This is a genomic window from Streptomyces sp. NPDC057617, assembly GCF_042800555.1.
Classification (GTDB): domain Bacteria; phylum Actinomycetota; class Actinomycetes; order Streptomycetales; family Streptomycetaceae; genus Streptomyces.
On record NZ_JBHVGV010000004.1, the window covers coordinates 1 to 55,672 of the forward strand.

The following is a 55,672-nucleotide window of genomic DNA, read 5'->3' on the forward strand; positions in this document are numbered from 1 at the left end:
CGTCGTCGCCTTGGTAGGCCATCACCCCACCAACAAGCTGATAGGCCGCGGGCTCATCCTTCACCGCCGGAGCTTTCAACCCTCCCCCATGCAGGAGAAAGTGTTATCCGGTATTAGACCCCGTTTCCAGGGCTTGTCCCAGAGTGAAGGGCAGATTGCCCACGTGTTACTCACCCGTTCGCCACTAATCCACCCCGAAAGGCTTCATCGTTCGACTTGCATGTGTTAAGCACGCCGCCAGCGTTCGTCCTGAGCCAGGATCAAACTCTCCGTGAATGTGCACCGGTAATCCGGTATCACACACGAGAGCGGAACAGTACGGGAGGAATAATCCCGACTGTTCACAGCGTCCTCGCTGTGTTTTCTTCAAAGGAACCTCAACCTGCCGGAACAGTGTCCGACCGGTCGGGGTATCAACATATCTGGCGTTGACTTTTGGCACGCTGTTGAGTTCTCAAGGAACGGACGCTTCCTTTGTACTCACCCTCTCGGGCTTTCCTCCGGGCTTTTCCCTCCGGTCTTGCGTTCCTGACTCTATCAGATCCTTTCGGGCCTGATTCCCGGTCAGCGGGGCTTGTCTTCCCGGCCCTTCGGCCGTTCCGACGTTTCAAACTCTAGCGGTATCCAGGGCCTCGGCACCAATCGGGGCCGCGTTCCTTCGAACACCGGATTCCACATTCCGCGAGAACGCACGCAAAACAATGCGACCGGTCGCCGCACGTTTGTAGTGAATCCTGCGAAATACCGTCCGGGGACCGACTTGCGCCGGTACTCACGTCGGACAGCCCGGAGAACATTACGGATCCATGTTTGGCATGTCAACTTCGTGCGTCGAGCCGCTAGTCTGGAGGCATGACAGCGCATGCACACGTCCTTCAGTGGTGGCCCGCCTGACGGCGGCCGCCCGACATGTATGCGCTCAACGGCCGCCGCTCCGGCGGCCGTTTGTGTTTCTCCCCCTCCGGGAGTCCGGCCGCTGGGCGCGGTGGCTCCGATTCAGGAGGGTGAAGAGAGATGACGCGGGTCTTCAGCGGGATCAAGCCGACCGGGCATCTGACGCTGGGCAACTACCTCGGGGCCGTACGGCGGTGGGCCGAGGTGGAGCAGTACGAGACCGAGGCGCTGTTCTGTGTGGTGGATCTGCATGCGCTGACCGTCGAACACGATCCGGCCCGGGTACGCAGACTCAGTCGTCAGGCCGCCAGTCTGCTGCTGGCGGCCGGGCTCGATCCGGCGCTGTGCACCGTATTCGTACAGAGCCATGTGGATGAGCACACGCGGCTCTCGTATCTGCTGGAGTGCACGGCCACCGACGGGGAGCTGCGGCGCATGATCCAGTACAAGGAGAAGAGCGCGCGGGCGCGGGTGTCGGGGGACGGGGTGCGGTTCTCGCTGCTGTCGTATCCGGTGCTGATGGCCGCGGACATCCTCGCGTACCGGGCCGACGAGGTGCCGGTCGGTGACGATCAGACCCAGCATGTGGAGCTGACCCGCGATCTCGCGGTGCGGTTCAACCAGCGGTACGGGCACACCTTCACCGTGCCGAAGGCGACCCGGCCGCCGGTGGCCGCGCGGGTGATGGACCTTCAGGACCCGCTGTCGAAGATGGGGAAGTCCCATGAGGCCGGCGCCGGGATCGTCTATCTGCTGGACGACGCCGATGTGGTGCGGAAGAAGATCATGCGGGCCGTCACGGACAGCGGGCGGGAGGTCGCGTACGACCGGGAGGACCGGCCGGGGGTGGCGAATCTGCTGGAGATTCTGGCGGCCTGCGAGAACGGGGACCCGGGCGAGCTGGCCGGTGCGTACGAGTCGTACGGCGCGCTCAAGAAGGACACCGCGGAGGCGGTGGTCGAGTTGCTGCGGCCGTTGCGGAAGCGGCACGCGGCGCTGGCGGCGGATCCCGGTTATGTGGACGGCGTGCTGAGGGAGGGGGCTGAGCGGGCCAGGGGGATGGCGCGGCCGGTGGTCGACTCGGCGTATCGCGCGATGGGGCTGCTCCCGGTCGGCTGAACCGTAACCGTATGGGCGCCGCCGGGCCCGCGTACCCCGGCGCCCGCGTGACGCCGCCGGTCAGTCGGCCCGCGGCGGCTCAGCCGGTGCCGGACGTCTGCCGACTCAGCCGGTGCCGGTGGCCAGGGCTCGGCTGCGGTCGCGGGCCGCTTCGATGGCGGCGATGAGGGCTGCTCGTACCCCGTGGTTCTCCAGCTCCCGGATGGCGTTGATGGTGGTGCCCGCCGGGGAGGTGACGGCCTCGCGGAGCTTGACCGGGTGCTCACCGCTGTCGCGCAGCATGATGGCGGCGCCCAGGGCGGACTGGACGATCAGCTCATGGGCCTGGGCGCGGGGCAGGCCGAGGAGGATGCCGGCGTCGGTCATGGCCTCGACGAGGAAGTAGAAGTACGCCGGGCCCGAGCCGGAGAGGGCGGTGGCGGCGTCCTGCTGGGACTCGGGGACGCGGAGGGTCTTGCCGACGCCGCCGAAGATCTCCTCGGCGTGGGCGAGATGGGTGGCGAGGGCATGGCTGCCGGCGGAGATGACGGACATGCCCTCGTCGACCAGGACGGGGGTGTTGGGCATGACCCGTACGACCGGGGTGCCGTTGGCCAGCCGCTCTTCGATGAACGACGTGGGGATGCCGGCGGCGGCGCTGATGATCAGGCGGTCGGCGGTGACATGGGGGGCCAGCTCGTCGAGGAGCCTGCCCATGTCCTGGGGCTTGACGGCGAGGATGAGGATGTCGGCGCGCTTGGCGGCGTCGGCGTTGGTGACGATCTCCACGCCGTACCGGCTGCGGATCTCCTCCGCGCGCTCGGTGCGGCGGGTGGTGGCCAGCAGGTCGGCGGGGCGCCATCCGGCCCTGATCATGCCGCTGAGCAGGGCCTCGCCGATCTTTCCGGTGCCGAGGACTGCGACTGTCTGGGGCATTGCGGGGTCACCTCGCCGGTGGGAATGAGTACATCTGTCGTTCGCGTCCCATCCTCGCACCGGGGTCGGACAGCGGGGGTGCGGTGTCCGAGGGGCGGTACGGCGTGGCGGTGCGCGGCCCGCGCCGGGCGCGCTCTATGCCGTACGGCGACGGAGGGTCGCCGCGCCCAGGGCCAGGACGAGTACGGCGCAGCCCGCGACGATCAGGGTGTCGCGCACGAAGTCGCCGGTGATGTCGGGGTGGCGCAGGACCTCGTTCATGCCGTCGACGGCGTACGACATGGGCAGGACGTCCGAGATCGCCTCAAGGACGGGCTGCATGGCCGGGCGCGGGGTGAACAGGCCGCAGAGGAGAAGCTGCGGAAAGATCACCGCGGGCATGAACTGGACCGCCTGGAACTCGGAGGCGGCGAAGGCGGAGACGAAGAGGCCGAGAGCCGTGCCGAGCAGGGCGTCGAGCAGCGCGACGAGCAGCAGGAGCCAGGCCGATCCGACGACCTCCAGACCGAGGGCCCAGACGGCGAGGCCGGTGGCGAGGGCGGACTGGACGATGGCGAGGAGGCCGAAGGCCAGGGCGTATCCGGCGATCAGGTCGACCTTGCCGAGGGGCATGGCGAGCAGACGTTCGAGCGTGCCGGAGGTGCGTTCGCGCAGGGTGGCGATCGAGGTGACCAGGAACATCGTGATCAGCGGGAAGATGCCGAGGAGCGAGGCACCGATGGCGTCGAAGGTGCGTGGGCTGCCGTCGAAGACGTACCGGAGCAGGAAGAGCATCACGCACGGGACGAGGATCATCAGGGCGATCGAGCGCGGGTCGTGGCGGAGCTGGCGGAGTACGCGGGCGGCGGTGGCGAGAGTGCGGGCCGCGGAGACGGGAGCGGGCGCGGGCGCGGCGGTGGCCGTGGCCGACGGCGCGGCCGGGGTCCTGGTGTTCATCGGGCGCTCTCCTGGAGTGCGTTGGCCTGGTCGACGAGGTGGAGGAAGGCCGCTTCGACGGTCTCGGAGCCGGTACGGGCGCGCAGGGCGTCCGGGGTGTCGTCGGCGAGGATCCCGCCGTCGCGCATGAGCAGGAGCCGGTGGCAGCGTTCGGCCTCGTCCATGACATGGGAGGAGACGAGGATCGTGGCGGCGCGCTCGGCGGCGATGCGGTGGAAGAGGTCCCACAGGTCGCGGCGGAGTACGGGGTCGAGGCCGACGGTCGGTTCGTCGAGGACGAGGAGTTCGGGGGTGCCGAGGAGGGCGACGGCGAGGGAAACCCGGCTGCGCTGACCGCCGGAGAGCCGGCCGGCGAGCGCGTCGGCGTGGGAGGCGAGGTCGACGTCGGTGATGGCGCGGGTGACGGTTTCGGCGCGGGCGTCGCGGCGGGCGCGGCCGGGGTCGAGTACGGCGGCGAAGTAGTCGAGGTTCTGACGGACCGTCAAGTCGTCGTAGACGGAGGGCGCCTGGGTGACATAGCCGATCCGGGCGCGGAGCGCGGCGTCGCCGGCGGGCCGGCCGAGGACATCGAGGGTGCCGGTGACCTTGGCCTGGGTGCCGACGACGGCGCGCATCAGGGTGGACTTGCCGCAGCCGGAGGGGCCGAGCAGGCCGGTGATCTGGCCGGGCGGTACGGAGAAGTCGAGGCCGCGGAGGACGGTGCGGTCGCCTCGTAGGACGGTGAGGCCGTGCGCACGGATGGCGGCGGCCCCGATGGAATTCATCATGTGATGAATAATCGGGGTCGCTGGGCGGCGACGTCAAGCGGCGGGGACGGGCTGCTGTCTGTCGGCTGGGGCTTTGGGCTGGGGCTTTGGGTTCGGGCTTTGGGCTCGGGCTTTGGGCTCGGGCTTTGGGCCGCGGACGTCCGCTGCGAACGTCCGCTGGGGACGTCCTAGAAGCGGCGAGCGACGATCAGTTCCACGGCGTATGCCTCCTCGACGAGGCCGTCGGGGAAGACCCTGAGCAGTTCGGCGCGCTCGTCGGCGAGGAAGCGGGCCGTACGGTCCTCGCCGAGCATCCGGAAGACCGAGTGGGTGGCGAGGTTGTCTAGGTGCGTGTCGAGGGTGACCCGCCGGGTCCAGGGCAGCCGGCGCTCCGCGAAGCGCAGCCCGTCCGGCAGATGGCGGTCGGGGCGGGCGGTGCCGTGGGCACCATGGGCGCCGTCGTGGGCGTGGCGGCGGATACGTTCGTCCTGGGCGGCGATCCAGGGCACTTCGGCGTCCGAGATGTTCCACCAGAGGGCGAGCGCGCCGCCCGGCGCGAGGACGCGCAGGGCCTCGGGGAGGGAGCGGTCCCGGTCGGTCCAGTGCCAGGACTGGGCGTACGTGATGAGGTCGGCGGAGCCGTCGGCGAGGGGCAGGGCGTCGCCGGAGCCCCGGACGAGCGGGACGTCGGGGAGGGCGCGGTGGAGCCGGGCAGCCATGCCGGGGCCGGGCTCCACGGCGACGACCCTGGCGCCGCGTTCGCGCAGGAGACGGGTGGCGATCCCCGTACCGGCGCCCACGTCGACGACGCGGGAGCCGTGGAGGGGGCGGGCGGTGAGGGCTTCGACGGCGTCGAAGAGGGCGGGCGGGTAGCTGGGGCGGGAGTTGTCGTACTGGTCGGCGACGGCGTCGAAGGAGAGGGCGCGATTGGTCATGCGTCCATCCTGACGACGCGGGGCGTCGGGGCGGGGGCGTGGTGGTTCGCCGGGGCCGGCCGGCTGCCGGTTTGTCCTCAATCGCCGGACGGGCTTGATTTGTCCGGGCGAACGGGCTTGGCGCAGTTGCCGGACGGGCTTGGCTCAGCCGCCGGACCGGCTTGGATCAATCGTTGGACGGGCTTGGCTTGGGCGCGCGGGACTTTTCGTACTCTCGGCGGCGTAGTGACTCGCCCGGGGCCTCCTTCAGGGAGCGGAGGAAGTAGGCCGTCAGGGAGCCGATGAAGCCGATCGTCATCGCGCCGCGCAGGGATTCGTCGCGGTCGGGGTCGGACGGGCGGCGGAGGTAGCCGTCCCAGGTGCGGCGGAAGGCGATCGCGCCGCACACTCCGAACATCACCACGACCAGCCAGCGCAAAAAGCCGCCCACCTTCGCGGACTCCAGTCCCTCGTACGCGAAGCGGAGGACGAGGCAGGCGGCGACGGTGGCGGCGAGCGAGCCGAAGGAGACCGCTATACGCCGTGCCGGGTAACCGCGGTCGTGGGCGAGCCAGCTCGTACCGAAGAAACGGATCGCCTCGGGCTCGGGGCCACCGCGGCCACGGCCGCCGTCATCGGCGTCCACGGCCGCGACGGCCCCGGCGTGTCCCTGCTGCTCGCGCGGTTCTCGCTGTGCGCGCTGTTCGTACTGCTTGTGCTGCTCGCGCTGTTCGGAGTGATCGCTCACGGGCCGATTATCCCCGTGCTATTCCCGTGCGCGATTCACCCCGGCGTGAGCATCGGTAACGGAAGGGGCATCAGGTGCAGCGGACGGTGATATAGCCGTCGCTGCCCGTGTGCACATAAGCGTCCGACACATACTGGCCGTTGGCGATGTTGTCCCAGATGTTGGTGGTGCCGTAAGGACCGGTTACCCATTCCCCCGGCTTCTGGCAGTTGATCGGGACGCTCGCGCCATAGGCGAGCACCCTCACGAGCTGGTAGTTCGTACCCGGGCCGCTGCGCACATTCACCCGATAGCCCGGCGCGATCGGATAGCGTGTGGCACCGGTCGACTGCACCGCCGCCTGCGCTTCCACCTCCGCGACATTCTCCGCCGCGTTCTCAACCTCTTCGACTGCCATTCGGTCCTCCCCCATTGAAGGTGCACAATCTGCTCGGCAGGCTAGCAACCGATGGCTGGATCGCACGCATCATCGACTAGGCTCCGTGCGTCGCGCTCGCGCACGAATACACGGGGGTGGGCGATGCCACCACTGCGCCATACCGGGTCGGCCCCGGAAGCGGAACGTCCGGAATACGCCGGTCACTACCTGCTCGAAGCTGCCCTGGGATCGGGCGGCATGGGGGTGGTCCATCTCGCCACCTCCGCTTCCGGGTTGCGGCTCGCCGTCAAGGTCATCCACACCAACCACGCTTCGGATCCGGAGTTCAGAGCCCGGTTCCGCCAGGAGGTCGCCGCCGCGCGCAGAGTGAGCGGGGCGTTCACCGCGCCCGTCGTGGACGCGGATCCGGAGGCGGAACGGCCCTGGATGGCAACGCTGTTCATCGACGGGCCGACGCTTTCCGAGCGGGTGAAGCGGAACGGGCCGATGAACGCCACGGAATTGTTCCGGCTCGGCGCCGGACTCGCCGAAGGTCTGCGGGACATCCACCGGGCCGGAGTGGTGCACCGCGATCTCAAACCGAGCAATGTCCTATTGGCGCCGGACGGCCCCAAGGTCATCGACTTCGGTATCTCGCGCCCTACGGACAGTGATCTGCGGACGGAGACGGGCAAGCTGATCGGCACTCCGCCGTTCATGGCGCCCGAGCAGTTCCAGCGGCCGCGTGAAGTCGGGCCCGCCGCCGATGTGTTCGCGATGGGCGCGGTGCTCGTTCACGCGGCGACCGGGCGCGGGCCCTTCGACTCGGACAGCCCGTACATCGTGGCGTATCAAGTCGTCCACAACGAGCCGGACTTGGCGGGGGTTCCGGCGAGCCTGCTGCCCCTGGTCAGCCGGTGTCTGGCGAAGGATCCGGCGGAACGGCCCACGCCGGACGAACTGATGTCCGCGCTGCGGGCGCCGGCGCACGACACCGGGGAGATACGGGGCGTACGGCCGCTCGTACCGGCGCCGCGGCGAGGGCCCGGGCCGGCCGGCGGCGAGGATCCGGACTCCACGCACCACTCCGGGCCGGACGCCGTCGGGGGTGACGAGTCCGGGTCTCTTACGACGCGGCTCAGGGCGGGACGGACCGCGACGGCCGACGCGGCCTCGGCCGCGTCGGCGACCCCAGCCGACAAGGACGCTTCGGACACTCCGGCTGCGCCGGGTGCCCCGGAGCGCTCCGCCGACCCGATCCCCAACCGTCGCTTCCCGCACGCCCGTTGGCTCGCGGCCGGGGTGGCGGTGGTGGCACTGGTCGTGGCCGGTTTCATCGGGGTACAGGGCGCGGGCGACGACACCGCGCCCTCGGCACCGCGCACGGACCGGGTCGACGAGGCGTCCCGCCCCTGGACCGCCCTGCTGGGCACCGGCAAGGGCGCGAACCGTATGCCCGTCTGCTCCGCCGGGGGCGCCGCTGTCTACTGCACGGCCCCCGGCCTCAAGGCCGCCCGGCTCGGCGCCACGGACGGCAGAATCGATTGGTCGGTGAAGGACGGCCGCGCCACGACCGACGCCGACGCGGGCGCGGCTCCCGTCCTCTCCGGCGGTCTGCTGCATGTCATCACACCCGGCGGCGGCCGACTGGAGGCGCTGGACCCGGACTCGGGTGACAGGCGCTGGGACGTCGACGTCTCCTCGTACGCCACGGTCCGGCACACCGCCGACGCCGTGCTGCTCGTCTCGTACGACGGGCTGGTACGGGCGCTGGACAGCTCGACCGGCGCCGAGCGCTGGGAGGCGCGGCGCGGCGGGACCGGTTCGGTGTGGACGGCGGGGAGCGGCGCCGAGGGCCCGCTGTTCGCCGTGACGCCGTCGCCGGACGGGACGGCCACCGAGGTGAGTGCCGTCGATCCGGCGGACGGGGCGCCGCTGTGGGAGGAGCGGCTGCCCGGGACGCTGACCCCGGCGGGCGCCTCGGACGACGCGCTGTTCCTGCTCTCCAGCGGCACCAATGACATGACGAACGCGGTCGTACGGCTCGATGCCTCGGACCGTGCGGTACGGCGTGTCCCGCTGCCCTCGCCGGTCGACCAGGCCCAGGCGACCGTGGCCGGTGACATGGTCTATGTGGTCGGCTACACGGGTTCGCTGGTCGCGGTCGACATGAGTGCCGACGGGAGTACCGACGGCAGTGCCGACGGGGCCGCCCCTGGCCAGCGGTGGCGGCTGGAGACCTCGGTCACCCGGGCGTCGCGCCCCACGGCCGCCGGGAAGTGGCTCTTCATCAGCGCGGGCGACGGGCGGCTGCTCGCCGTGGACTCCGGGAGCGGCGTGCTGGTGGGACAGACCAAGCCGCGGATGGGCGAGGGGCGCGACACGCTGTCGGGGGCGCTGCCGACGCCGGTGACCGTGGCGGGCAAGGTCCTCGCGAGCGCGCCGGACGGATCGGTCTTCGCGGTCGACAGCCGGGACCCCGCGCGCTGGTGACGCTTCGTACTTCCGGGTGGAAGCCGTGCGCCCCGGGTCCCTGAGCGGGATCCGGGGCGCGCGATCGTTTCCGTACGGTCGTTTCGTATGACGATGTGCGATACGTACGAGAGCCTGAGAGCCGTACTCAGCCCAGCCGGGTCACGTCCCGCACCGCGCCCTTGTCCGCGCTCGTCGCCATCGCCGCGTACGCGCGCAGCGCCACCGAGACCTTGCGGTTGCGGGCGGCCGGTGCGTACACCCCGTTCAGCGCCTCGCGACGGGCCGTCAACTCGTCCTCGGGGACGAGGAGTTCGATCGTACGGTCCGGGATGTCGATCCGGATCCGGTCGCCGTCGTGGACCAGCGCGATCGTGCCGCCCGACGCCGCCTCGGGCGAGGCATGGCCGATCGAGAGGCCCGACGTACCGCCCGAGAAGCGGCCGTCGGTGACCAGCGCGCAGGACTTTCCGAGGCCACGGCCCTTCAGATACGAGGTCGGGTAGAGCATTTCCTGCATACCGGGGCCACCGCGCGGACCTTCATACCGGATGACGATCACATCGCCCTCGGTGATCTCCTTGCGCAGGATCTTCTCCACGGCGTCCTCCTGCGATTCGCAGACGACGGCCGGGCCCTCGAAGGTCCAGATCGACTCGTCGACGCCCGCCGTCTTCACGACACAGCCGTCGACGGCGAGATTGCCCTTGAGGACCGCCAGTCCGCCGTCCTTGGAGTAGGCGTGGGCGACATCGCGGATGCAGCCGTTCGCGGCGTCCGTGTCGAGCGTGTCCCAGCGCTCGGACTGCGAGAAGGCCTCGGCGGAGCGGACACAGCCGGGGGCCGCGTGCCACAGCTCGACGGCCTCGTCGGAGGGGGTGCCGCCGCGCACGTCCCAGGTGTCGAGCCAGTCCTTGATGCCCGTCGAGTGGACGGTGTGCACGTCCTCGTTGAGCAGCCCGCCGCGGTACAGCTCGCCGAGGATGGCGGGGATGCCGCCCGCCCGGTGGACGTCCTCCATGTAGTACGTGCCGCCGGGGGCGACGTTCGGCGCGACCTTGGCCAGGCAGGGGACGCGGCGCGAGACGGCGTCGATGTCGGCGAGACCGTACTCCAGCTCGGCCTCCTGGGCGGCGGCGAGCAGATGGAGGATGGTGTTGGTCGAGCCGCCCATGGCGATGTCGAGCGCCATGGCGTTGTCGAAGGCCGCGCGCGTGGCGATGCTGCGCGGCAGGACGGAATCGTCGTCCTGCTCGTAGTACCGCTTGGTGATCTCGACGACCGTACGGCCCGCGTTCTCGTACAGCGCCTTGCGGGCGGTGTGCGTGGCGAGCACCGAGCCGTTGCCGGGCAGCGAGAGGCCGATGGCCTCGGTCAGGCAGTTCATCGAGTTGGCGGTGAACATGCCGGAACAGGAGCCGCAGGTCGGGCAGGCGTTCTCCTCGATACGGAGGATGTCCTCGTCCGAGACGCTCTCGTTGACGGCGTCGGAGATCGCGTTGATCAGGTCGAGCTTGCGGACCGTACCGTCCACGAGGGTGGCCTGGCCGGCCTCCATGGGGCCGCCGGAGACGAAGACCGTGGGGATGTTGAGGCGCATCGCGGCCATCAGCATGCCGGGGGTGATCTTGTCGCAGTTGGAGATGCAGATCAGCGCGTCCGCGCAGTGCGCCTCGACCATGTACTCGACGGAGTCGGCGATCAGATCGCGGGACGGCAGGGAGTAGAGCATCCCGCCGTGGCCCATCGCGATGCCGTCGTCGACGGCGATGGTGTTGAACTCGCGCGGCACGGCGCCGGCGGCCTTGATCGCCTCGGAGACGATCCGGCCGACCGGGGCGAGGTGGGTGTGGCCGGGCACGAACTCGGTGAAGGAGTTGGCCACCGCGACGATCGGCTTGCCGATGTCCGCGCTCGCTACGCCCGACGCCCGCATCAGGGCGCGGGCGCCCGCCATATTGCGGCCGTGGGTGACAGTGCGGGACCTCAGCTCGGGCATCGTCGCTCGCTCCTTCAGCGGATCCTTCGGCGGATATGGCTGTGTCAGAGCCTACGCCCAGGCTCCAAGATCTGGACGCGTCGTCCGGTATACGGACCTCGGGTATGGCCGTTTCGGTATGGCCGTTTCGGTGTGGCCACCGTTGTGGCCGCCAAGGCTGCTCAGGCCCCTCAGGCCTCGGTCAAGTACCGCTGGAGCGTGGGCGCCACCATCGCGACGATCGCCTCGCTGTCCGCCGAGGCCAGCGGCTCCGCCTTGATCACATACCGGAGGAACGCGATGCCGATCATGTGCGAGGCGGCCAGTTCGGCGCGGAAGGTCGGATCCGGTACGTCCAGCTCCTCCGCGATCCGCTCCAGCACCCGGCGCAGCACGAACGTACGCAGCACCTTCGCCGCCGTCTCGTTCGTCAGCGCGGAACGGATGATCGCGAGCAGCGGGGCCCGGGTCACGGGGTTCTCCCAGACGCCGATGAAGTAGCGGGCGAGCCGCTCCCCGATGCCCTCCGGACCGCCCGCCAGCATGGTGGGCACCACCAGGGCCGGTTCGAAGGAGACCTCGACGGCCGCCTCGAAGACATCGTCCTTCGTACCGAAGTAGTGGTGGACGAGCGCGGGGTCGACGGCCGCGGCCTTGGCGATGCCGCGGATCGAGGTCTTGTCGTACCCGCGTGCGGCGAACTCCGCACGGGCCGCTTCAAGGATCTTCTGCCGGGCGCTGGGGCCGGTGTCGGAGTCCTTGCGGGCGGGGCGGCCGCGGCGGCGCGGTGCCGTACCGGTCATGAAGTGGTACCGATCGTGGTCGTGGGGGTGAGACGGGCGGTGGTACGGGGGTCGGTACGGGTCATGAGGGGCGCGCTCCGGAGGCGCCGGGCGTACGGGACTCACGCGCCGCGGACGCGCCTCCTGAAGCGGGCGCGCCTCCGGAAGCGGACGCGCCTCCGGAGGCAGACACACTCCCCGAGGCAGACGCTCCACCGGAGGCAGAAGCACCGCTGGAGGCGGACGCTCCGCCCGAGGCCGCCGGTGCTTTCGCGTCGAGCGGGGCCGACGTCCCGGACCGCGCGAGGTGCAGCCGTGTGAAGGCCAGCGCCTCCGCCAGGTCCGCCTCGCGCTCCGCCGCGGACATCGCCCGGCGGGTATTGACCTCGATCACCACATGGCCGCCGTACGCGTTGGCCGCCAGCCGTTCCAGCAGTTCGGCGCACGGCTGCGTGCCCCGGCCCGGTACGAGGTGCTCGTCCTTCGCCGAACCCTTGCCGTCCGCGAGATGCACATGCCCAAGCCGGTCGCCCATCCGGTCGATCATGGCCATGGCGTCGGTGCGGGCGGTCGCGGTGTGCGAGAGGTCGACCGTGAAGTGGCGGTAGTCGTCCTTGGTGACGTCCCAGTCGGGCGCGTACGCGAGCATCTCGCGGTCCCGGTACCGCCACGGGTACATGTTCTCGACGGCGAACCGTACGTCCGTCTCCCCCGCCATCCGCCAGATGCCGGTGACGAAGTCCCGTACGTACTGCCGCTGCCAGCGGAAGGGCGGATGGACCACCACCGCCGAGGCACCGAGCCGCTCGGCCGCCGACCGCGCCCGCTGGAGCTTCACCCACGGGTCGGTCGACCAGACCCGCTGGGTGATCAGCAGACAGGGCGCGTGGATGGCGAGAACCGGCACCTGGTGATAGTCGGACAGGCGGCGGAGCGCCTCGATGTCCTGGCTGACCGGATCGGTCCAGACCATGATCTCGACACCGTCGTACCCCAGGCGCGCGGCGATCTCGAAGGCGGTCGCCGTGGACTCCGGATAGACCGAGGCCGTCGACAGGGCGACCTTCGTTTCCGGGACCCGCGCCACTGGTTCTGCCACGGAGACAGCGTAAGGGCACCTTCTGGTCCGCCGTGAGCCGATCGGGCCCGCATGCAGGTCGTCGGGGGTCCCGGGGCCTCGTGACAGAGCCTGCCTCCAGGTCGTCGTCGGGACAGCCTGCTTCCAGGCCGTCGCTTCCAGGCCGTCGGCGGGACAGCCTGCCTTACGTCTCGTCCTGCCTTTACGTCATCGTCGGGAGCTGGTCGAGTCTGCGCAGGATGATGCCCTCGCGCAGCGCCCACGGGCAGATCTCCACGACCTCGATCCCGAACAGGTCCATCGCGCCCTCCGCCACCAGCGCCCCCGCCACGAGCTGGGGCGACCTGTCCTCGGACACACCGGGCAGCCCGGCGCGCTGGGCCGCGGTCATCGCGGCCAGCTTGGGGACCCACTCCTCCAGTGACGTACGGCTCAGCTCGCGCTGTACGTACAGGCCGTCGGCCGAACGTGCCGCCCCGGCGAGGCGCGCGAGCTGCCGGAAGGTCTTGGACGTCGCCACCACATGGTCGGGTGCGCCGAACCGGGCGAATTCGCCGACCGTACGGGCGATCTGGGCGCGTACATGGCGGCGCAGGGCCTTCACATCGACCGGGTCGGGCGGATCGCCGGGCAGCCAGGCGCCGGTCAGCCGGCCGGCGCCGAGGGGCAGGGACACCGCGGCGTCCGGCTCCTCGTCGATGCCGTACGCGATCTCCAGGGAGCCGCCGCCGATGTCCAGGACCAGCAGTTTTCCGGCGGACCAGCCGAACCAGCGGCGGGCGGCGAGAAAGGTGAGACGGGCCTCCTCCTCGCCGGTGAGCACCTCCAGGTCCACACCGGTCTCGCTCTTGACACGCCCGAGGACCTGATCGGCGTTGGTGGCCTCCCGTACGGCTGAGGTCGCGAAGGGCAGGACGTCCTCGCAGCCCTTGTCCTCGGCGGCCTGGAGCGCGTCGGCGATCGTCGCGACGAGCCGGTCGACGCCCTCGGGGCCGATGGCGCCGTCCGCGTCGAGCAGTTCGGCGAGCCGCAGCGCGGCCTTGTGCGAGTGCGCGGGCAGCGGGCGGGCGCCGCGGTGGGCGTCCACCGCCAGGAGATGAACGGTGTTCGAACCGACATCGAGGACTCCGAGTCTCATGAACCGAACGCTACTGCGACCGCGCGCATACGCTGGACCTGTGCCAAAGACGAAAAAGGCGAAGCCGGGCAAAGCCAAGCGCCCGAACCCACATGTTCCGGTGTCCCCCTCCGGGCACGGCCCGGACTCCGACGAGAAGGGTCTGGACTTCGCCCGTGCCTGGGTCGAATTCCCCGATCCCGCCGACGAGGACCAGGTCTTCCGCTGTGATCTGACCTGGCTCACCTCGCGGTGGGCGTGCATCTTCGGCAGCGGCTGCCAGGGCATCCAGGCGGGCCGCGCCGACGACGGCTGCTGCACGCTGGGCGCGCACTTCTCCGACGAGGACGACGAGAAGCGGGTCGCCGGGCATGTGGCGCGCCTCACCCCGGAGCTGTGGCAGTTCCACGGCGAGGGGACGACGGGCGGCGGCTGGACGCAGACCGACGAGGACGGTGAGCGCCAGACGCGGCGCTGGAAGGGCTCCTGCATCTTCCAGAACCGCCCCGGTTTCGCGGGCGGGGCCGGCTGTTCGCTGCACATCCTGGCGCTGCGCGAGGGGCGTGAGCCGCTGGAGACGAAGCCGGACGTGTGCTGGCAGTTGCCGGTGCGGCGGACGTACGACTGGATCGAGCGGCCCGACGACACGCGGGTGCTGCGGGTGTCGATCGGTGAGTACGACCGGCGTGGCTGGGGTCCCGGCGGCCACGATCTGCACTGGTGGTGCACGTCGGCGACCTCGGCGCACGGGGCGGGCGATCCGGTGTTCCGGACGTACCGGCCGGAGCTGACGGAGCTGATGGGCAAGGCGGCGTACGACGAGCTGGTGGAGCTGTGCGAGCGGCGCATGGCGAGCGAACTCCCGCTGGTGGCACCGCATCCGGCGGATCCGGCGGACGCGCCGCGGGCGTAGGTACGGCTCCGGGTCCGGGTCCGGGCCTGGTCCTGGGCCTGGGCGGTTTTCAGGCGGGGGTGCCCGGTGACGGGTCCGCCGCGCTCGGTGCGGGAGATCCCGGGGCGCCCGGGTCGGAGGGGCCCGGGTCCTGCGGTGTGGGGTCGCCGGGGGCCGTCGGTGTCGGGTCTCCCGGGATGGGGCCGGGGTGCGTGGGACCCGTGGTCGGATCTTTTGTGGGGTCCTGAGTCGGGTTCCCGGTCGGGTTGCCGTCCGGGTCCGTGGGGCGCGGCCGGGACGGTCCGCCGGGAGTGGGGCGGCCCGGGTGGTGGCCGGGGCCGGGCGGGCGGTCCGTGGACGGCGGCCTGGAGCCGTGACCGTAGATCTTCACCACCGAGCCCGCCGGGCGCAGCGCGATCCCCGCGCTCCAGGGCCCCGGCGGTTCGCGCCGGCGGTCCACGGACACCCGGATCGTGTACGACTCGCCGGGGGCGAGCGTGCCGTGGTGGCGGCTCAGCCTGAGCCAGGGCTCGGTGGCGCGCGCGGACCAGGCGACCGGGGCGCCGCCGGACGCCCTGAGCGTGATCAGTGTCGTACGGCCGTCCGGTCTCGCCTCAACGGTGATACGGCCGGAAACGGGCTGCCACAGGCTCGCCGAGGCCACCGTCGTACCGTCGCCGACGACCTCGACGACGAGGGAGTCCGGGGTGTCGCCGGGGTCGGCGGCGCCTCCGGTGTGCGGGTGGCTCCTGTCGTGCCCGTACGCCCGCCGCTCCGGCTCCTCGGCGCCGATGGCGGGGTCTGCGGGGTCGGCGGTGGGCGCACTCCGGTACGCGGTCCCGAGCGCGAGCAGGGGCGCGGCGACGACGGTGGCGACGACGGTGCTGGTCACCGCCCGTGCCCGCAGCCGCTCCCGGCGCGCCGCCTGCTCCTTGGGATCCAGCGGAAACCCGTCCCGCCCGAACCGCGGCCCCACCCCCCGGCCCCTGGGGGCGCGGGCGGCGGCGATGTACGCGGCGGTCCTGGGCGCCTCGACGAGGGGCAGCGGCCCCGGGGAGACGGCCAGGGCGGAGGAGGCGGCAGCGCCGGAAGGAATCGTTTCGCCAGGTGAGACGGGCGAGGAGGGTGGGTCGGCGGGGGCGGAGGCGCAGGGTGAGCCGAGGGCGTCGGGCGGGTGGGGCGCACCAGGGCCGGCCGCACCGACTGCGTCCGGCGCGCCCAGTGCCGCCGGCTGGGTGTGTGAGCCCGGCCACGGGCCCGCCGCTTCCGCGCGTTCGGCTGCTCGGCGGCAGCGGGGGCAGTCGTCCACATGGCGGACCAGTTCGCGGCGGAGCGCGGCGGACAGGCGTACCTCGCTGTCGCCGGTGAGACGGGCGACCGACGGGCAGTCGCCGGTGGCGACCACGGCCAGTGCCGCGCGGGTGCGTTCCACCTCGCAGGCGGCGGAGGAGAGGAGTTCGCGGGCGGCCGTCGGTCGCATGGACAGGACGGCGGCGACCTCGCGCGCGCCGAGCCGGTGCCGTACCGCCAGTTCCAGGACCTCGCGCTGCTCCGGGCTCGTACCGGCAGCCTCGGGCCAGGCCAGCAGGGCGAGGTCACGCCGGCGGCGTGCGGCGGTCTCGGGCGCGACTTCGGCCGCCGGAGCGGGCGCCGGCGCGCGCTGACCCGAATGCGCCCCCGGGCGCTCGCGGCGCCGTTCCGCCAGCATCCGCAGACACGCCCAGCGGGCCAGCGCGTACAGCCACACCTTGCGCTCCCCCGCCTCCGAGGGGCACCGGCCGTGCTGCCGCTCGGAGACCGACAGGACCGCGCCGAGGGCCTCGGTCGCCGCGTCGTGGTCGCAGAGCACGGAGAGGCAGTACGTGAACAGGCCGTCCAGATGGGGTTCGTACCGCTCGTACCGCGCGGAAGGGCGCCGCGCCGTCGAACGGACCGCTCGACGGGGCGCGCGATGTGCGCCGGTGGTGTGCGAGAAGGATTCGGAGCTACTGCTCATCACCCGGCGACGGTAGACAGCGCGGCCCGCGCCCTTCACACCCCTTGAGCACATTTAATCCATTCGGGTGAACGTATCGCTCATAAGGAGACACAAATCGCACACATCCGCGGCGGCCGGGCGTGACCGGCGCCGACGGCGCAAGCGGCGACGGCGGCTCTGTCGGTGGGGACCTATACGGTGACGCCATGGCTGCCCGTACGAAAACCGCCAAGGACAGGCCGTCCTACCGCTGTACCGAATGCGGCTGGACGACCGCCAAATGGCTCGGCCGCTGCCCCGAGTGCCAGGCCTGGGGCACGGTCGAGGAGTACGGCGCGCCCGCGGTACGGACCACCTCGGCCGGCCGCGTCTCCACCGCCGCGCTCCCGATCGGCGAGGTGGACGTCCGTACGGCCACCGCGCGCTCCACCGGGGTGGCCGAGCTGGACCGGGTGCTCGGCGGCGGGCTGGTCCCCGGCGCCGTCGTGCTGCTCGCGGGCGAACCGGGTGTGGGCAAGTCCACGCTGCTGCTCGATGTCGCGGCGAAGGCGGCCAGTGAGGATCACCGCACGCTCTATGTGACGGGCGAGGAGTCGGCGAGCCAGGTACGGCTGCGCGCGGACCGGATCAAGGCCATCCACGACCATCTCTATCTCGCCGCCGAGACCGATCTCTCCGCGGTCCTCGGCCATCTCGACGCGGTCAAGCCCTCGCTGCTCGTACTGGACTCCGTGCAGACCGTGGCGTCGCCCGAGATCGACGGAGCGCCGGGCGGAATGGCCCAGGTCAGAGAGGTCGCGGGCGCGCTCATCCGGGCCTCCAAGGAGCGCGGTATGGCCACCCTGCTGGTGGGCCATGTCACCAAGGACGGCGCGATCGCGGGCCCGAGGCTGCTCGAACACCTTGTGGATGTGGTGCTGTCGTTCGAGGGCGACCGGCACGCCCGGCTGCGGCTGGTCCGGGGAGTCAAGAACCGCTACGGGGCCACCGACGAGGTCGGCTGTTTCGAGCTGCACGACGAGGGGATCACCGGCCTCACCGATCCGTCGGGCCTGTTCCTCACCCGGCGCGACGAACCCGTGCCGGGCACCTGCCTCACCGTCACCCTCGAAGGCCGCCGTCCGCTCGTCGCCGAGGTGCAGGCGCTGACCGTCGACTCGCAGATCCCCTCGCCCCGGCGCACCACCTCGGGCCTGGAGACCTCACGGGTCTCGATGATGCTCGCCGTACTGGAGCAGCGCGGCCGGATCAGCGCGCTCGGCAAGCGGGACATCTACAGCGCGACGGTCGGCGGGGTGAAGCTCTCCGAGCCCGCCGCCGATCTCGCGATCGCCCTCGCGCTGGCCTCCGCCGCCAGCGACACCCCGCTGCCGAAGAACCTGGTCGCGATCGGTGAAGTGGGTCTCGCGGGCGAGGTGAGACGGGTCACGGGCGTGCAGCGCCGGCTCGCGGAGGCGCACCGGCTCGGCTTCACCCAGGCCCTCGTTCCGACCGATCCGGGAAAGGTCCCCGCCGGTATGAAGGTCATAGAAGTCGCCGACATGGGCGATGCCCTCAGAGTGCTGCCGCGCCGGGGTCGTGCGGACGCCCCACGGGAGGACAACGCTCGCCGGTAGACTTTGCCCTGGTCTCGCCCATCCGTACGAGCCGGAGGAGTGCAGTGGCAGCCAACGACCGGGCATCAGCACCCGGAAAGTCCGGCGCGGGCTCCGGCAACGAAGCGCTGATGCGCGCCTCCTTGAGCGCGGTCGCGCCGGGTACGGCCCTGCGCGACGGGCTGGAGCGGATCCTGCGCGGAAACACCGGCGGTCTGATCGTCCTGGGCATGGACAAGACCGTCGAATCGATGTGTACGGGCGGGTTCGTGCTGGACGTGGAGTTCACCGCGACCCGGCTGCGCGAGCTGTGCAAGCTCGACGGCGCGCTCATCCTGGACAAGGACATCACCAAGATCCTGCGGGCCGGTGTCCAGTTGGTCCCCGAGTCCTCCATCCCCACCGAGGAGACCGGCACCCGCCACCGCACCGCGGACCGCGTGTCCAAGCAGTGCGGCTTCCCGGTCGTCTCCGTGTCCCAGTCGATGCGGCTGATCGCGCTGTACGTGAACGGGGAGCGCCGGGTCCTGGAGGAGTCGGCGGCGATCCTGTCCCGGGCGAACCAGGCCCTGGCGACCCTGGAGCGGTACAAGCTCCGTCTGGACGAGGTCGCGGGCACGCTCTCCGCACTGGAGATCGAGGACTTGGTGACGGTCCGCGATGTGACGGCCGTCGCGCAGCGGCTGGAAATGGTGCGCAGGATCGCCACGGAGATCGCGGAGTACGTGGTCGAGCTGGGCACCGACGGACGGCTTCTCTCGCTCCAGCTCGACGAGTTGATCGCGGGAGTGGAGCCGGAGCGGGATCTGGTCGCGCGCGACTATGTGCCCGAGCCGACCGCGAAGCGGGCCCGTACGGTCGACGAGGCACTGGGCGAGCTGGACTCGCTGACCCACTCCGAGCTGCTCGAACTGCCCACCGTGGCGCGGGCGCTGGGGTACAGCGGGGCGCCGGAGACGCTCGACTCCGCGGTCTCGCCGCGGGGTTACCGGCTGCTGGCCAAGGTGCCGCGGCTGCCCGGCGCCATCATCGAGCGGCTGGTCGAGCACTTCGGCGGGCTGCAGAAGCTGCTGGCGGCGAGTGTGGACGATCTCCAGACGGTGGACGGCGTCGGTGAGGCGCGGGCGCGCAGTGTGCGGGAGGGTCTGTCGCGGCTGGCGGAGTCGTCGATCCTGGAGCGGTACGTCTAGGTCCTGTCCGGTCGATCTTCTGTCCTCAATCGCCGGACGGGCCGGTTCTCGCGCCCCGCATCGCCGGACGGGCCGGGATGTTGCGCCCGCCCTCAGTCCTTGTCCAGGCGGATGGACTGCTGGCCCAACTGCACCACGGCCCGCGATGTCTTCGCCTCGACCAGATACGTACCGGGACCCACCGCCCCCGCGGGCGGCGTGGCGCACTGCGGCGCGCTGCGCACCCGGTTCCACTGAACGGTACGGGTGACGGTCTGCCCCGCCGGGACCTCGAAGTACAGCCCGCCGGTCTTCGGGCAGTCCGCGGAGGACCAGACCGGGTCGTCCTCGGCATCCGTGACCGTCAGCACCATGGCCTTCGGTCCGAAGTCCGCCTTGCAGGTGGTGTCCGAGGTGTTCTTCACGTTCAGCCGGAACGCGGGCTTCTCGCCCGGCGCGTAGGCGACCTGTGTGGTGGCGAGGCGCAGAGTCAGCGCGTTGGGGGCGCAGTTGGGGAGCGAGGAGCCCGCGCCGACCAGTCGGCCCGAAGTGGTGCTGCCGTCTCCCGTGCCCGTACCTGTACCCGTACCTCCGCCGCCGGCACCGCCGTTCGCCGCGCCGCCGGTCCCGACGCCCGTACCGGTGCCGCCCGCGCTGCTCGTACCGGCAGCGCCTCCGGTGCCCGCGCCCGCGCTGCCTGTGCCGCCCGCGCCCGCGGTGGTGCCGGGGTCGCCGTTGTTGCCGTCGTCGGTGCCGGAGCCCGTACCGCCGTCCGTACCACCGGTGTTCCCGCCGGAGTCGCCCGACTCCTCGCGCCCGCCGGGCTGTTCGCTTATGGCCGGTCCGGAACCGGAGGGCCCGGGCGTGATGGACGTCGCGGGATTGGCGCCGTCGGAAACGTCGCCCTTCTTCTTGCCGTCACTGCCGCCGGAGTTGACCACCCATAGGACGAGCAAGGCCAGCAGCGCGATCAGCGCCGCTGCGATGGCCCTCCGTCGCCAGTAGATGGTGGAGGGAAGCGGCCCGACCGGATTGCGCAAAGATCCCACGGCGCAAACTGTACGAGAGATCAGGGCCTGCTCCCGCCCCACATGCCGCCCGTCTTGGCAAGTTTTACGGATCATCATCCCGGAACGGTCGTCAGCAGCACCGAACTTGGAATGAATGGCACCTTTTGCACCCACCCGGCGCCCGCTCGGGACCCATCAAGGATGCCTTCCTGCTTATCGGACCATCGGGCTGTATGGCCAACAGACATCATCCATAGGTTGATCACATCAACGGCATTACAACCGGACGATCATCCTGCGGACCGCTCGCGGCTGAGCCACCCGGACGCGGCCGTGCGACAACCTCCGGCGCACGCTCGCCCGCTGCACCGTCAACGCTTCCTGACGTGCCAGGATCGGTGGTGCCATGACTGCTACCTCCGCGCACTCCGCGACTTCCCCCACCACACCCGCGCCCTCCGCCCCTCCCACCCCACCCGTCACCCCCGCCTCACCCGTCGCCTCTGCATCTGTCCCCGCCGCGTCCGTGGCCCCGCAGGCCGCCACGGTCCTGGCCGGCACCGATCCGGCCGCCCTGCACACCCCCGTCATCGCGTGGTTCGAGTCGAACGCGCGCGATCTGCCCTGGCGCCGTCCCGAAGCGGGCGCCTGGGGTGTGATGGTCAGCGAGTTCATGCTCCAGCAGACCCCGGTCAGCCGGGTCCTCCCGGTGTACGAGCAGTGGCTCGCCCGCTGGCCGCGCCCCGCCGACCTGGCCGCCGAGGCCCCCGGCGAGGCGGTACGCGCCTGGGGCCGGCTCGGCTACCCGCGCCGCGCGCTACGCCTGCACGGCGCCGCGCAGGCGATAACGGAGCGGTACGGAGGTGACGTACCCCGCGAGCACGCACAGCTCCTGTCGCTGCCCGGGATCGGTGAGTACACGGCCGCGGCGGTGGCCTCGTTCGCGTACGGACAGCGCCACGCCGTGCTCGACACCAATGTGCGCCGGGTCTTCGCGCGCGCCGTGACCGGTGTCCAGTACCCGCCGAACGCGACCACGGCCGCCGAACGCAAGCTGGCCCGCGCCCTGCTGCCCGAGGACGCGGCGACCGCGTCGCGCTGGGCCGCCTCCTCCATGGAGCTGGGCGCGCTGGTCTGCACGGCGAAGAACGAGGCGTGCGGGCGCTGTCCCATCGCCGCGCGGTGCGCCTGGCGGCTGGCGGACAAGCCGGCGCACGACGGCGCGCCCCGGCGCGGCCAGACGTACGCCGGTACGGACCGCCAGGTGCGGGGCAGGCTCCTCGCCGTACTGCGCGAGGCGGTCGGACCGGTGCCGCAGACGGCTCTCGACGCGGTGTGGGAGGAGCCGGTGCAGCGCGCCAGGGCGCTGGACGGACTGGTCGCGGACGGGCTGGTCGAGCCTCTGGAGAACGGCGTCTACCGGCTCCCGCAGAGCTGACCGGGTCCGGGACCGGCCGACCGGACCGGGCCGGCCGGCTCGTCGGCGGCTCCGGCCCACGCGGCTCCGGCCGTTACACAACCGATGGACAGCCGTGCGTCCGCCGATGGTTCTCCCGCACAGCCCCGTGACAAGCGCTCCGTAATTTCGCCGCCGTAAGGACTTCGCCGCCGTCCGCGAACGGCAGCGAACAGCGAGGTCGGTCACGGGGTCGGAGGCGGGTCGGTATGGCGCAGGGCGAGGTGCTCGGATTCGAGGAGTACGTCCGTACCCGGCAGGAGGCCCTGCTGCGCAGCGCCCGCAGACTGGTGCCCGACCCCGTCGACGCGCAGGACCTGCTCCAGACCGCCCTCGCCCGTACGTACGGACGCTGGGACGGCATCGCCGACAAGTCGCTCGCCGACGCCTATCTGCGCCGCGTCATGATCAACACCCGTACCGAGTGGTGGCGCGCCCGCAAGCTCGAAGAGGTCCCCACCGAGGAACTGCCCGACGCCCGTGTCGAGGACGGCGCGGAGCAGCACGCCGACCGCGCCCTGCTGATCGAGATCCTCGGGGTCCTGGCTCCCAAGCAGCGCAGTGTCGTGGTGCTGCGACACTGGGAGCAGATGAGTACGGAGGAGACGGCCGCCGCGCTCGGAATGTCGGCGGGTACGGTGAAGAGCACGCTGCACCGCGCGCTGGCCCGGCTCCGGGAGGAGCTGGAGAGCAGGGAGCGGGAGAGCGGGAAGCCGGCGCGCCCGGGGCCCCGCCCCCGTACCCGCGCGCGGAAGCGTACGGATCGTCAGCATGCCGGTCTTCAACGTGCGGATCTCGGGCGTGACGGGCGGGGCGGGCTGGGCGAGCAGGACGGGCGGGACAGGGGTGACGGGCGTGAGGAACGGGGGCGGGCGAGGTGCGCGGCCTGAGGGGCCCTGACCGGCCCGGAGTCCCCTCCGGGAGCGGATCTCCCGGGGTCCGGCGTCCGGAGGGCGGATCATTCGCGGCGGCTGCCACGGCCATGGCCGGGCTCGCCGCCTTCTGCGTGCTCGCGACCGGCTGCTCGGCCGGGGGTACGGGCACCAGGGACGAGGGCGCGGCGATGACCACGCCGGTCGAACGCGGGATCCCCGCCCCCCAGCCGGCCTCCCCCGAGCCGAGCCCGGCGAAGACCGTCGACGCGGTGGCGCTGCTCCGCCACGACCCCAAGGTCAGCCGGCGGATCAAGGCCGACCTCAAGCCGTGCGCCGAGGACGCTTATCCGCTGGACACCTCGTACGGAAATCTCACCGGCGGCACCGCGCCCGATGTGGTGATCAATGTGATGACCTGCGGTGACGCGGTCGGCATCGGAACGTATGTGTACCGCTCGCAGAACCACCGGTATGTGAACGTCTTCGCCAACGAGCAGCCCGCCGTCTACTCCACCATCGACCGCGGCGCGCTGGTCGTGACCCAGCAGGTGTACGCGCAGGGCGACCCCATGTCGTACCCCTCCGGGGAGGATGTCGTGACCTACAGCTGGGGAAACGCCAAGTTCAGCGAGCGCTACCGGGTCCGCAACAGCTACAGCAGGGCGGTGGGCGGCGGAGTCACGGCGACGCCCGTCCCGCTCGCGCCGGACGAGGGCTGAGGGACGCGGGATGGCCGGGACCCATGTGCTGTTCGTCGAGGACGACGATGTCATCCGCGAGGCCACCCAACTCGCCCTGGAGCGGGTGGGTTTTGTGGTCACCGCCATGCCGGACGGGCTGTCCGGCCTTGAGGCGTTCCGCGCCCGTACGCCGCAGATCGCGCTGCTCGATGTGATGGTGCCCGGTCTGGACGGCGTCAGTCTGTGCCGGCGTATCCGCGACGAGTCGACCGTGCCCGTGATCATGCTGTCGGCGCGCGCCGACTCCATCGATGTGGTGCTCGGGCTGGAGGCGGGCGCCGACGACTATGTGACCAAGCCCTTCGACAGCGCGGTCCTGGTCGCCAGGATCCGGGCGGTACTGCGCCGCTTCGGCCACGCCGGCGGGCTCGCGGGCGATGAGCGGGGCGGGCAGGACGAGCCGGGCAGCAGCGGCGGAGTGCTGACCTTCGGCGATCTGGTGGTCGACACGGACGGCATGGAGGTGCGCAGGGGCGGTGAGCCGGTGGCGCTGACGCCGACGGAGATGCGGCTGCTGCTGGAGTTCTCGGCCGCGCCCGGGACGGTCCTCACCCGCGACAAGCTGCTGGAACGGGTCTGGGACTACGGCTGGGGCGGGGACACCAGAGTCGTGGACGTGCATGTCCAGCGGCTGCGCACCAAGATCGGCCAGGACCGGATCGACACGGTCCGCGGCTTCGGCTACAAGCTCAAAGCGTGAAGCGGCACACGCCACGGGGCGGCACGCTCCCGCGAAATGGCTCACTCGCATGAGGCGGCTCGCTCTGCGCACCGGGGTCCGGTGGAAGATCAGCATCGCGATCGCGGCGGTGGGCGCGCTGGTCGCGGTGGCGCTGAGTCTCGTCGTACACAACTCGGCCCGGGTCTCGATGCTCGACAACGCGCGCGAAGTGCAGCTCGAACGGCTGCTGTTCGCGGAGCGGATGTACGACTCGACCAACGAGCCCAAGTTCGGTACGAAGATCAATGACCCCGGGCTGCCGTACGAACTGCGGGACAAGATGCGGCAGGGCCGGCGCGCGACCTATGTGGAGGAGGGCGCCAACGGGGTGCCCGATGTCTGGGCGGCCGTGCCCATGGGCAATGGCACGGTGCTCTCGCTGCACAGCCGGTTCGCCGACCGCAGCGCGACGATCATGCAGGATCTGGACCGCTCCCTGATCATCGGCTCGGCCTCGGTGGTCTTCGGGGGCTGCGCTCTGGGCGTGCTGATCGGCGGGCAGCTCTCGCGGCGGCTGCGCAGGGCCGCGGGTGCGGCCGGCCGGGTCGCCGAGGGATATACGGAGGTACGGGTCGGGGACGCCGTCGGCGGAGTGGTACGCGACGAGACGGACGACCTGGCCCGCGCGGTGGACGCGCTGACCGACGCGCTGAACGAACGCATAGAGGCGGAGCGCCGGGTCACCGCCGATATCGCCCACGAGCTGCGGACACCCGTGACCGGGCTGCTCACGGCGGCCGAGCTGCTGCCGCCCGGCCGCCCGAGCGAGCTGGTACGGGACCGGGCCCAGGCCATGCGCACCCTGGTCGAGGATGTCCTGGAGGTGGCCAGGCTCGACAGCGCGTCGGAGCGCGCCGAACTCCAGGAGATCGCGCTCGGCGAGTTCGTCGGGCGGCGGGTGGCCCTGCTGAGCCCCGAGATCGAGGTCACGGTCGTGCACGAGTCCTGGGTCAGCACGGACCCGCGGCGGCTCGAACGGATCCTCGGCAATCTGCTGGCGAACGCGGCCAAGCACGGTGCCGCGCCCGTGGAGGTCACGGTCGAGGGCCGGATCGTACGCGTACGGGACCATGGCCCCGGCTTTCCCGAGGCGCTGCTGCGCGAGGGCCCGAGCCGGTTCCGTACGGGCGCCACCGACCGCGCCGGCCATGGCCACGGTCTGGGCCTGACCATCGCGGCCGGCCAGGCCCGGGTCCTGGGCGCCAGGCTGACCTTCCGCAACGCGGGCCCGGAAGGCCCGGAGGCGGCGGGCGGCGCGATCGCGGTCCTCTGGCTCCCGGAACACGCCCCGACGACCACGGGCAGCTTCCCGATACTCAAGATCCCCTAGGTCCGGCCCAGGGCGTGCCCTAGTGCGCCCACTCCTTCTCCAGGTCCAGGTCTCCCTGCCGGGTCTGGGTGAGGGAGAACCAGTTGCCCGAGTCGTCCCGCAGCAGCGCCTCCGTACCGTACGGACGCTCCTGGGGCGGCTGGACGAACTCCACCCCGCGCGCCTTCAGCTTCTCGTAGTCCCCGTGGACATCGTCCGTGGTCAGCACGCCCGCACCCAGGACGCCCTTGACGACCAGCTTCCTGAGCGCCTCGGCGGACTCCTCGTCCATCGCCGGGGCACCGGGCACCATCAGGGTCAGCACCATATCCGGCTGGTCCTTCGCACCGACGGTCAGCCAGCGCATCCCTCCCTCGCCCATGGTCATGTCCGTACGGACCTCCAGGCCCAGCTTCTCGGTGTAGAACTTCTTCGCGCGGTCCTGGTCAAGGACCCAGACGGTGGCGATCGAAAGACCTTTGATCATGACGTGCTCCCTCGGTGGTGCGTGGCTCCGGCGGTCGGTGCCGCCTGCTCCGCCACCGTAGACAGGACGGCCCTCAGCCCGCTTCTCCAGAATTGCGGTGCTGCGAGCCGCTGTCCGGGCTCTTCCGCGGGCCCTCGCTCGCCGGTATCGCCCCGGTCGTGTCCGTGGCCTCCCTGGCCGGGAATCCGCCGGCCCAGAGCATCGCGTAGCACCCCGGTATGAGCGCGGCTCCGCGCCCGGCGTACCGGGCCCGGTACTCACCCGGTGTGCAGCCCGTCTGCTGCTTGAAGCGCGAGGTGAAGGTGCCGAGGCTGGTGAAGCCGACCAGCGCGCAGATCTCCGTGACGGAGAGATTCGCCGTACGCAGCAGGTCCTCGGCCCGCTCGACGCGTCTGCGGGACAGATAGCGCCCCGGGGTCTGTCCATAGACCGCCTTGAAGGCCCGCACGAAGTGGTACCGCGAATATCCGGCATGGGCCGCGACCGCGTCCAGGTCGAGCGGCTCGGCCCAGTCGCGGTCCATGGCGTCCTTGGCCAGGCGCAGTCGCCGCAGATGGGCGAGGTGCGCGGGCCCGGGACCCGTCCCCGTACTTTCCACATCCCGATCCTGACACGTACCACTGACAACGGGCCCGGTCCCGCACAGGCGCCCGGACGGCGAAGGCCCCCGGCGCGGAACGCCGGGGGCCGTGGCCGCGAGCTACGCATGCCTACGAGTGCAGAGGTGTAGACGGACCAGGGATCAGGCGGACTGCGGGACCTTGCCGTCCAGGGCCGGTGCCTCCTCGGCGGCCGGCTTCGTTCCTGCGCCCCGCAGCGGGACCTCCTTGACGAAGAAGGCCGCGACGAATCCGATCAGCGCGATCGCCGCGCCCAGCGTGAAGGCCGCGTGCGTACCGGACGAGACCGCGACCTGGTACGCCTCGCGCACCGCGTCCGGCAGCTTCGCCAGGCTCGCCGCGTCGAGCTGCGCGGACTGCTGAGTGACGCCCCCGCCGCCCCGGGCGGCCATCTCGTCCTGCACCCGGCTGGTGAACAGCGCGCCCATGATGGCGACGCCGAACGAGCTGCCGAGCGTACGGAACAGGGTGGTCGAGGAGGAGGCGACCCCCATGTCCTTCAGCTCGACACTGTTCTGCGCGACAAGCATGGTGATCTGCATCAGGAAGCCCATACCGGCGCCGAGGACGGCCATGTACACGCCGGACGTCAGCCGCGAGGTCTCCGTGTCCATCTGCGCCAGCAGGAACAGCCCCGCCGTCATCAGTCCGCCGCCCAGGATCGGGAAGATCTTGTACTTGCCGCTGCTGGTGGTGACCCGGCCCGCGATCAGCGAGACGGCCATCATCGACAGCAGCATCGGCAGGAGCAGCAGCCCGGAGTTGGTGGCCGAGGCGCCCTGCACCGACTGCTGGTAGAGCGGCAGGAAGAGCACCGCGCCGAACATCACGAAGCCGGTCAGGAAGCCGATCACGGACATCAGCGTGAAGTTACGGCTGCGGAAGATGTGCAGCGGCATGATCGGCTCGGTGACCCTGGTCTGTACGAAGACGAAGCCCACCAGCGCGGCAACACCGATCGCGATCAGCTCCATGATCATGGCCGAGCCCCAGGCGTACTCCGTACCGCCCCACGTGGTGACCAGCACGATCGAGGTGATGCCGACCGTCAGCAGCGCGGCCCCGAGGTAGTCGACCGTGACCTTCGACCGGTCCTTGGCGGGCAGATGCAGTACGGCGGTGATCATCACCAGCGCCACCGCACCCAGCGGAAGATTGATGTAGAAGCTCCAGCGCCAGCCGAGGTGGTCGGTGATGGTGCCGCCGACCAGCGGTCCGCCGATCATGGCGAGCGCCATCACGCCGGCCATCATTCCCTGGTACTTGCCGCGCTCGCGGGGCGGTATCAGATCACCGATGATCGCCATCACGCCGACCATCAGACCGCCGGCGCCCAGGCCCTGGATCGCGCGGAAACCGATGAGCTGGCCCATGTCCTGGGCCATACCGCTGAGCGCGGAGCCGATCAGGAAGATCACGATCGAGGTGAGGAAGACGCTCTTGCGCCCGTAGATGTCGCCGAGCTTGCCCCAGATCGGGGTGGAGGCGGCGGTGGCGAGGGTGTACGCGGTGACCACCCAGGACAGGTGCTCAAGACCGCCCAGCTCGCCGACGATGGTGGGCATCGCCGTACCGATGATCATGTTGTCGAGCATGGCCAGCAGCATCGCGATCATCAGCGCGAGCAGCACCACCCGCACACTCCGCGGCTGCGGCTCGCTCTTGGTCGCCTTGGTGGCCTGCTCGGCTATGGACGCCTCACCGTCGCCGCCGATTGGCGCGCCCTTCCCCGTCTGTTTCCCGGTCGGACTCATATTCCCCACTCCCCTGCACTCCCCTGACACTTACTTGCCGCCCGGCAAGCCGACTACACTGGGGAAGATAGACCCCTTACTTGCCGGGCGTCAAGTAAGTTATTTCTTGGGAGAGAGAGCACCATGGGCAGCTCACAGCACCCGCGGCGGGGCGACACCCGTCAGCGCATCCAGGACGTCGCGCTGGAGCTCTTCGCCGAGCAGGGGTACGAGAAGACCTCGCTGCGGGAGATCGCCGAGCGGCTGGATGTCACCAAGGCCGCGCTCTACTACCACTTCAAGACCAAGGAAGACATCCTGATCAGCCTCTTCGAGGATCTGACGCGCCCGATCGACGACCTGATCACCTGGGGCAGGGGCCGGCCCCACACGCTGGAGACCAAGCGCGAGGTCCTGCGCCGCTACAGCGAGGCGCTGGCGGCGGCCACACCGATCTTCCGCTTCATGCAGGAGAACCAGGCGACCGTGCGCGATCTGAGCATCGGCGAGGGCTTCAAGGACCGGATGATGCGCCTGCGTGAACTGATCGAGGACCCCGAGGCGTCCCTGACCGACCGGGTCCGCTCCATGACCGCGCTCTTCGCCCTGCACGCCGGGGCGTTCGCGCTCAGGGACATCGAAGGAGACCCCGAGGAGAAGCGGCTCGCCATCCTTGAGGTCTCCACCGAGCTGATCACCAGCGCTCATACGGCCACGCCATGAGCGCGGATCACATCGTCAACATCGTGACCGGGGTCACACCTTGACGCCCACCGAGCGCAGGAAGTTCACCGGGTTGACGGCCGAGCCGTAGTTCGGGGTCGTACGGATCTCGAAGTGCAGGTGCGGGCCACTGGAGTTGCCGGTGTTGCCGGAGAGCCCTATCTGCTGGCCCGTCTTCACGTACTGGCCCACATAGACCTTGATCTTCGACAGATGCGCGTACTGCGAGTACGTGCCGTCGCTGTGCTTGATCACTATCGCGTTGCCGTACGCAGGACCGTCACCGGCGCCGTACGAGCCCGCCTTGACGACCGTACCGCTGTGAACGGCGTGCACCGAGGTGCCGATCGGTACGGCGAAGTCCTGGCCGGAGTGTTTGGCGGACCACATATTGCCGGCCCTGCCGAAGCCCGCGCTCAGCGTGTACTTGCTCACCGGATCGATCCATGTGGCGGCCTTGCCGGCGCCCGCCTTGGCGTCATCCGCCTTGGCCACGGACTTGGCCTGCACGGCGGTCGCCTGGTGCTGGACGGCGGCCGTGGCGACGGCCGGGGCGGCGGGCGCGGCGCCGCCGGTCGCGGCGAACGCGGCCCCGGTTCCGGCCGCCAGCGACACTCCGAGTCCGGCAGCCAGGACACCGGCACGGGTACGAAGGACGGACGGGCGGGTCAGACGGGACAGCTTGCGCGGCGACATTCCGAAAACCTCCGGGCATCAAGGGACCCGGCACCTTCGCGCCGGGCTGGCCACACCTTGGTAACCCGGACCCCATCTCATGCCAAAACACCCCATCTACGGCATCTCGTCGTAGGGATGCCCCTGAGCTCCCGCACAAAGGCCCCGGCCGCCGTCCGGACCGGCCACTATTCGGGCTCGTAGGAGCGGAATCGCCTGTGCGGCATGTCACGGCCGCCGGGCAGAAGGGCTGTCCGATTCAGGACCAAAGTCCTGGCCCCAAGAGGCGGCAATGACAATGCAGTTAAAGGGCACGCGCTCCGGAAGAATTGAAAGAAGGCTGCCCCGGAGCCGTAAGAAACGGTTCCGGGGCAGCCCTTGGGTCAGTGCTTTTCTGTCCCTGTCAGTTCTTCGTCGTCGGTCCCCGTCAGTCCTTCGTCAGGTTCGGACCGCCGCCCGCGGCCTGCTCGATCGGCGGGACATCCGGCAGAGGCGACTTCTCCTCGCCGCGGAAGGTGAACGCCTTTGTCTCGCCCTCGCCTTCGGTGTCCACGACCACGATGTGACCGGGGCGCAGCTCACCGAAGAGAATCTTCTCGGAGAGGATGTCCTCGATCTCGCGCTGAATCGTCCGGCGCAGCGGCCGGGCACCCAGCACCGGGTCGTAACCCTTCTTGGCGAGAAGCGACTTGGCGGACGGGCTGAGCTCCAGGCCCATGTCCCGGTCCTTCAGACGCTCATCGACCTTGGCGACCATCAGATCGACGATCTGGATGATGTCTTCCTCGGTGAGCTGGTGGAAGACGACCGTGTCGTCGACACGGTTGAGGAACTCCGGCCGGAAGTGCTGCTTCAGCTCTTCGTTGACCTTGTTCTTCATCCGCTCGTAGTTGGTCTTGGTGTCGCCCTGCGCCGCGAAGCCCAGGTTGAACCCCTTGGAGATGTCCCGGGTCCCGAGGTTGGTCGTCATGATGATGACCGTGTTCTTGAAGTCCACGACGCGGCCCTGGGAGTCGGTCAGCCGGCCGTCCTCCAGGATCTGCAGAAGGGAGTTGAAGATGTCGGGGTGGGCCTTCTCGACCTCGTCGAAGAGGACGACGGAGAACGGCTTCCTGCGCACCTTCTCGGTGAGCTGGCCGCCCTCCTCGTATCCCACGTAACCGGGAGGCGAGCCGAAGAGCCGCGAGACCGTGTGCTTCTCGCTGAACTCCGACATGTCGAGGGCGATCAGCGCGTCCTCGTCACCGAACAGGAATTCGGCGAGCGTCTTGGACAGCTCGGTCTTACCGACACCGGACGGGCCGGCGAAGATGAACGAGCCACCGGGGCGCTTGGGGTCCTTCAGACCCGCTCGCGTACGGCGGATGGCCTGCGAGAGCGCCTTGATGGCGTCCTTCTGCCCGATGACGCGCTTGTGCAGCTCGTCCTCCATGCGGAGCAGACGCGAGGACTCCTCCTCGGTGAGCTTGAAGACCGGGATGCCCGTCGCCGTCGCCAGGACCTCGGCGATCAGCTCCTCGTCCACCTCGGCGACAACGTCCATGTCGCCGGCCTTCCACTCCTTCTCGCGCTTGGTCTTCGCGGCGAGGAGCTGCTTCTCCTTGTCACGGAGGGAGGCGGCCTTCTCGAAGTCCTGGGAGTCGATCGCCGACTCCTTGTCGCGGCGGACGCCCGCGATCTTCTCGTCGAACTCACGGAGGTCCGGCGGCGCGGTCATCCGGCGGATCCGCATCCGGGAGCCAGCCTCGTCGATCAGGTCGATCGCCTTGTCCGGCAGGAAGCGGTCCGAGATGTACCGGTCGGCGAGGGTCGCGGCGGCGACCAGCGCGGAGTCCGTGATGGACACGCGGTGGTGCGCCTCGTACCGGTCGCGCAGGCCCTTGAGGATCTCGATCGTGTGCGGCAGGGACGGCTCCGCGACCTGGATCGGCTGGAAGCGGCGCTCCAGGGCCGCGTCCTTCTCCAGGTGCTTGCGGTACTCGTCGAGCGTGGTCGCACCGATGGTCTGCAGCTCACCGCGGGCCAGCATCGGCTTCAGGATGCTCGCCGCGTCGATCGCGCCCTCGGCGGCGCCGGCACCCACCAGGGTGTGCAGCTCGTCGATGAACAGGATGATGTCGCCGCGGGTGCGGATCTCCTTCAGGACCTTCTTCAGGCGCTCCTCGAAGTCACCGCGGTAGCGGGAGCCGGCGACGAGCGCGCCGAGGTCGAGGGTGTAGAGGTGCTTGTCCTTGAGGGTCTCGGGCACCTCGCCCTTGACGATGGCCTGGGCCAGCCCCTCGACGACCGCCGTCTTGCCGACGCCGGGCTCGCCGATGAGGACCGGGTTGTTCTTCGTACGGCGGGAGAGCACCTGCATGACCCGCTCGATCTCCTTCTCGCGCCCGATGACCGGGTCGAGCTTGGATTCGCGGGCGGCCTGGGTGAGATTCCGGCCGAACTGGTCGAGGACCAGGGACGTGGAGGGCGTGCCCTCGGCAGGACCGCCCGCTGTGGCGGCCTCCTTGCCCTGGTAGCCGGAGAGCAACTGGATGACCTGCTGCCGCACCCGGTTGAGATCGGCGCCCAGCTTCACCAGGACCTGGGCGGCGACGCCCTCGCCCTCGCGGATCAGGCCGAGCAGGATGTGCTCCGTACCGATGTAGTTGTGGCCGAGCTGAAGGGCCTCACGGAGCGACAGCTCCAGGACCTTCTTGGCCCGGGGTGTGAAGGGGATGTGGCCGGAGGGGGCCTGCTGGCCCTGGCCGATGATCTCCTCCACCTGCTGGCGGACCGCCTCGAGCGAAATCCCGAGGCTCTCCAGGGCCTTAGCGGCGACACCCTCACCCTCATGGATAAGGCCCAGGAGGATGTGCTCGGTGCCGATGTAGTTGTGGTTGAGCATCCGGGCTTCTTCCTGAGCCAGGACGACAACCCGCCGCGCGCGGTCGGTGAACCTCTCGAACATCGTTAATCGCTCCTCAGAGCGGTCAGGCAGTAAAGGGGTCGGTCCCCTCCCTGTCCTTCCGCAGCTTAGTCCCGCAAGCGGGGACCGCTCATTCCAACTGCCGACTACCTGTCCCAGGCTCCCAGCCCCGAACGCCGGACAACAGCTCCAACCCGATGGTGCGAGACGATGTTCCCGCAGGCCAGGCAGATACCCTCGCCATCACTACGCCGATGGCGAACGCAAGACGCCCAGAACCGCGTGTCGTCCCTTCCCACTAGGAATGTCTTACCCGTAAGCACTGACACTCCATGCGGCGCACCCCAGTTCCCTCCGCTACGGGCGAACACCCTTGCGCTCCTGAATGCGCCCGCGCGCCCCCGATTCCGGCACATTGCGCGATCGGGCACGGACGTAGCGTAACTCTGCGCTCAGGTCGGGAGTTGCTCCGGGCATGGCCCCCACTGTCCCGCCCCCGCGTGACCCGCTCCCCGGCGGTCGCACCGGTACGGAGAGCTGTCCTGCCGCGGAGAGCTGTCCTGCGCGGTGGTACGAGGAGGGCCTCGGCTGGGCCGTGGAGGCGGGGCCTCCCGTACGGCTGCTGACCGGGCTGCGCTTCGATGTGCTGGAGCTGCCCGCCGACGCGGGCGCGGCCCTGCTGCGGCGGACCGTTCCGACGGGGCCCGTGGCGCTGCTCGGCGGGCGGATGGCCCTGCTGGTGGCCGCGGGGAGCGCGGACGAGCTGCCGGGGCTGCTCGACTGGCTGGATTGGGGCGGAATCGCCCTGGGGCTGACCGCTGCCGGCGCGGGCGGGCGGATCACCGCTCCCGCGCCACCGCGTTGGCCCGGCGTCACCGCGCAGGGGGCCGCCACCTGGTTGCGGCCCCCCGAGCCCGGACGCGGGACGGAGCCGACGCTGCCGTCACTCGCTCCCCTCGGGCGGAGCGGCGGCAGCGGGGGCAGTGGTGGGGATGCCCCCGATCTCGTACGACTCGTGGACGCGGCGGCGACTGAGTGCCACCGGGCCCGCTTGTTGCGCATGCCGCGCAGAAATGCCCTTCGTACGAATACTCAGCCGTTGGCCTTCTCGTAGGCTTCACGGATCTCGGCGGGAACACGGCCGCGGTCGTTGACGCTGTAGCCGTTCTCCTTCGCCCACTTGCGGATTTCCGCGGTGTCCTTGTTACCGCCCGTGGCGACCCGGCCCTTGCCGCGGCTGCCCGCGGCGCGGCCACCGGTACGCCGGCCCCCCTTGGTGTACGGATCGAGGAGACCCCGGAGCTTGTCCGCATTGGCGGTGGTGAGGTCGATCTCGTAGGTCTTGCCGTCCAGAGCGAACGTCACGGTCTCGTCCGCCTCGCCGCCGTCGAGGTCATCGACAAGAAGGACCTGAACCTTCTGTGCCACCGGATTTCCTTTCATCGAAAATGCAGTACGCGGAAAGGAAACCGCTTTTCTCAGGAAAACACAAACCCCCGGCAGAGGTTCAGCAGCGCGAGAACACGGGAAACGTGCGCGATTCGGACATAGGGATCCGGCTGAGTCGGGCGATCACAGGTGCAGAAGCATCCGGCTGTTGCCCAAGGTGTTCGGCTTCACCCGTTCGAGACCGAGGAACTCCGCAACACCCTCGTCATAGGAACGCAGCAGCTCTCGGTACACATCTCCGTCGACCGGCGTCTCACCGATCTCCACGAAGCCGCGCTTCGCGAAGAACTCGACTTCGAAGGTCAGGCAGAATACCCGGCGCACTCCGAGCCAGCGGGCGGTCTCCAGCAGCTTGTCAAGCAGTTGATGCCCCACTCCCGCGCCCCTGACCACGGGATCCACGGCGAGTGTGCGTACTTCCGCGAGGTCTTCCCACATCACATGCAAGGCGCCACAGCCGATGACACTGGCGTCCTCGTCGCGTTCCGCGACCCAGAACTCCTGGATGTCCTCGTAAAGCGTCACGGGCGCTTTGTCGAGCAGGATGCCTTCGCTCACGTAAGGGTCGACGAGACGGCGGACAGCCGGTACATCCCTGGTCCTGGCCCGCCGGACGGTGATGGCATTTGCTTCGGCATTGGGAAGCGGAAGGGTCGAGCGCATGCCGAGACGCTATCGCCCGGCCTCCGGGGGGCGGTCGGCGCCCCGGGCCGCGGCGTCTTCGGCCCGCGGGCGTTCCTGTTCGGCTTCCTCCGGAAGCCCCGCGGCTTCCGGGCGTTCGCCTTCCGGGCGGTCCGCCCGCACCATACGGACGGCGTCCTCAAGTGCCTGGCGCTGCTCGGGCGACATCATGCCGAAGAAGGCGACGAGGGCGGCGGCGGGGTTGTCGCTCTTCGACCAGGCTTCGTTCATCAGGGCCGCGGCGTAGGCGGCGCGGGTGGAGACCGCCGTATATCGATAGGCGCGGCCCTCGACTTCCCTGCGTACCCAGCCCTTCTGATGGAGATTGTCCATTACGGTCATGACGGTGGTGTAGGCGATGGACCGTTCCCGCTGAAGGTCTTCGAGGACTTCCCGGACGGTGACCGGGCGGTTCCATTGCCAGACGCGTGTCATGACGGCGTCTTCCAGGTCTCCCAATTGGCGGGGCACATCTTCACCATAGTGCGAGATGTCCGAATGGCCGGTTATTGACGGAACAAAAAGGACGTACGACGGGAATCAGTCGTACGTCCTGGTCATACGGTGAATGCGTGTGGCGGCGGTGCAGGGGATCTGCCGGGTGCCGCCGGCTGCCGTGCCCGGCGGTCAGGCGTTGCCGGTGCCGGGCGTACGGTCCTGCTGCTGGGCTTCCGCGCGGGCGAGGGCCGCGTCGACCGCTGCGTCCTCCTTGGCCTTGTTGGGGCCGCCCTGGCTCTTGACGATCGTCACGACGAGGCCGATGAAGAAGGCGGCCATCACCACGGGAGGTACGAGCGCGGATACGTAGTCCATGGCGTCCAGCGTAGCTATCCGGCGGCCAGCTTCTCCGGCGGGGGCGCCGGGCGGCGGCGTGGCGGGAAGACCTCGGACGGCTTGGGCATCGGCTTGCCGGGCGCGGGGCGCTGGGGCGGGCCCGGTTTCCGGGGCGCCTTCGCCGGCTCGGAGGGTTCTTTGCCGGAGTCCTTGTCCGGCTCCTTGCCTGGCTTTTCGGCCGGTTTCCTTTCGGGCTCCTTGGGCTGTGCCGGTTCGCCGGAGCCGGAATCCGAATCCGAGCCGGAGTCCGACCCGGAACCGGAGTCGGAACCCGAGTCGGAGTCGGAGCCGCTGTTTGCGTCGGTGCCGGCGTCAGCCGAGAGGCCGCCGGGGAGCGCGCGGAGCCTGGCGCGGGGCGCGGGGGCCGCCGTGGCAGCCGGGCCGGCGGGGGTGGCGGCGGTGACGCGGGCGGCGAGACGCGCCCGTACGGACCGCTCGGCGAGCGCCTGGCAGCGGTCGAGCAGGGCCGCGGCGGCCGGATTGCCGCGGAGGGCGCGCAGCGCCGCGAGATCGTCGGGCAGTGGGACATAGCCGGCGGCCAGGGCCTCCCGGAGCAGCTCCAGATAGCCGGTGAGAGACCCGGGGAGCGCCTGCCGGTACCGGACGAGGTCGGCCATCAGAAAGTCCCGCAGCCGCCCGGCCTCCCGTACCGCCTCGTCCACGGACTCGGCGAGCCGCAGACAGGCCCGGACGTCCTCGTTCGGCAGCGGGACGGGATGAAGGGCGACGGCAAGGGCACGTCGGAGCACACGCAGCTCCTCCGCACCGAACGCCATGCCGCCGCGGGATCCGTATGGCGTGGGCATGCGGCGACACTACGCGCCAAAAGGACAAAATCCGCTTAACACCTCCCCCCGGGCGCGGCCCACCCGTCGAACGGGGGACGGAGCGGGCACCCCGGGGCGCGGCGTGCGCAAGCGCAGCGGCTGGGCCCTGGCCCTGGCAGCGAGCCCCAAGCCCCGGGCCCCGGGCGACCCTCCTGCACGGAACGCGGGCCCCGGCCCTGGCGTCGGGGCTCGGGGGCCGGGCCGGCCGCGGGCTTCGTGCATGAGGGGCCCGGGCCCCGCATGCACGACCCGGCGCAGGAGGCGGAACGGCTTCATAGCCCGCCGCGCGCAGTCGGGCTGGGCCCACTCTCGTCGGAGCGGCCGGCCCCAGCCGGCCGCACGCTGCGTACGGCGGCCGGCTCCAGCCGCCCACGTCCGCGGCGGGCCCGGAGCGTGCGGCTACATGCGGGAGACGTTCCGTTCGTAGACCAGGCGCAGGCCGATCAGGGTCAGCCAGGGCTCGTGCTCGTCGATCACCGACGCCTCGCCCAGGACCATCGGGGCCAGGCCGCCCGTCGCGATGACCGTCACCTCGCCCGGGTCCTCAGCCAGCTCCCGGGCCATGCGCCTCACCACGCCGTCGACCTGGCCCGCGAAGCCGTACAGGATGCCCGACTGCATCGCCTCGACCGTGTTCTTGCCGATCACACTGCGCGGCCTGGCGATTTCGATCTTGCGGAGCTGGGCGCCCCTGATACCGAGCGCCTCGACCGAGATCTCGATGCCCGGCGCGATCACCCCGCCCGCGTACTCGCCCCGCGCGCTCACCGCGTCGAAGGTCGTCGCCGTACCGAAGTCGACGACGATCGCCGGGCCGCCGTACAGCTCGACCGCCGCGACCGCGTTGATGATGCGGTCCGCGCCGACCTCCTTGGGGTTGTCCACCAGGATCGGCACGCCCGTCTTGATGCCCGGCTCTACGAGAACGGCGGGGACATCTCCGTAGTAGCGGCGGGTCACCTCCCGCAGCTCGTGCAGCACGGACGGCACCGTCGAGCAGATCGCGATGCCCTCGATCCCGTCGCCCAGTTCCTCGCCGAGCAGCGGGTGCATGCCCATCAGGCCCTGGAGCAGTACGGCGAGTTCGTCGGCCGTGCGGCGCGCGTCCGTGGAGATGCGCCAGTGCTCGACGATCTCCTCGCCGTCGAACAGACCGAGCACGGTATGGGTGTTGCCGACGTCGATCGTCAGGAGCATCAGGCGCCGGCCTCTCGCAGGTCGAGGCCGATGTCCAGGATCGGGGAGGAGTGGGTGAGCGCGCCGACCGCGAGGAAGTCGACGCCCGTCTCCGCGTAGGCACGCGCGTTGTCGAGGGAGAGCCGCCCGGAGGACTCCAGGAGGGCGCGGCCCGCGACGATGCCGACCGCCTCGGCCGTCTCCTCCGGGGTGAAGTTGTCCAGCAGGATCAGATCGGCGCCCGCGTCCAGGACCTCGCGCACCTGGTCGAGGGTGTCGGCCTCGACCTCGATCGGTACGTCGGGGAAGCGGTCCCGTACGGCCTTGAACGCCTCGGCGACCCCGCCCGCCGCGACCACGTGGTTGTCCTTGACCAGGGCCGCGTCGGACAGCGACATCCGGTGGTTGACGCCGCCGCCGCACCGCACCGCGTACTTCTCCAGCGCGCGCAGCCCGGGCGTGGTCTTGCGGGTGTCACGGACCTTGGCGCCGGTGCCTTCGAGCGCGTCCGCCCACGCACGGGTGGCGGTCGCGATACCGGACAGCCGGCACAGCAGGTTGAGCGCGCTGCGCTCGGCGGTGAGCAGATCGCGGACGCGGGTGGTGACGCTGAGCAGCTTCTGTCCGGCCTCGACGCGGTCGCCGTCCGCGGCATGCCGCTCCACGGCGAACTCCTCCGTACAGACGACGGACAGGACAGCCTCGGCGATGTGCAGTCCGGCGACCGTACCGCTCTGGCGGGCGGTGAAGTCGGCGGTGGCGACGGCGTCCTCGGGGACGGTCGCTACGGTCGTGACGTCCGCGCCGTGGTCGAGGTCCTCCTCGATGGCCACATGCGCGATGTCCTCGACCTGTACAGGATCGAGTCCGGCGTCGGCGAGCAACTGGGCGAGGGCGGGGTCGAGGCCGCACTCCAAGTCGAAGGCCTCGTCGGCGGAGCAGCCGCAGCCGTCGCCGCAGCCGCCCTGGGCGGCGGCCGGGGCGCCGATCTGGATCAGCGGTACGTCCACGGGCTCGGGGCGTGGACTGTCTTCGGGCGTGCTCACGGTTTCTGGCTCCCTGGGGGCGTCGGCGGGGTGTGGGGTGCGGGGGCTACGGGGCGTACGGAGCGGGGCAGTCCGGGGCCGACCGGCGGGAAGGCGGCCGACTCGGTGCGGTGGAGCGCCAGGCTCCGGTCGGGCAGCAGGCGTACGACGAGATGGCGGCGCCAGTCGGTGTCGTCCCGCTCGGGCCGGTCCTCGCGCCAGTGGCAGCCCCGGGTCTCCTCGCGCTCCAGCGCGGCGGCGACCAGGACGCGGGCGACACAGAGGAGGTTCGAGGTCTCCCAGGACTCGACACCGGGCACGGCGGCCTTGCCGGAGCCGTCGTCCGGGCCGTCCTCGCCGCTCTCACCGTTTCCGGAGGCGCTTGCGGAGGCACTCGCGGGGGCATTTCCGGGGCGGCTTCCGGAGCCGTTTCCGGCGCCGTTTGCGGAGCGGCTTTCGAAGGTCCCGGAGGCTCCCCGGAGTGCGCGCTGGAAGGTGGTCTCCAGGGCTTCGGCGGCGGCCGCCAGGCTTCCGGCCGACCTGAGCACGCCCGCGCCCTCGGACATGATCCGCTGGATTCCGGCCCGCGCCTCGGGGGCGATCAGCGGCACCAGGCTGGTGGCGGCGGGCTCGGCCGGGACCACCGGGCCGGACCGCCAGGGCTCCGGCCCCGCATCCGCCGCGATGTCCGCCGCGATCCGTTCCGCGAACACCAGGCCTTCCAGCAGGGAGTTGGAGGCCAGCCGGTTCGCGCCGTGCACTCCCGTACAGGCGACCTCGCCGCACGCGTACAGCCCCGGCACCGTGGTCCGTCCGCGCAGGTCCGTACGGACACCGCCCGACGCGTAGTGCGCGGCGGGCGCCACCGGTATCGGCTCCGTGACCGGGTCTATTCCATGGGTACGGCAGGCCGCCAGGATGGTGGGGAAGCGGCTCTCCCACATCTCCGCGCCGAAGTGCCTGGCGTCCAGATACATGTTCTCGACGCCCTGCTCGCGCATTCTGCGGGTGATGGCCTTGGCGACGATGTCGCGGGGCGCCAGCTCGGCCAGTTCGTGCTGGTCGAGCATGAACCGTATGCCGTCGGCGTCGACGAGATGGGCGCCCTCGCCCCGTACCGCCTCGGAGACCAGGGGCTGCTGGCCCTCGGAGCCGGCGCCGAGGAACAGCACCGTGGGGTGGAACTGGACGAATTCCAGGTCCGAGACCTCCGCGCCCGCGCGCAGCGCCAGCGCCACTCCGTCGCCCGTGGAGACGGCGGGGTTGGTCGTGGCGGAGAAGACCTGGCCCATGCCGCCGGTGGCCAGGACCACCGCGGGGGCGTGCACCGCGCCGACGCCGTCGTGCTGGCCCTCGCCCATGACATGGAGGGTGACACCGGACGTACGGCCCTGATCGTCCGTCAGCAGGTCGAGGACCAGGGCGTTCTCGATGGTACGGAGGGCCGCGTCCCGTACCGCTTCGACCAGGGCGCGGGAGATCTCGGCGCCGGTCGCGTCGCCTCCCGCGTGGGCGATCCGGCGGCGGTGGTGGCCGCCCTCGCGGGTGAGCTGGAGCTCGCCGGTGGCGTGGGTGTCGAAGTGGGCGCCGGTGCCGATCAGTCTCCGTACGGCCGCGGGGCCCTCGGTGACAAGGGTACGGACGGCCTCCTCGTCGCAGAGGCCGGCGCCGGCGACGAGGGTGTCGTCGAGATGCTGCGCGGGGGTGTCGCCCTCGCCGAGGGCCGCCGCTATGCCGCCCTGGGCCCAGCGGGTGGAGCCGTCGTCGAGCCGGGCCTTGGTGACCACGACCGTACGGAGCCCGGCGGCGGTGCAGCGCAGGGCCGTGGTGAGACCGGCGACGCCGGAGCCGACCACGACGACATCGGCGTCGATGGCCCAGCCGGGTGCGGGGGCGGTCAGCCGTATTCCGGTTCCGGTCACTGGGGCGCTCCGAAGGTCAGGGGGATGTTGTCTATCAGCCGCGTGCTGCCGACGCGGGCGGCGACGGCGAGGATCGCCTCGCCGGTGTGGTCGTCGGGGACCTCCGTGAAATCAGCGGGATCGACGAGGGCCAGATAGTCGAGGACGAGGGGCGGCATGGATCGGGCCGCCTCGTCCAGCACGGTGCGGGCCGCGGCCCGTACGGCATCGGGCCCGCAGGGGCGGGCCCGCGCGGCCGGGGTCCCCGCGACGGCCACCGCATGGGCGTCGGCCGCGAGACGGGCCTCGCCGAGCGCGGAGAGCGCGGCGGCGCGGGCGCCCGGCGCGGGGGCGGACTCGGCGCGGGCGCGCAGGGCGTGCAGGGCCGCGAGGCGGTCGCGGGCGGCGAACAGCGCCCCGGAGAGGGCGAGGGCGGTACGGCGCTCGGTCCGGGAGAGATAGCGGTTGCGGCTGGAGAGCGCGAGACCGTCCTCTTCCCGGACGGTCGGTACGCCGATGATCTCGGCCCGGAAGTTCAGATCGCGGGCCATTCTGCGGATGAGGGCGAGCTGCTGGGCGTCCTTGCGGCCGAAGAACGCGGCGTCGGGCCGGGTGAGATGGAGGAGCTTGGCGACGACGGTGAGCATGCCGTCGAAGTGGCCGGGGCGCGAGGCGCCTTCGAGGCGCTCGCCCATGGGGCCCGCGGAGATGGTGACCTGGGGCGCGCCGCCGGGGTAGACCTCGTCGGCGGCCGGGGCGAACACGGCGTCGGCGCCGGCCGCCTCCGCGGTCTTCAGATCGGCTTCGAGGGTGCGCGGATACCGGTCGAGGTCCTCGCCCGCGCCGAACTGGAGCGGGTTGACGAAGACGGTGACCACGACCAGGCCGGTGCGGCCGGCATGGGCGCGGGCGGCCCGTACAAGACTGGCGTGGCCTTCGTGCAGCGCGCCCATGGTCATCACGACGGCGGTGGGGCCGCCGCCCGCGTGCCCGTCCAGCACGCGGTCCAGCTCGGCGACGGTGGAGGCGAGGACGAGGCTCATCGGGCGCCCCCGCTGCCGCCGCCCCGGGGGTCTCCGAGGGTGTCCCCGTCGGCGAGGACGTCCAGGAGGTCCTCCGCCAGCTCGGCCTTGAGCAGTCCGTGCGCCAGCGCGCGGTCCGCGGTCGTACGGGCCATCGCGAGATATCCGGCGACGGCGCCCGGGGCGTGGGTGCGCAGCTCGGCGACATGTGCGGCGACCGTGCCCGCGTCGCCGCGCGCGACCGGTCCGGTCAGTGCGGCGTCGCCGGAGCGCAGGGCGTTGTCCAGGGCGGCGCCCAGGAGCGGGCCCAGCATCCGGTCGGGGGCGGCGACCCCGGCCGTACGGAGCAGCTCCATCGACTGTGCCACCAGCGTGACCAGGTGGTTCGCCCCCAGCGCGAGCGCCGCGTGGTAGAGCGGGCGGGACTCCTCGGCGACCCACTCGGGCTCGCCGCCCATCTCGATGACCAGGGCCTCGGCGGCCAGGCGCAGCTCTTCGGGGGCGGTGACCCCGAAGGAGCAGCCGGCCAGCCGCTGGACGTCCACTGAGGAGCCGGTGAAGGTCATGACGGGGTGCAGGGCGAGCGGCAGGGCACCGGCGCGCAGGGCGGGGTCCAGGATCCTGGCGCCGTACCGCCCCGAGGTGTGCACGAGGAGCTGTCCCGGCCGTACGGCACCGGTCTCGGCGAGCCCCTCGACCAGGCCCGGCAGCGCGTCGTCCGGAACGGTCAGCAGGACCAGCTCGGCGCGGGCGAGCACCTCGGCGGGGGTGACCAGCGGAACGTCGGGGAGCAGCGCCGCCGCCCTGCGCCGGGACGCGTCGGAGACGCCGGAGACGGCGACCGGACGGTGCCCGGCGAGCCGGAGGGACGCGGCGAGCGCCGGGCCGACGCGGCCCGCTCCCACCACACCGACGGTGAGCCGGGCCGGGCGGTCCCGGGGATCGGGAGATTCCTGAGCAGTGGGATTCACGCGGCGGGGCCTTCCGTTCCAGTCCGCGAGGGGTACCGGACGATTTCTCGCCATGCTACGCCAGCGTCCGGGCCCGCCAGTCAGTTGTCCACAGGGCCTCGGCACTTGGTTGTCCACAGGCTGTGGGCGGCGAGCGCCGGGTGGGACATGATCGGGCCATGGGAAAGACGAACGAAGACGACGAGCGGGCCGGGCGGGCCGACGCGGCCCGCGAGGACAGCGGCGGGACGTCCGGGAGCGCGGACGGCGGGGCGGGCGGGAAGACCGAGGACGCCGCCCGGCGGCGCAGGCTGATCGCGTGGGCCGCGGCCGGGCGCATACTGACGCGGCCCGGGATCAACCAGCGGCTGGGCGAGCGGCTGGCGGCGCTCGCGGCGGACGCGGGGTCCGTGTACGACCTGGACGAATGGTCCGATCTGTACGGGAACGGGGTGGTCGCCGAGCTGGAGCGGCGGGTGGCCTCGCTGCTCGGCTTCCCGGCGGCGGCCTTCTTCCCGACGGGCACGATGGCTCAGCAGGTGGCGCTCCGGTGCTGGGCGGGGCGTACGGGCAACGCGACGGTGGCGCTGCATCCCCTCGCGCATCCCGAGGTCCACGAGGGCGGCGCGCTGTCGGCCGTCGGCGGGCTGCGTACGGTCCATCCGACCACCGAGCCGCGGCTGCCGACCGCCGAAGAGGTCCGGGACCTGGCCGACCCCTTCGGCACGCTGATGCTGGAACTGCCCCTGCGGGACGCGGGTTTCGTCCTGCCGTCCTGGGACGAGCTGGTCGCGGTGGTGGCCGCGGCGCGCGAGCGGGACGCGGTGGTGCACTTCGACGGCGCGCGCCTGTGGGAGTGCGAGCCGCACTTCGGGCGCACGCGGGCGGAGATCGCCGGGCTCGCGGACAGCGTGTACGTGTCCTTCTACAAGTCGCTGGACGGGCTGTCCGGCGCGGCGCTGGCGGGGCCCGAGGAACTGGTGGAGGAGGCGCGCGCCTGGCGCCACCGTTACGGCGGCCTGCTCTTCCAGCAGTTCCCGGCGGCGCTGTCGGCGCTGCTGGGTCTTGAGCGCGAGCTGCCACGGCTGCCGTCGTACGTCGCGCACGCGCGCGTCGTCGCGGCGGCGCTGGCGCAGGGGTTCGCGGAGTCGGCGGCGCCCTGGTCCCGCGTACACCCGCAGCCCCCGCACACCCACCAGTTCCAGGTCTGGCTCCCGTACCCCCCGGAGATCCTGAACGAGGCGTCGGTCCGCCAGGCGGAGGAAACGAAGACCTCGCTCTTCCGCGTCTGGTCGACACCCCGCTCCGGCCCACCCGGCGTCTCCTTCACGGAAATCACGGTGACGGAACCGGGTCTGGAGTGGACGGCGGAGGACGTACGAAGGGCAGCGGCGGATTTCATGACAAGGGTGCACGAGGAGGCGGCACGCCCGGCACAAACAAGCCCGTCCGGCGATTGAGGACGAACCGGCGCCCCGGGCGGGGCCGGCGGGAACAGCGCGTCCCGCACCACGGCCCCCTAGCCGGGAGGCGTACCGCCCGCTCGGACCAGGCCCGACTCGTATGCCAGTACCACCACCTGCACCCGGTCCCGCAGTCCCAGCTTCGTCAGGATCCGGCCCACATGCGTCTTCACCGTCGCCTCCGACAGCACCAGCCGCCCCGCGATCTCCCCGTTCGACAGCCCCTGCGCCACCAGCAGCATCACCTCGCGCTCGCGGTCGGTGAGCCGGTCCAGCTCCTTGTTGCGCGGCTTCGTGCTCGTCGGGAGCATCGGCGAGAAGCGGTCGAGCAGCCGCCGGGTCGTGGAGGGGGCGACCACCGCGTCCCCGCTGTGCACCGAGCGGATCGCGCTGAGCAGTTCGCCGGGCGGCACATCCTTCAGCATGAAGCCGCTCGCCCCCGCCTTGAGCCCGGAGAAGGCGTACTCGTCGAGGTCGAAGGTGGTCAGGATGAGCACCTTCGGAGCGCCCGGTTCCGCGCAGATCCGGCGCGTCGCCTCCACGCCGTCGAGCCGCGGCATCCGGACGTCCATCAGGACCACGTCCACGGCCACGGACCGGAGGTTCTCGATCGCCTCCGCACCGTCCCCGGCCTCCGCGACCACCTCCATGTCCGGCTGCGCGGCCAGCACCATACGGAAACCGGTACGCAGCAGGACCTGGTCGTCGACGAGCATCACACGGATCGTCATCTGCGGATTCCTTATCGCTGAGGGCACACGGGATCGGTGAGGGCAGAGCCGGCTAATGCGCGGGTTTCAGCGGGAGCAGCGCGCTGATCCGGAAGCCGCCGCCCGGCCGCGGACCGGCGTCCAGCGTGCCGCCCACCATCCCGACCCGCTCGCGCATACCGATCAGACCGTGACCGCGCCCGTCGGCCCCGCCGTCCTCGTACAGTTCGTGCGCCGCGCCCCGGCCGTCGTCCTCGACGAGCAGCCCGAGCCCGTCGTCGAAGTAGACCAGACGCACACTGGCGCCGACATCCGGGCCGCCGTGCTTGCGGCTGTTGGTGAGGGCCTCCTGCACGATGCGGTACGCGGTCAGCTCCACCCCGCTGGGCAGCGGCCGCGGAGTGCCCTCGATCTTGAAGTCCACACGGAGGCCGGCGCCCCGTACCTTCTCGACCAGTTCCTCGATCTGCCCGACATCGGGCTGCGGTACGTACTCGCCGCTCTCCTTGGCGTCGCCGGTCCGCAGCACACCGAGCAGCCTGCGCATCTCCGCCAGCGCCTGCCTGCCGGTGCTCGAAATGGTCTCCAGGGCCTCTTTCGCCTGGTCGGGCGCCGCGTCCAGCACATAGGCCGCGCCGTCCGCCTGGACCACCATCACCGAGACATTGTGCGCGACGACATCGTGCAGCTCACGCGCGATACGGGCGCGCTCCGCGGCCACCGCCACCTTGGCCTGCGCCTCGCGCTCCTTCTCCAGCCGGGTGGCGCGCTCCTCAAGCTGGTCGAAGTAGGCGCGGCGGGTACGGAACGAGTCGCCCAGCACCCAGGCGAGCGCGAACGGCACGCTCATGATGACGGACACGATGACGTGCCCGGCGATGCTCGACTCCTCCGCGGGCCAGCGCACCTGGGAGATCGGAGCGGCCAGCAGCCCGCCCAAAAGCCCGAGTTGGGAGGCCCACCGCGGTCCGCCCTGCGCCGCGACCGTGTAGATGGCCACCAGCATCGCGAAGTCCGCGGGGTTGACCGGCACATCGAGCACGACCTGTACGACCCCCAGGGCCAGCACCAGGACCAGTGTCTTCTCGGGTGCCCGCTGGCGCAGCGCCACGGCGAGGCAGAGCAGCGCGACCGTCGGGATCGCCACCAGGCGCGGCCCCACCCCCGCGGTCCGCTGGACCGCCCACAGCAGAGAGCACCCGAAGAGCAGGACAGCCCAGAAGCTGTCGACGCCCGTCGGGTGTCTGCGGAGAAAGTCGTAGAAGCGCTGCACGTAACCCAGCGTAGGTAAATGGAAACGACGGAAGGGTCAACCGGAGGGTCGATCCGGTCGGCGGCAGCGTACTCCCCAAGGTGGAGACTTGGCTCCGTGACGGATGAGACAGGTAGGCCGGGCGCGGTCCGGGGTATACGGAACGGCCCCCGGCCCGAGCGCTGGCGGACGGCGGCCGAGGCCGCGCTCTACGGTCCCGGGGGCTTCTACCTGCGGCCCGAGGGCCCCGCCGGGCATTTCCGTACCTCGGTGCACGCCTCCCCGCTGTTCGCCGCCGCCGTCGCCCGGCTGCTCGCCGCGACCGCCGGGCGGCTCGGTACGGACGAGGTGGCGCTGGTGGACATCGGCGCGGGCCGCGGCGAGCTGCTGACGGGAATCCTGGCCGCGCTCCCCGGCGTACTCACGGAGCGGCTCGCGGTCCGGCCGTACGCCGTCGAGCGTGCCCCGCGCCCCCCGGGCCTGGATCCGCGGATCGAGTGGCGCGCCGAGCCGCCGGCCGGAGTCAGCGGGCTGGTCTTCGCCAATGAGTGGCTGGACAACGTCCCCGTCGACATCGCGGAGACCGACGCGCACGGAACCGTACGGTATGTCCTGGTACGACCGGACGGTTCCGAGGAGCCGGGCGAACCGGTCGACGGGCCGGACGCGGAATGGCTCGCCCGCTGGTGGCCGCAGGCCGGGCCCGGCAGCCGGGCGGAGATCGGCCGGCCGCGCGACGAGGCATGGGCGGCGGCCGTCGCCACACTGGAGCGGGGGCTCGCGGTGGCCGTGGACTACGCGCATGTACGGGACGCCCGGCCGCCCTTCGGCACGCTGACCGGCTTCCGCGCGGGCCGCGAGGTGCCGCCCGTACCGGACGGGAGCTGCGACCTCACCGCCCATGTGGCACTGGACGCCTGCGCGCAGCCCGGTGCCGTACTGCTCAGCCAGCGCGAGGCGCTGCACAGCCTCGGCGTGAGCGGTTCGCGTCCGCCGCTGTCCCTGGCCACCGCCGACCCGGCGGCGTATGTACGGGCGCTCTCGGCGGCCGGCGAGGCGGCGGAGCTGACCGCGCGCGGCGGTCTCGGCGACTTCGGCTGGCTGATGCAGCCCGTCGGCATCGAACCACCGGACCTCGGCCCTCGGCCCTCGGAACCGGGCTCCAGGGCTCAGCCTCAAGGCGTCAGCACCGCTGGGGCAGTCACCAGCGGGCCTCTGAGAGACTGTCGCCCATGACGGAGACCACCCGGACGACGGTCGGCATCGGCGGCGCCGCGGAGAGCACCGACATGGTGCTCAACATCGGGCCGCAGCACCCCTCCACCCACGGTGTGCTCCGCCTCCGCCTTGTGCTGGACGGCGAGGTGATCCGCAGCGCGGAACCGGTCATCGGCTATATGCACCGGGGCGCGGAGAAACTCTTCGAGGCGCGCGACTACCGGCAGGTCGTGGTGCTCGCCAACCGCCACGACTGGCTCTCGGCGTTCTCCAACGAGCTGGGCGTGGTGATGGCCGTCGAGCGGATGCTCGGCATGGAGGTGCCCGAGCGCGCCGTCTGGACCAGGACCCTGCTGGCCGAGCTGAACCGCGTACTGAACCATCTGATGTTCATCGGCTCATACCCCCTCGAACTGGGCGGAATCACCCCGGTGTTCTACGCCTTCCGGGAGCGCGAGGAGCTTCAGGCGGTAATGGAGGAGGTCTCCGGCGGCCGGATGCACTACATGTTCAACCGGGTCGGCGGCCTCAAGGAGGACCTGCCCGCGGGCTGGCTGGGCCGGGCCAGGCACACGGTCGCGGAGGTCCGCTCGCGGATGGACGTGTACGACCGGCTGGTCCTCGGCAACGAGATCTTCCGGGGCCGCACCCGCGGGGTCGGGGTGCTGTCGCGGGAGGCGGTGCACGCGTACGGGGTGTCCGGGCCGATCGCCCGCGCCTCCGGGGTCGACTTCGATCTGCGCAGGGACGAGCCGTATCTCGCGTACGGCGAACTCCAGGACACGCTCAGGGTGATCACCCGCCAGGACGGCGACTGTCTGGCCCGCTTCGAATGTCTGCTGGACCAGACGCACAACGCGCTGGAGCTGGCGGACGCCTGTCTGGACCGGATCGCGGAGCTGCCGCCCGGGCCGATCAACCAGCGGCTGCCGAAGGTACTGAAGGCGCCCGAGGGACACACCTACGCCTGGACCGAGAACCCGCTCGGCATCAACGGCTACTACCTGGTGTCGAAGGGCGAGAAGACCCCGTACCGGCTGAAGCTCCGCTCGGCCTCGTTCAACAACATCCAGGCGCTGACCGAGCTGCTGCCCGGGACGCAGGTCGCGGACATGGTGGCGATCCTGGGCTCGCTCTTCTTCGTGGTCGGCGACATCGACAAGTAGTCCGATCGGTCCAAGTAATCATGGACAAGCAACCGGCTCAGGCGCCGACTGCTTTCACGTACTGACGGCGTCGCGCAGCGCTTCGGCGCCGACCGGCTCGGTCTCGTCGTGCTCCGTCAGATCGATGACCTGGCCCACGGCCCGCTCATCGGTCCTGCGGCGCTCGGCAAGGGCCTCCTCGCCCACCACATCGGCGAGGTCCTCGCTCGCCACCCGCGCCAACTCGGCGGCCGGGGCGGGCTCTTCCGGTTCGGCCGCGGACTCCGCGTCCGCCGCCGGCTTCTTGTGCTGGCCGCCGCCGCTCTGCGTCGGCACCTGTCCATGGCCGTGCCCGGTCTGCGTACCGAAGAAGTCGAAACCGCCCTCGGGCCGCCGCACCGGGTGGCGGGAGGCGTACGGAACGATCGCCGAGGCCCCCGGCACCCGCCTGGCGGGCAGGGCGGACGACGGGCGGCTGTGCTGGTCTCCCCCGCGCTGCTGGTCTCCGGCGGCGGCCCCGGCGCCGGCCGCGTGCTTCCCCTGCGGCTCCTCCGCCTCGGCGGCCGCCTCCGCGGCCCGCTCGGCGAGATCGCGCTCGCGGGCCGCCTCGACCATCTGCTTCGCCTGCTGGGCCGCGCCGTTGCGGGACAGCTCGTCCAGGGCGCGCGCGGCACTGAGATACGCCGCCGAGGTGGGCGAACCGCCCGCGGTCAGGGCCTTCGGTACCGCCGAGGCCTCGATGGCGAGCTGACGGCGCCCCTCCAGGGCGGTGGCCCGCTCGGTCTCCGCGGTGGCGTACCGGCGCAGCAGCGCCGCGTGCTCCCCGCGCAGCCCGGCCAGCTCGACCCGCTTGGCGCGGAGCTTGGCCTCCAGCTTGAGGCGCAGCTCGCGCGACTCCTCGACATCGGCCTCCAGCTCGGCCGTACGCTCCTCGGCCCGCCACTGGTCGCTCTCCCGGCCACGGGTCAGCTCGGCGACCTGACGGCCGGCGCCGCGGTCCCAGCTACGCATGAGGACCGCGCCGCTGACGGCGGCGACCGCCGTGGCCGCGACCAGACCGCGGAGCACCACGGGCTCCGTGAAGAACCAGGCGCCCGCGGCGCAGAGAACCGCGGCTCCGGCGACCGCCGAGGGCGGCAGAAGCTTGTGGAGGGGTGGGGAATGGCGGTGGCGTCCACGTGGCATGGCCTGAAATTTACCGTGTGCGGAGACCGATTGGGGGGCCGGTCGAACAATCAAACCATCCCCTCTTACCGATGACGCCGATCCCTTTCCCCTCTTTCCTCTACAGAACTCCGTTTTGCCTGCCGTCACTTACCTCCCGGCGGCCTCTCGGCCGCCGTTCCGCGACTACTTCTTGACCAGACCTTTGGACTCCAGATACTCCTTCGCCACATCCTCGGGCTTCGCGCGCTCGGCATCGACCTTGAGGTTCAACTGCGCGAGATCATCGGTTGTCAGCGCGGCCGTCAGCTTGCCGAGGACATCGGCTATCTCCTGCGACCCGGCGTCCTTGGCATTGACCACCGGCAGTACGTTGTCGGCGTTCTGGAGCTTCTTGTCGTCCTCCAGCACGACCAGTCCGAAGCTGTCGAGCGTGCCATCGGTGGTGGAGCTGAGAACCACCTGGTCCACCCCGTCCTTGACGGCCTGCTTGGACTGCGGAGTGCCGACGCCCTTGGGGTCGATACCGGCGACATCGATGCCGTACGTCTTCTTCAGGCCCGGCGCGCAGAACGGCCGCACCTCGCACTCGTCGCCCGCCGCGATCTTCACTTTGATCTTGGACTTTCCAAGATCGGAAAGGGTCTTGAGGCTGTTCTTCTCGGCGAATTCCTTGGTGACGGCGAAGGCATTCTGGTCGACGGCCTGGCCGACCGGCAGGACCTTCAGTCCGAGCGGCTCCGCGAGCTTCTTCAGCTCGGCGACGGTCGCGTCCGCGTCACTGCTCGCGAGGGGCTTCGCCAGGGCCGCGTCCGCCCCGTGCACCTTGGCGTTGAGGAATTCCGTGATCGTCGCCGCGTATTCCGGTACGACGTCGATCTCGCCCTTCTCCAGGGACGGTTCGTACAGCTCGCGGTTCTTCACCGTGGTCACGGAGGTCGAGTAGCCGGCGTCGCCCAGGATCTGGGCGTACAGCTCCGCCAGCACCTTGGACTCGGTGAAGGCCGCGGCGCCTATGACGAGCGAGCCCTTCTCTCCCGAGCCGGACCCGGAGGCGGCCGCGGAGCCGCCCTTGTCCTTCTCCAGGCTGTCGCCGCCGCATGCGGCGAGCGAGACGGTCAGCGCCGCCGCTCCCAGTACCGCACCCGCGATACGCGTGGTCTTGCTCATCAGGTCACCATCTCCAAGAAAGCCATGAGGTCGGTCGTCACGCGGTCGTGCGGGACGGGGTCCTGCCGCCGGAGGACCGGGAGGCGAGAGCCGGGGCCGGGTCGATCACCCGGTCCAGCGCCACCAGCACGCCTTCGACGAACAGCGCGAGCAGCGCGACGAGGAGTGCACCCGCGACCACCTGCGGAGTGTTGTACGTGTTGAATCCGGCCGTGATGATCCGGCCGAGCCCGCCCTGGCCGACCATCGCCGCGATGGTGGCGGTCGCCACCACCTGGACGGAGGCGGACCGCAGGCCGGTCATGATCAGCGGGTACGCGAGGGGCAGCTCCACCCGTACGAAGAGCTGGCGCCCGGACATGCCCATCCCCCGGGCGGCCTCGACGACCGCGCTGTCCACCTCCCGCATCCCGACATAGGCGTTGGTCAGCAGCGGCGGCACGGCGAAGAGCACCAGGGCGATGACCGTGGGCACCGACCCCGCGTTCCGCAGCGGCGAGACCATGAACAGGGCCAGCACCGCGAAGACGGGGATCGCCCGGCCCACATTGGAGATATTGACCGCCAGCGCGCCGCCCCTGCCGATGTGCCCCAGATACAGCGCCAGCGGCAGGGCTATCGCACAGGCCACCGCGAGCGAGACCCCGCTGACGAGCACATGCTCCCCCAGCCGGTGCCACACACCGCTGTCGCCCTTCCAGTTGGCACCGGTCGCCAGCCAGCTCCAGGCGTCTCCCAGAACCCCCATGGTCAGCCCCCCGCCTTCACCGGCTCGGGCGCGGTCGCTCCGCCGCCCTCAACAGGAGCGGCCGGGCCCGCGCCGGAGCCACGCGCCGGGCGCGCCGTACGTATCCGGGTCCAGGGCGTGAGCAGCCGCTGCACCCCGAGCAGCAGCAGGTCGGCCACGACCGCCAGCAGCACACAGAGCACCGAGGCCGTCAGCACCTGCGCCTTGAAGAAACTCGTCAGCGCGTCCTCGATCAGATTGCCCAGACCGCCCCGGCCGACGATCGAACCGACCGTGGTCAGCGCGATCGTCGACACCGTCGCTATTCGGAGACCGGCCATCAGCGCGGGCAGTGCCAGCGGAAGCTCGACCTCCCAGAGCATCCGCCCCGGTCCGTACCCCATCCCGCGGGCCGCCTCCCGCGCCTCTTCCGGCACCGAATCGAGTCCCGCCATGATGTTCCGCACAAGAATGGTCAGTGAATACAGCACCAGGCCCGTGATCACGAGTCCGGCGGAGAGTCCGAAGAGCGGAAGCAGCAGCGAGAACATCGCCAGCGACGGAATCGTGTAGAGCAGGGTCGTCAGCCCCAGCACCGGTCCGGCGAAAGAAGGCCTGCTCCGCGCCAGCAGTGCCAGCGGAAATGCCACCAGCAGTCCGATCACGACGGAGACCGCGGTGATCCACACATGCTGGACCGTGGCATCGATCAGCTCCTGGCTGCGGGAGCGGAGATATTCCCCGCAGATCCAGTCGTTCGCCGCCAGGCAGCTCTGTGCCGTCATGCGTTCCCACCTCCCCGTCTCCCCGAACGGACTCCCCGGACGTATGGCTGGTTCCTACTGTCTGGCGACCCTATCCCCGACCACTGACATTCGCGGAAGCCCGCCACATTCCAGCAACATGGCCTTCACACAACACGCCGCACAATGGGGAACCATGATCCGATTCGAGCACGTCACCAAGCGGTACGCGGACGGCACGACCGCCGTCGACGACCTCTCCTTCGAGGTCTCCCAGGGCGAACTGGTCACGCTCGTCGGACCCTCCGGCTGCGGCAAGACCACCACCATGAAAATGGTCAACCGCCTGATCGAGCCGACCGAGGGGCGGATATTCCTCGACGGCGACGACATTTCCGCCATCGACCCGGTCCAGCTCAGGCGCCGTATCGGCTATGTCATCCAGCAGGTCGGTCTCTTCCCGCACAAGACGGTCCTGGAGAACACCGCGACCGTTCCGCATCTCCTCGGCTGGCAGCGCGCCAAGGGCCGCGCCCGCGCCGCCGAACTCCTCGATCTCGTCGGCCTCGACCCGTCCGTCTACGGCGACCGCTACCCCGAGCAGCTCTCCGGCGGCCAGCGCCAGCGCGTAGGAGTGGCCCGCGCGCTGGCCGCCGACCCGCCCGTCCTGCTGATGGACGAGCCCTTCGGCGCGGTCGACCCGGTCGTACGCGACCACCTCCAGAGCGAGTTCCTCAAGCTCCAGGCGGCGGTCCGCAAGACTGTGCTGTTCGTCACGCACGACATCGAGGAAGCGGTGCGGCTCGGCGACCGTATCGCCGTCTACGGACAGGGCAGGATCGAGCAGTTCGACGCCCCCGCCGCCGTGCTCGGCGCGCCCGCCACCCCGTATGTCGCGGACTTCGTCGGCGCCGACCGCGGGCTCAAGCGGCTCTCCGTCACCCCCATCGAGGAGGGCGACCTGGAGCAGCCGCCCGTCGTGCATCTCGACGACCCGCTCGGGCGCGCGGCCGCGAAGCTCGCCGAGGAGGGCGCGCGCTGGGCCGTCGTCCTGGACTCCGAGGACAATCTGCACGGCTGGATCTCCACCGACAGCACCGGCGCCTCGGGGACGGTACGGGAACACGCCCGCCGGATGGAGGCCTGGCTGCCCGTCGGCGCCCCGCTCAAGCAGGCGTTCGCCACGATGCTCCAGCACGACGCGGGCTGGATCGCGGTCATCGACCAGGAGGAGACCGGCCGCTTCCTGGGGGTCCTCACCCCGGCCCGGCTGCACGAGGCGCTGCGCCGCTCCATCGACGCGGACGCGCAGGACATCCCCCGTACCGCCGTGGAACTGGAGACCGTCAGCCTCATCGCACACTGAGCCACTGGGCCACTGAGCCGGTCACCGCGCTGAGCCGGTCACTCCGCGCTGAGCCGGCCGCTCATCCACTCCAGCGCCGACGGGATCTCCCTGCGCCAGGTGTTGAAGTTGTGCGCGCCGCTGTCGAGGATGATCGACGCGACCTGCGCGGGCGGCCTGACCTTGCTGATGAACTCCTTAGTGGCACGCAGATTCCGCTCGCCCTTCCTGGAACTGGTGACAAGCAGGGACGAATTGCCCTGCGGCAGATGCTCCAGGCTCCACAACAGATTGGCCCGGTTCCGCAGCCGCTGGTCGCCGTGGAACAGATCACCGGTCGTCGGGTCCTCCGCCGCCTTGTAGTCCGCCGAGAGGCCCGCGCCCACCGAGTAGCGCTCCGGGTGGTGCAGGGCGATCTTCAGGGCGCAGTAGCCGCCGGTGGAGTTGCCGATGATGCCCCAGTTCCGCGGCGCGCTCTTGACGCGGTACGCCCGCGACACGGCCAGCGGCAGATCCCTGGCGAAGAAGGTCTCGGTCTGCGGACCCCGGGGGACGTCCACGCACTCGGTGTCCCTGGGCGGCGCCACGGTGGGCCGCAGCATCACCAGGATCATCGGCTGCATCTTGCCCTTCTTCGCCAGCTCCCAGGCGGTCCTCGGGTAGTTCAGGCCCTTGATCAGGTTCTCCGCCACCCCGGGATAGCCGGTGAGGACGACGGCCGCGGGGAACGACAGGGTCCGGAAGTGCCGCTGGAAGTACTCCGGCGGCAGATAGACGTACGCCGTGCTGTCGATCCCGGACCTCGGACCGCCGATGGCGATCTTCTGGATCTGGCCGGCCACGGTGGGCTGTTTGCTGCCCGGTACGGGTGAGCGCTCCGTGTCCATGATGGTGATGTTCTTGCCGTTGGCCGCCGGGCCGACCACCGCCCCCAGCTCCTGCTCCTGGCCGAAGAGGTCCCGCCAGGAGCCGTAGAAGAGGAAGTACTGGTTCGCGACCAGGCCGATGGCCATGAAGAGGCTCACCTGGGTGGCGAACAGCAGCCCCACCCGGCCGAGCACGGCACGTGGCGTACGGGCGGACAGCCGGGGCCACAGCCAGATCGTGGCGACGAACAGCAGGACGGCCAGCAGGACGGCCAGGGCGAGGACTTTACGGCTGGTAAGACCCATATCTACCGAGCTTTCTCCCGTGCTTTCTCCCGTGAGATTTTCCGGAACGCTGAGGAACCCTCCCCGAATCGGCCGCGGCACACCCCGGGGATGCCCCCGTTCGGCGGACGCGCCGTCCGTGCCGTACCGGGAGGAGGCAGTCCGTACCCCAGCGGTCCCCCCGAGGGGACCTTCCGGGACCGGGGCCCGGGAAGATCCACCGGGCACCCCCTACTGTGGGCATATGAGTACGTTGCGTGGACGGGGCACCGTCGAGGGCCTGCCGGAGTGGGACCGCTGCGCGGTCATGGGGGTCGTCAATGTGACGCCCGACTCCTTCTCCGACGGCGGCCGCTGGTTCGACACCACCACCGCCGTCAAGCACGGCCTCGATCTCGTCGCCGAGGGCGCCGATCTGGTCGACGTCGGCGGCGAGTCCACCCGCCCCGGCGCCACCCGGGTCGACGAGGACGAGGAGCTGAGACGCGTCGTACCGGTCGTACGGGGCCTGGCCGCCGAGGGAGTCACCGTCTCCGTCGACACCATGCGCGCCTCCGTCGCCGAGCAGGCGGTCGCGGCCGGAGCCGTCCTGGTCAACGATGTCAGCGGCGGGCTCGCCGACCCGGCCATGGTGCCCGCGGTCGCCGCCGCCCGGGTGCCCTTCGTGGTGATGCACTGGCGCGGCTTCAGCCAGGACATGAACAGCCGCGCCGTCTACACGGACGTGGTGGCGGAGGTCGTCGCCGAACTGCGCGCCCGTATGGACGCGGTGAT

At 70.9% G+C, this 55,672-nt stretch carries 51 protein-coding genes and 1 rRNA gene (1 of these 52 cut by a window edge); 17 read left to right on the forward strand and 35 right to left on the reverse strand.

Annotated elements, in window-relative coordinates:
* A 16S ribosomal RNA gene (locus ACFU9P_RS11615) occupies positions 1-276 on the reverse strand; the annotation flags it as partial.
* 738 nt (positions 277-1,014) lie between these two features.
* On the opposite strand from ACFU9P_RS11615, the gene trpS reads away from it, so the two are divergent.
* On the forward strand, positions 1,015-2,013 hold the full coding sequence (gene trpS / locus ACFU9P_RS11620) for a tryptophan--tRNA ligase (protein ID WP_384078984.1): 999 nt from the start codon (positions 1,015-1,017) through the stop codon (positions 2,011-2,013).
* A gap of 105 nt (positions 2,014-2,118) precedes the next feature.
* Here the strand turns inward: trpS and proC are convergent, their stop codons facing one another.
* The 6 genes from proC to ACFU9P_RS11650 all read right to left on the reverse strand — a co-directional run bounded on the left by proC (position 2,119) and on the right by ACFU9P_RS11650 (position 6,669).
* Positions 2,119-2,928, reverse strand: a complete 810-nt coding sequence (gene proC / locus ACFU9P_RS11625; RefSeq protein ID WP_384078987.1) for a pyrroline-5-carboxylate reductase — start codon at positions 2,926-2,928, stop codon at positions 2,119-2,121.
* Between the two features lie 135 nt (positions 2,929-3,063).
* Positions 3,064-3,864: an ABC transporter permease gene (locus tag ACFU9P_RS11630; protein WP_384078990.1), complete on the reverse strand. Its 801-nt coding sequence runs from the start codon at positions 3,862-3,864 to the stop codon at positions 3,064-3,066.
* Positions 3,861-4,631, reverse strand: coding sequence for an ABC transporter ATP-binding protein (locus ACFU9P_RS11635; protein WP_384078992.1), 771 nt, complete (start codon positions 4,629-4,631; stop codon positions 3,861-3,863). The genes ACFU9P_RS11630 and ACFU9P_RS11635 overlap by 4 nt, the downstream gene beginning before the upstream one ends.
* A gap of 167 nt (positions 4,632-4,798) precedes the next feature.
* Positions 4,799-5,545 carry a class I SAM-dependent methyltransferase gene (locus ACFU9P_RS11640; RefSeq protein ID WP_384078994.1) on the reverse strand — a complete coding sequence of 249 codons (747 nt, stop codon included), beginning with the start codon at positions 5,543-5,545 and terminating at the stop codon, positions 4,799-4,801.
* Between the two features lie 166 nt (positions 5,546-5,711).
* Entirely contained in the window at positions 5,712-6,170 is a 459-nt protein-coding gene (locus ACFU9P_RS11645) for a hypothetical protein (protein ID WP_384080003.1), read from the reverse strand.
* Positions 6,171-6,342: 172 nt separating this feature from the next.
* A complete protein-coding gene (locus tag ACFU9P_RS11650; protein WP_376384241.1) occupies positions 6,343-6,669 on the reverse strand; it encodes a peptidase in 327 nt (108 codons plus the stop codon).
* 123 nt (positions 6,670-6,792) lie between these two features.
* Between ACFU9P_RS11650 and ACFU9P_RS11655 the strand changes: the two genes are divergently transcribed.
* Positions 6,793-9,123, forward strand: a complete 2,331-nt coding sequence (locus ACFU9P_RS11655) for a PQQ-binding-like beta-propeller repeat protein (RefSeq protein ID WP_384078998.1) — start codon at positions 6,793-6,795, stop codon at positions 9,121-9,123.
* 127 nt (positions 9,124-9,250) lie between these two features.
* Here ACFU9P_RS11655 and ilvD read toward each other — a convergent pair whose 3' ends face one another.
* The 4 genes from ilvD to ACFU9P_RS11675 all read right to left on the reverse strand — a co-directional run bounded on the left by ilvD (position 9,251) and on the right by ACFU9P_RS11675 (position 14,078).
* Positions 9,251-11,101: a dihydroxy-acid dehydratase gene (ilvD, locus tag ACFU9P_RS11660; RefSeq protein WP_384079001.1), complete on the reverse strand. Its 1,851-nt coding sequence runs from the start codon at positions 11,099-11,101 to the stop codon at positions 9,251-9,253.
* A 170-nt stretch (positions 11,102-11,271) separates the two neighbouring features.
* Positions 11,272-11,883: a TetR family transcriptional regulator gene (locus ACFU9P_RS11665; protein ID WP_376384232.1), complete on the reverse strand. Its 612-nt coding sequence runs from the start codon at positions 11,881-11,883 to the stop codon at positions 11,272-11,274.
* 61 nt (positions 11,884-11,944) lie between these two features.
* Positions 11,945-12,961 (reverse strand): sugar phosphate isomerase/epimerase family protein, encoded by a 1,017-nt coding sequence (locus ACFU9P_RS11670; RefSeq protein WP_384079003.1) that lies wholly within the window; start codon positions 12,959-12,961, stop codon positions 11,945-11,947.
* A gap of 181 nt (positions 12,962-13,142) precedes the next feature.
* On the reverse strand, positions 13,143-14,078 hold the full coding sequence (locus ACFU9P_RS11675) for a Ppx/GppA family phosphatase (protein WP_384079006.1): 936 nt from the start codon (positions 14,076-14,078) through the stop codon (positions 13,143-13,145).
* Positions 14,079-14,118: 40 nt separating this feature from the next.
* Between ACFU9P_RS11675 and ACFU9P_RS11680 the strand changes: the two genes are divergently transcribed.
* Complete coding sequence (locus tag ACFU9P_RS11680; RefSeq protein ID WP_384079009.1) at positions 14,119-14,970, forward strand: hypothetical protein; 852 nt, start codon at positions 14,119-14,121, stop codon at positions 14,968-14,970.
* A gap of 49 nt (positions 14,971-15,019) precedes the next feature.
* On the opposite strand, the gene ACFU9P_RS11685 is transcribed toward ACFU9P_RS11680, so the two are convergent.
* Positions 15,020-16,945, reverse strand: a complete 1,926-nt coding sequence (locus ACFU9P_RS11685) for a hypothetical protein (protein ID WP_384079012.1) — start codon at positions 16,943-16,945, stop codon at positions 15,020-15,022.
* A gap of 188 nt (positions 16,946-17,133) precedes the next feature.
* On the opposite strand from ACFU9P_RS11685, the gene radA reads away from it, so the two are divergent.
* Positions 17,134-18,543 (forward strand): DNA repair protein RadA, encoded by a 1,410-nt coding sequence (gene radA, locus ACFU9P_RS11690; RefSeq protein ID WP_376384217.1) that lies wholly within the window; start codon positions 17,134-17,136, stop codon positions 18,541-18,543.
* 44 nt (positions 18,544-18,587) lie between these two features.
* Entirely contained in the window at positions 18,588-19,712 is a 1,125-nt protein-coding gene (gene disA / locus ACFU9P_RS11695) for a DNA integrity scanning diadenylate cyclase DisA (protein ID WP_046507681.1), read from the forward strand.
* 92 nt (positions 19,713-19,804) lie between these two features.
* On the opposite strand, the gene ACFU9P_RS11700 is transcribed toward disA, so the two are convergent.
* The gene (locus ACFU9P_RS11700) at positions 19,805-20,740 is read right to left on the reverse strand and encodes a hypothetical protein (protein ID WP_384079017.1); all 936 of its coding nucleotides are present in this window, start codon (positions 20,738-20,740) and stop codon (positions 19,805-19,807) included.
* A gap of 367 nt (positions 20,741-21,107) precedes the next feature.
* Here ACFU9P_RS11700 and ACFU9P_RS11705 point away from each other — a divergent pair, with 367 nt between their 5' ends.
* The 5 genes from ACFU9P_RS11705 (at position 21,108) to cseC (ending at position 25,823) form a co-directional block, all read left to right on the forward strand.
* Positions 21,108-22,139: an A/G-specific adenine glycosylase gene (locus ACFU9P_RS11705; RefSeq protein WP_376384210.1), complete on the forward strand. Its 1,032-nt coding sequence runs from the start codon at positions 21,108-21,110 to the stop codon at positions 22,137-22,139.
* Positions 22,140-22,366: 227 nt separating this feature from the next.
* Positions 22,367-23,047: a SigE family RNA polymerase sigma factor gene (locus ACFU9P_RS11710; RefSeq protein ID WP_376384207.1), complete on the forward strand. Its 681-nt coding sequence runs from the start codon at positions 22,367-22,369 to the stop codon at positions 23,045-23,047.
* A gap of 92 nt (positions 23,048-23,139) precedes the next feature.
* Positions 23,140-23,751 (forward strand): hypothetical protein, encoded by a 612-nt coding sequence (locus ACFU9P_RS11715; RefSeq protein WP_384079021.1) that lies wholly within the window; start codon positions 23,140-23,142, stop codon positions 23,749-23,751.
* Between the two features lie 10 nt (positions 23,752-23,761).
* Positions 23,762-24,472, forward strand: a complete 711-nt coding sequence (gene cseB / locus ACFU9P_RS11720) for a two-component system response regulator CseB (RefSeq protein ID WP_384079024.1) — start codon at positions 23,762-23,764, stop codon at positions 24,470-24,472.
* A 49-nt stretch (positions 24,473-24,521) separates the two neighbouring features.
* Positions 24,522-25,823 carry a two-component system sensor histidine kinase CseC gene (gene cseC, locus ACFU9P_RS11725; RefSeq protein ID WP_384079027.1) on the forward strand — a complete coding sequence of 434 codons (1,302 nt, stop codon included), beginning with the start codon at positions 24,522-24,524 and terminating at the stop codon, positions 25,821-25,823.
* A gap of 19 nt (positions 25,824-25,842) precedes the next feature.
* Here the strand turns inward: cseC and ACFU9P_RS11730 are convergent, their stop codons facing one another.
* The 3 genes from ACFU9P_RS11730 to ACFU9P_RS11740 form a co-directional block, all read right to left on the reverse strand.
* Positions 25,843-26,289: a VOC family protein gene (locus ACFU9P_RS11730; protein WP_376384195.1), complete on the reverse strand. Its 447-nt coding sequence runs from the start codon at positions 26,287-26,289 to the stop codon at positions 25,843-25,845.
* Between the two features lie 73 nt (positions 26,290-26,362).
* The gene (locus ACFU9P_RS11735) at positions 26,363-26,812 is read right to left on the reverse strand and encodes a helix-turn-helix transcriptional regulator (RefSeq protein WP_376384262.1); all 450 of its coding nucleotides are present in this window, start codon (positions 26,810-26,812) and stop codon (positions 26,363-26,365) included.
* Between the two features lie 219 nt (positions 26,813-27,031).
* Positions 27,032-28,663: an MDR family MFS transporter gene (locus ACFU9P_RS11740; protein WP_384079032.1), complete on the reverse strand. Its 1,632-nt coding sequence runs from the start codon at positions 28,661-28,663 to the stop codon at positions 27,032-27,034.
* Between the two features lie 123 nt (positions 28,664-28,786).
* Between ACFU9P_RS11740 and ACFU9P_RS11745 the strand changes: the two genes are divergently transcribed.
* Positions 28,787-29,365 (forward strand): TetR/AcrR family transcriptional regulator, encoded by a 579-nt coding sequence (locus tag ACFU9P_RS11745; protein ID WP_384079035.1) that lies wholly within the window; start codon positions 28,787-28,789, stop codon positions 29,363-29,365.
* 33 nt (positions 29,366-29,398) lie between these two features.
* Here ACFU9P_RS11745 and ACFU9P_RS11750 read toward each other — a convergent pair whose 3' ends face one another.
* Complete coding sequence (locus tag ACFU9P_RS11750) at positions 29,399-30,061, reverse strand: M23 family metallopeptidase (protein WP_384079038.1); 663 nt, start codon at positions 30,059-30,061, stop codon at positions 29,399-29,401.
* A gap of 406 nt (positions 30,062-30,467) precedes the next feature.
* Positions 30,468-32,987: an ATP-dependent Clp protease ATP-binding subunit gene (locus ACFU9P_RS11755; protein WP_376384186.1), complete on the reverse strand. Its 2,520-nt coding sequence runs from the start codon at positions 32,985-32,987 to the stop codon at positions 30,468-30,470.
* A 433-nt stretch (positions 32,988-33,420) separates the two neighbouring features.
* Here ACFU9P_RS11755 and ACFU9P_RS11760 point away from each other — a divergent pair, with 433 nt between their 5' ends.
* Positions 33,421-34,059 (forward strand): SCO3374 family protein, encoded by a 639-nt coding sequence (locus ACFU9P_RS11760; RefSeq protein ID WP_384079042.1) that lies wholly within the window; start codon positions 33,421-33,423, stop codon positions 34,057-34,059.
* Here ACFU9P_RS11760 and ACFU9P_RS11765 read toward each other — a convergent pair.
* The 10 genes from ACFU9P_RS11765 to ACFU9P_RS11810 all read right to left on the reverse strand — a co-directional run bounded on the left by ACFU9P_RS11765 (position 34,038) and on the right by ACFU9P_RS11810 (position 42,831).
* Positions 34,038-34,373, reverse strand: a complete 336-nt coding sequence (locus ACFU9P_RS11765; RefSeq protein WP_376384180.1) for an Lsr2 family protein — start codon at positions 34,371-34,373, stop codon at positions 34,038-34,040. The genes ACFU9P_RS11760 and ACFU9P_RS11765 overlap by 22 nt on opposite strands.
* A 144-nt stretch (positions 34,374-34,517) precedes the next feature.
* Positions 34,518-35,057 carry an amino-acid N-acetyltransferase gene (locus ACFU9P_RS11770; RefSeq protein WP_376384177.1) on the reverse strand — a complete coding sequence of 180 codons (540 nt, stop codon included), beginning with the start codon at positions 35,055-35,057 and terminating at the stop codon, positions 34,518-34,520.
* Between the two features lie 9 nt (positions 35,058-35,066).
* Positions 35,067-35,546 carry a BlaI/MecI/CopY family transcriptional regulator gene (locus tag ACFU9P_RS11775; protein ID WP_384079045.1) on the reverse strand — a complete coding sequence of 160 codons (480 nt, stop codon included), beginning with the start codon at positions 35,544-35,546 and terminating at the stop codon, positions 35,067-35,069.
* 156 nt (positions 35,547-35,702) lie between these two features.
* A complete protein-coding gene (locus ACFU9P_RS11780; RefSeq protein WP_376384172.1) occupies positions 35,703-35,888 on the reverse strand; it encodes a hypothetical protein in 186 nt (61 codons plus the stop codon).
* A gap of 14 nt (positions 35,889-35,902) precedes the next feature.
* On the reverse strand, positions 35,903-36,715 hold the full coding sequence (locus tag ACFU9P_RS11785) for a hypothetical protein (protein ID WP_384079048.1): 813 nt from the start codon (positions 36,713-36,715) through the stop codon (positions 35,903-35,905).
* A 420-nt stretch (positions 36,716-37,135) separates the two neighbouring features.
* Complete coding sequence (locus tag ACFU9P_RS11790; protein WP_376384166.1) at positions 37,136-37,933, reverse strand: type III pantothenate kinase; 798 nt, start codon at positions 37,931-37,933, stop codon at positions 37,136-37,138.
* Positions 37,933-38,958, reverse strand: coding sequence for a carboxylating nicotinate-nucleotide diphosphorylase (gene nadC / locus ACFU9P_RS11795; RefSeq protein ID WP_376384163.1), 1,026 nt, complete (start codon positions 38,956-38,958; stop codon positions 37,933-37,935). Before nadC ends, ACFU9P_RS11790 begins: the two co-directional genes overlap by 1 nt.
* Complete coding sequence (locus tag ACFU9P_RS11800) at positions 38,955-40,859, reverse strand: L-aspartate oxidase (RefSeq protein ID WP_376384160.1); 1,905 nt, start codon at positions 40,857-40,859, stop codon at positions 38,955-38,957. Before ACFU9P_RS11800 ends, nadC begins: the two co-directional genes overlap by 4 nt.
* The gene (panC, locus tag ACFU9P_RS11805; protein WP_384079053.1) at positions 40,856-41,881 is read right to left on the reverse strand and encodes a pantoate--beta-alanine ligase; all 1,026 of its coding nucleotides are present in this window, start codon (positions 41,879-41,881) and stop codon (positions 40,856-40,858) included. The genes ACFU9P_RS11800 and panC overlap by 4 nt, the downstream gene beginning before the upstream one ends.
* Complete coding sequence (locus ACFU9P_RS11810; RefSeq protein ID WP_376384154.1) at positions 41,878-42,831, reverse strand: Rossmann-like and DUF2520 domain-containing protein; 954 nt, start codon at positions 42,829-42,831, stop codon at positions 41,878-41,880. Before ACFU9P_RS11810 ends, panC begins: the two co-directional genes overlap by 4 nt.
* A 158-nt stretch (positions 42,832-42,989) precedes the next feature.
* Between ACFU9P_RS11810 and ACFU9P_RS11815 the strand changes: the two genes are divergently transcribed.
* Complete coding sequence (locus tag ACFU9P_RS11815) at positions 42,990-44,270, forward strand: threonine aldolase family protein (protein WP_384079056.1); 1,281 nt, start codon at positions 42,990-42,992, stop codon at positions 44,268-44,270.
* A gap of 59 nt (positions 44,271-44,329) precedes the next feature.
* Here ACFU9P_RS11815 and ACFU9P_RS11820 read toward each other — a convergent pair whose 3' ends face one another.
* Both ACFU9P_RS11820 and ACFU9P_RS11825 read right to left on the reverse strand, forming a co-directional pair.
* Positions 44,330-45,004: a response regulator gene (locus ACFU9P_RS11820; protein ID WP_384079059.1), complete on the reverse strand. Its 675-nt coding sequence runs from the start codon at positions 45,002-45,004 to the stop codon at positions 44,330-44,332.
* A 52-nt stretch (positions 45,005-45,056) separates the two neighbouring features.
* Positions 45,057-46,256 carry a sensor histidine kinase gene (locus ACFU9P_RS11825; RefSeq protein ID WP_376384145.1) on the reverse strand — a complete coding sequence of 400 codons (1,200 nt, stop codon included), beginning with the start codon at positions 46,254-46,256 and terminating at the stop codon, positions 45,057-45,059.
* Between the two features lie 96 nt (positions 46,257-46,352).
* Here ACFU9P_RS11825 and ACFU9P_RS11830 point away from each other — a divergent pair, with 96 nt between their 5' ends.
* Both ACFU9P_RS11830 and ACFU9P_RS11835 read left to right on the forward strand, forming a co-directional pair.
* A complete protein-coding gene (locus tag ACFU9P_RS11830; protein WP_384079063.1) occupies positions 46,353-47,471 on the forward strand; it encodes an SAM-dependent methyltransferase in 1,119 nt (372 codons plus the stop codon).
* Complete coding sequence (locus tag ACFU9P_RS11835) at positions 47,468-48,619, forward strand: NADH-quinone oxidoreductase subunit D (protein WP_376384139.1); 1,152 nt, start codon at positions 47,468-47,470, stop codon at positions 48,617-48,619. The genes ACFU9P_RS11830 and ACFU9P_RS11835 overlap by 4 nt, the downstream gene beginning before the upstream one ends.
* 54 nt (positions 48,620-48,673) lie before the next feature.
* On the opposite strand, the gene ACFU9P_RS11840 is transcribed toward ACFU9P_RS11835, so the two are convergent.
* The 4 genes from ACFU9P_RS11840 to ACFU9P_RS11855 form a co-directional block, all read right to left on the reverse strand.
* Positions 48,674-49,783 (reverse strand): hypothetical protein, encoded by a 1,110-nt coding sequence (locus tag ACFU9P_RS11840; protein ID WP_376384135.1) that lies wholly within the window; start codon positions 49,781-49,783, stop codon positions 48,674-48,676.
* A 165-nt stretch (positions 49,784-49,948) separates the two neighbouring features.
* Complete coding sequence (locus ACFU9P_RS11845) at positions 49,949-50,932, reverse strand: ABC transporter substrate-binding protein (RefSeq protein ID WP_376384132.1); 984 nt, start codon at positions 50,930-50,932, stop codon at positions 49,949-49,951.
* Between the two features lie 37 nt (positions 50,933-50,969).
* Positions 50,970-51,680 carry an ABC transporter permease gene (locus tag ACFU9P_RS11850; protein WP_046497656.1) on the reverse strand — a complete coding sequence of 237 codons (711 nt, stop codon included), beginning with the start codon at positions 51,678-51,680 and terminating at the stop codon, positions 50,970-50,972.
* Between the two features lie 2 nt (positions 51,681-51,682).
* Positions 51,683-52,444, reverse strand: coding sequence for an ABC transporter permease (locus ACFU9P_RS11855; RefSeq protein WP_376384128.1), 762 nt, complete (start codon positions 52,442-52,444; stop codon positions 51,683-51,685).
* Positions 52,445-52,598: 154 nt separating this feature from the next.
* Here ACFU9P_RS11855 and ACFU9P_RS11860 point away from each other — a divergent pair, with 154 nt between their 5' ends.
* On the forward strand, positions 52,599-53,768 hold the full coding sequence (locus ACFU9P_RS11860) for an ABC transporter ATP-binding protein (RefSeq protein ID WP_376384125.1): 1,170 nt from the start codon (positions 52,599-52,601) through the stop codon (positions 53,766-53,768).
* A 38-nt stretch (positions 53,769-53,806) separates the two neighbouring features.
* Here the strand turns inward: ACFU9P_RS11860 and ACFU9P_RS11865 are convergent, their stop codons facing one another.
* On the reverse strand, positions 53,807-54,919 hold the full coding sequence (locus ACFU9P_RS11865) for an alpha/beta hydrolase (protein WP_376384122.1): 1,113 nt from the start codon (positions 54,917-54,919) through the stop codon (positions 53,807-53,809).
* A 223-nt stretch (positions 54,920-55,142) separates the two neighbouring features.
* Here ACFU9P_RS11865 and folP point away from each other — a divergent pair, with 223 nt between their 5' ends.
* On the forward strand, positions 55,143-55,672 hold the 5' portion of the coding sequence (gene folP, locus ACFU9P_RS11870; protein WP_384079070.1) for a dihydropteroate synthase. 334 nt of this gene lie beyond the right edge of the window; 530 of the gene's 864 nt are visible here — the first part of the coding sequence; it begins with the start codon at positions 55,143-55,145; the stop codon falls past the right edge of the window.

What these genes read in the sequence shown, in the direction of transcription:
- ACFU9P_RS11850 (WP_046497656.1), bottom strand. Translation starts at nt 51,680, where the DNA reads ATGGGGGTTCTGGGAGACGCCTGGAGCTGGCTGGCGACCGGTGCCAAC.
- ACFU9P_RS11815 (WP_384079056.1), top strand. Translation starts at nt 42,990, where the DNA reads ATGGGAAAGACGAACGAAGACGACGAGCGGGCCGGGCGGGCCGACGCG.
- ACFU9P_RS11715 (WP_384079021.1), top strand. Translation starts at nt 23,140, where the DNA reads ATGGCCGGGCTCGCCGCCTTCTGCGTGCTCGCGACCGGCTGCTCGGCC.
- ACFU9P_RS11710 (WP_376384207.1), top strand. Translation starts at nt 22,367, where the DNA reads ATGGCGCAGGGCGAGGTGCTCGGATTCGAGGAGTACGTCCGTACCCGG.
- ACFU9P_RS11635 (WP_384078992.1), bottom strand. Translation starts at nt 4,631, where the DNA reads ATGATGAATTCCATCGGGGCCGCCGCCATCCGTGCGCACGGCCTCACC.
- ACFU9P_RS11640 (WP_384078994.1), bottom strand. Translation starts at nt 5,545, where the DNA reads ATGACCAATCGCGCCCTCTCCTTCGACGCCGTCGCCGACCAGTACGAC.
- ACFU9P_RS11855 (WP_376384128.1), bottom strand. Translation starts at nt 52,444, where the DNA reads ATGACGGCACAGAGCTGCCTGGCGGCGAACGACTGGATCTGCGGGGAA.
- ACFU9P_RS11685 (WP_384079012.1), bottom strand. Translation starts at nt 16,945, where the DNA reads ATGAGCAGTAGCTCCGAATCCTTCTCGCACACCACCGGCGCACATCGC.
- cseC (WP_384079027.1), top strand. Translation starts at nt 24,522, where the DNA reads ATGAGGCGGCTCGCTCTGCGCACCGGGGTCCGGTGGAAGATCAGCATC.
- ACFU9P_RS11840 (WP_376384135.1), bottom strand. Translation starts at nt 49,783, where the DNA reads ATGCCACGTGGACGCCACCGCCATTCCCCACCCCTCCACAAGCTTCTG.
- ACFU9P_RS11835 (WP_376384139.1), top strand. Translation starts at nt 47,468, where the DNA reads ATGACGGAGACCACCCGGACGACGGTCGGCATCGGCGGCGCCGCGGAG.
- radA (WP_376384217.1), top strand. Translation starts at nt 17,134, where the DNA reads ATGGCTGCCCGTACGAAAACCGCCAAGGACAGGCCGTCCTACCGCTGT.
- ACFU9P_RS11755 (WP_376384186.1), bottom strand. Translation starts at nt 32,987, where the DNA reads ATGTTCGAGAGGTTCACCGACCGCGCGCGGCGGGTTGTCGTCCTGGCT.
- ACFU9P_RS11650 (WP_376384241.1), bottom strand. Translation starts at nt 6,669, where the DNA reads ATGGCAGTCGAAGAGGTTGAGAACGCGGCGGAGAATGTCGCGGAGGTG.
- ACFU9P_RS11845 (WP_376384132.1), bottom strand. Translation starts at nt 50,932, where the DNA reads ATGAGCAAGACCACGCGTATCGCGGGTGCGGTACTGGGAGCGGCGGCG.
- ACFU9P_RS11730 (WP_376384195.1), bottom strand. Translation starts at nt 26,289, where the DNA reads ATGATCAAAGGTCTTTCGATCGCCACCGTCTGGGTCCTTGACCAGGAC.
- ACFU9P_RS11735 (WP_376384262.1), bottom strand. Translation starts at nt 26,812, where the DNA reads ATGGACCGCGACTGGGCCGAGCCGCTCGACCTGGACGCGGTCGCGGCC.
- ACFU9P_RS11865 (WP_376384122.1), bottom strand. Translation starts at nt 54,919, where the DNA reads ATGGGTCTTACCAGCCGTAAAGTCCTCGCCCTGGCCGTCCTGCTGGCC.
- ACFU9P_RS11655 (WP_384078998.1), top strand. Translation starts at nt 6,793, where the DNA reads ATGCCACCACTGCGCCATACCGGGTCGGCCCCGGAAGCGGAACGTCCG.
- proC (WP_384078987.1), bottom strand. Translation starts at nt 2,928, where the DNA reads ATGCCCCAGACAGTCGCAGTCCTCGGCACCGGAAAGATCGGCGAGGCC.
- ACFU9P_RS11790 (WP_376384166.1), bottom strand. Translation starts at nt 37,933, where the DNA reads ATGCTCCTGACGATCGACGTCGGCAACACCCATACCGTGCTCGGTCTG.
- ACFU9P_RS11770 (WP_376384177.1), bottom strand. Translation starts at nt 35,057, where the DNA reads ATGCGCTCGACCCTTCCGCTTCCCAATGCCGAAGCAAATGCCATCACC.
- trpS (WP_384078984.1), top strand. Translation starts at nt 1,015, where the DNA reads ATGACGCGGGTCTTCAGCGGGATCAAGCCGACCGGGCATCTGACGCTG.
- ACFU9P_RS11750 (WP_384079038.1), bottom strand. Translation starts at nt 30,061, where the DNA reads ATGTCGCCGCGCAAGCTGTCCCGTCTGACCCGCCCGTCCGTCCTTCGT.
- ACFU9P_RS11785 (WP_384079048.1), bottom strand. Translation starts at nt 36,715, where the DNA reads ATGCCCACGCCATACGGATCCCGCGGCGGCATGGCGTTCGGTGCGGAG.
- ACFU9P_RS11820 (WP_384079059.1), bottom strand. Translation starts at nt 45,004, where the DNA reads ATGACGATCCGTGTGATGCTCGTCGACGACCAGGTCCTGCTGCGTACC.
- ilvD (WP_384079001.1), bottom strand. Translation starts at nt 11,101, where the DNA reads ATGCCCGAGCTGAGGTCCCGCACTGTCACCCACGGCCGCAATATGGCG.
- ACFU9P_RS11760 (WP_384079042.1), top strand. Translation starts at nt 33,421, where the DNA reads ATGGCCCCCACTGTCCCGCCCCCGCGTGACCCGCTCCCCGGCGGTCGC.
- ACFU9P_RS11780 (WP_376384172.1), bottom strand. Translation starts at nt 35,888, where the DNA reads ATGGACTACGTATCCGCGCTCGTACCTCCCGTGGTGATGGCCGCCTTC.
- panC (WP_384079053.1), bottom strand. Translation starts at nt 41,881, where the DNA reads ATGAGCCTCGTCCTCGCCTCCACCGTCGCCGAGCTGGACCGCGTGCTG.
- ACFU9P_RS11630 (WP_384078990.1), bottom strand. Translation starts at nt 3,864, where the DNA reads ATGAACACCAGGACCCCGGCCGCGCCGTCGGCCACGGCCACCGCCGCG.
- ACFU9P_RS11745 (WP_384079035.1), top strand. Translation starts at nt 28,787, where the DNA reads ATGGGCAGCTCACAGCACCCGCGGCGGGGCGACACCCGTCAGCGCATC.
- ACFU9P_RS11675 (WP_384079006.1), bottom strand. Translation starts at nt 14,078, where the DNA reads ATGAGACTCGGAGTCCTCGATGTCGGTTCGAACACCGTTCATCTCCTG.
- ACFU9P_RS11665 (WP_376384232.1), bottom strand. Translation starts at nt 11,883, where the DNA reads ATGACCGGTACGGCACCGCGCCGCCGCGGCCGCCCCGCCCGCAAGGAC.
- ACFU9P_RS11740 (WP_384079032.1), bottom strand. Translation starts at nt 28,663, where the DNA reads ATGAGTCCGACCGGGAAACAGACGGGGAAGGGCGCGCCAATCGGCGGC.
- ACFU9P_RS11705 (WP_376384210.1), top strand. Translation starts at nt 21,108, where the DNA reads ATGACTGCTACCTCCGCGCACTCCGCGACTTCCCCCACCACACCCGCG.
- cseB (WP_384079024.1), top strand. Translation starts at nt 23,762, where the DNA reads ATGGCCGGGACCCATGTGCTGTTCGTCGAGGACGACGATGTCATCCGC.
- ACFU9P_RS11860 (WP_376384125.1), top strand. Translation starts at nt 52,599, where the DNA reads ATGATCCGATTCGAGCACGTCACCAAGCGGTACGCGGACGGCACGACC.